This is a genomic window from Pseudomonas sp. H1_G08 (genome assembly GCF_054681355.1).
In genome coordinates, this window is record NZ_CP162822.1 from 3,199,151 (window position 1) to 3,255,937 (window position 56,787).

54 protein-coding genes and 1 tRNA gene (2 of these 55 only partly in view) are annotated in these 56,787 nt (G+C 60.3%); 25 read left to right on the top strand and 30 right to left on the bottom strand.

Annotated elements, in window-relative coordinates; translation table 11 throughout:
* The 4 genes from AB4N85_RS14510 to AB4N85_RS14525 all read left to right on the top strand — a co-directional run.
* Positions 1-1,857, top strand: partial view of an ATP-binding protein gene (locus AB4N85_RS14510; RefSeq protein ID WP_056788141.1) — the 3' portion only. The gene continues 48 nt to the left of window position 1, outside the view; only the last 1,857 of its 1,905 coding nucleotides appear in the window; the start codon falls outside the window, past its left edge; it ends in the stop codon at positions 1,855-1,857.
* Positions 1,858-2,104: 247 nt separating this feature from the next.
* Complete coding sequence (fabA, locus tag AB4N85_RS14515) at positions 2,105-2,620, top strand: 3-hydroxyacyl-[acyl-carrier-protein] dehydratase FabA (protein WP_024013962.1); 516 nt, start codon at positions 2,105-2,107, stop codon at positions 2,618-2,620.
* Positions 2,621-2,631: 11 nt separating this feature from the next.
* Complete coding sequence (fabB, locus tag AB4N85_RS14520) at positions 2,632-3,852, top strand: beta-ketoacyl-ACP synthase I (RefSeq protein WP_016773647.1); 1,221 nt, start codon at positions 2,632-2,634, stop codon at positions 3,850-3,852.
* Positions 3,853-4,239: 387 nt separating this feature from the next.
* Positions 4,240-4,428, top strand: a complete 189-nt coding sequence (locus tag AB4N85_RS14525; protein WP_016773646.1) for a hypothetical protein — start codon at positions 4,240-4,242, stop codon at positions 4,426-4,428.
* A gap of 68 nt (positions 4,429-4,496) precedes the next feature.
* Here AB4N85_RS14525 and AB4N85_RS14530 read toward each other — a convergent pair whose 3' ends face one another.
* The 7 genes from AB4N85_RS14530 to AB4N85_RS14560 all read right to left on the bottom strand — a co-directional run bounded on the left by AB4N85_RS14530 (position 4,497) and on the right by AB4N85_RS14560 (position 12,999).
* The gene (locus tag AB4N85_RS14530; protein WP_016773645.1) at positions 4,497-5,039 is read right to left on the bottom strand and encodes a DUF2058 domain-containing protein; all 543 of its coding nucleotides are present in this window, start codon (positions 5,037-5,039) and stop codon (positions 4,497-4,499) included.
* Between the two features lie 26 nt (positions 5,040-5,065).
* Complete coding sequence (gene mazG / locus AB4N85_RS14535) at positions 5,066-5,899, bottom strand: nucleoside triphosphate pyrophosphohydrolase (RefSeq protein WP_024013963.1); 834 nt, start codon at positions 5,897-5,899, stop codon at positions 5,066-5,068.
* A gap of 133 nt (positions 5,900-6,032) precedes the next feature.
* Positions 6,033-8,276, bottom strand: coding sequence for a GTP diphosphokinase (gene relA / locus AB4N85_RS14540; RefSeq protein ID WP_041479585.1), 2,244 nt, complete (start codon positions 8,274-8,276; stop codon positions 6,033-6,035).
* A 101-nt stretch (positions 8,277-8,377) separates the two neighbouring features.
* Complete coding sequence (gene rlmD, locus AB4N85_RS14545; protein ID WP_252868109.1) at positions 8,378-9,754, bottom strand: 23S rRNA (uracil(1939)-C(5))-methyltransferase RlmD; 1,377 nt, start codon at positions 9,752-9,754, stop codon at positions 8,378-8,380.
* Positions 9,754-10,656 carry a cysteine synthase CysM gene (gene cysM, locus AB4N85_RS14550; protein WP_041479583.1) on the bottom strand — a complete coding sequence of 301 codons (903 nt, stop codon included), beginning with the start codon at positions 10,654-10,656 and terminating at the stop codon, positions 9,754-9,756. The genes rlmD and cysM overlap by 1 nt, the downstream gene beginning before the upstream one ends.
* 209 nt (positions 10,657-10,865) lie before the next feature.
* Entirely contained in the window at positions 10,866-12,290 is a 1,425-nt protein-coding gene (locus AB4N85_RS14555) for a sensor histidine kinase (RefSeq protein ID WP_252868110.1), read from the bottom strand.
* Positions 12,277-12,999 (bottom strand): response regulator transcription factor, encoded by a 723-nt coding sequence (locus AB4N85_RS14560; protein ID WP_056788132.1) that lies wholly within the window; start codon positions 12,997-12,999, stop codon positions 12,277-12,279. The genes AB4N85_RS14555 and AB4N85_RS14560 overlap by 14 nt, the downstream gene beginning before the upstream one ends.
* Positions 13,000-13,205: 206 nt before the next feature.
* Between AB4N85_RS14560 and AB4N85_RS14565 the strand changes: the two genes are divergently transcribed.
* Together AB4N85_RS14565 and AB4N85_RS14570 are read left to right on the top strand one after the other, a co-directional pair.
* Complete coding sequence (locus AB4N85_RS14565) at positions 13,206-15,959, top strand: response regulator (RefSeq protein ID WP_252869564.1); 2,754 nt, start codon at positions 13,206-13,208, stop codon at positions 15,957-15,959.
* 81 nt (positions 15,960-16,040) lie between these two features.
* On the top strand, positions 16,041-17,030 hold the full coding sequence (locus tag AB4N85_RS14570) for a 2-hydroxyacid dehydrogenase (protein ID WP_252868111.1): 990 nt from the start codon (positions 16,041-16,043) through the stop codon (positions 17,028-17,030).
* A 5-nt stretch (positions 17,031-17,035) separates the two neighbouring features.
* Here AB4N85_RS14570 and AB4N85_RS14575 read toward each other — a convergent pair whose 3' ends face one another.
* Positions 17,036-17,494 carry a hypothetical protein gene (locus AB4N85_RS14575; protein ID WP_095181584.1) on the bottom strand — a complete coding sequence of 153 codons (459 nt, stop codon included), beginning with the start codon at positions 17,492-17,494 and terminating at the stop codon, positions 17,036-17,038.
* Positions 17,495-17,628: 134 nt separating this feature from the next.
* Here AB4N85_RS14575 and AB4N85_RS14580 point away from each other — a divergent pair, with 134 nt between their 5' ends.
* Positions 17,629-18,063, top strand: coding sequence for a hypothetical protein (locus AB4N85_RS14580; RefSeq protein WP_095181583.1), 435 nt, complete (start codon positions 17,629-17,631; stop codon positions 18,061-18,063).
* Positions 18,063-18,467 (top strand): META domain-containing protein, encoded by a 405-nt coding sequence (locus AB4N85_RS14585; protein ID WP_073472192.1) that lies wholly within the window; start codon positions 18,063-18,065, stop codon positions 18,465-18,467. Before AB4N85_RS14580 ends, AB4N85_RS14585 begins: the two co-directional genes overlap by 1 nt.
* Positions 18,468-18,705: 238 nt before the next feature.
* Here AB4N85_RS14585 and AB4N85_RS14590 read toward each other — a convergent pair whose 3' ends face one another.
* Positions 18,706-19,173, bottom strand: coding sequence for a TlpA disulfide reductase family protein (locus AB4N85_RS14590; RefSeq protein ID WP_056788124.1), 468 nt, complete (start codon positions 19,171-19,173; stop codon positions 18,706-18,708).
* Between the two features lie 113 nt (positions 19,174-19,286).
* Between AB4N85_RS14590 and arsC the strand changes: the two genes are divergently transcribed.
* Genes arsC through AB4N85_RS14605 form a run of 3 tightly spaced genes read left to right on the top strand, consistent with a single transcriptional unit; the run spans position 19,287 to position 20,658 of the window.
* The gene (gene arsC, locus AB4N85_RS14595) at positions 19,287-19,640 is read left to right on the top strand and encodes an arsenate reductase (glutaredoxin) (protein WP_056788121.1); all 354 of its coding nucleotides are present in this window, start codon (positions 19,287-19,289) and stop codon (positions 19,638-19,640) included.
* On the top strand, positions 19,637-20,233 hold the full coding sequence (gene wrbA, locus AB4N85_RS14600) for an NAD(P)H:quinone oxidoreductase (protein ID WP_041479575.1): 597 nt from the start codon (positions 19,637-19,639) through the stop codon (positions 20,231-20,233). Before arsC ends, wrbA begins: the two co-directional genes overlap by 4 nt.
* Complete coding sequence (locus AB4N85_RS14605) at positions 20,233-20,658, top strand: DUF2069 domain-containing protein (protein ID WP_073472188.1); 426 nt, start codon at positions 20,233-20,235, stop codon at positions 20,656-20,658. Before wrbA ends, AB4N85_RS14605 begins: the two co-directional genes overlap by 1 nt.
* 88 nt (positions 20,659-20,746) lie before the next feature.
* Here the strand turns inward: AB4N85_RS14605 and AB4N85_RS14610 are convergent, their stop codons facing one another.
* Together AB4N85_RS14610 and ttcA are read right to left on the bottom strand one after the other, a co-directional pair.
* Positions 20,747-21,421 (bottom strand): DNA-3-methyladenine glycosylase I, encoded by a 675-nt coding sequence (locus AB4N85_RS14610; RefSeq protein WP_056788117.1) that lies wholly within the window; start codon positions 21,419-21,421, stop codon positions 20,747-20,749.
* 81 nt (positions 21,422-21,502) lie between these two features.
* Positions 21,503-22,327 (bottom strand): tRNA 2-thiocytidine(32) synthetase TtcA, encoded by an 825-nt coding sequence (ttcA, locus tag AB4N85_RS14615; protein ID WP_024013975.1) that lies wholly within the window; start codon positions 22,325-22,327, stop codon positions 21,503-21,505.
* A gap of 427 nt (positions 22,328-22,754) precedes the next feature.
* Between ttcA and AB4N85_RS14620 the strand changes: the two genes are divergently transcribed.
* Together AB4N85_RS14620 and AB4N85_RS14625 are read left to right on the top strand one after the other, a co-directional pair.
* Entirely contained in the window at positions 22,755-23,357 is a 603-nt protein-coding gene (locus AB4N85_RS14620) for a Yip1 family protein (RefSeq protein WP_016773629.1), read from the top strand.
* Between the two features lie 148 nt (positions 23,358-23,505).
* On the top strand, positions 23,506-24,000 hold the full coding sequence (locus AB4N85_RS14625; protein ID WP_024013976.1) for a SprT family zinc-dependent metalloprotease: 495 nt from the start codon (positions 23,506-23,508) through the stop codon (positions 23,998-24,000).
* A 107-nt stretch (positions 24,001-24,107) separates the two neighbouring features.
* Here AB4N85_RS14625 and AB4N85_RS14630 read toward each other — a convergent pair whose 3' ends face one another.
* Positions 24,108-25,289 carry a CaiB/BaiF CoA transferase family protein gene (locus AB4N85_RS14630; RefSeq protein ID WP_252868112.1) on the bottom strand — a complete coding sequence of 394 codons (1,182 nt, stop codon included), beginning with the start codon at positions 25,287-25,289 and terminating at the stop codon, positions 24,108-24,110.
* 145 nt (positions 25,290-25,434) lie between these two features.
* Positions 25,435-26,769 (bottom strand): dicarboxylate/amino acid:cation symporter, encoded by a 1,335-nt coding sequence (locus AB4N85_RS14635; RefSeq protein ID WP_122707473.1) that lies wholly within the window; start codon positions 26,767-26,769, stop codon positions 25,435-25,437.
* A gap of 346 nt (positions 26,770-27,115) precedes the next feature.
* Here AB4N85_RS14635 and AB4N85_RS14640 point away from each other — a divergent pair, with 346 nt between their 5' ends.
* On the top strand, positions 27,116-28,114 hold the full coding sequence (locus tag AB4N85_RS14640; protein ID WP_252868113.1) for an AraC family transcriptional regulator: 999 nt from the start codon (positions 27,116-27,118) through the stop codon (positions 28,112-28,114).
* Between the two features lie 204 nt (positions 28,115-28,318).
* Here the strand turns inward: AB4N85_RS14640 and AB4N85_RS14645 are convergent, their stop codons facing one another.
* The 3 genes from AB4N85_RS14645 to AB4N85_RS14655 form a co-directional block, all read right to left on the bottom strand.
* Entirely contained in the window at positions 28,319-29,665 is a 1,347-nt protein-coding gene (locus AB4N85_RS14645) for an ATP-binding protein (RefSeq protein WP_150743501.1), read from the bottom strand.
* On the bottom strand, positions 29,662-30,339 hold the full coding sequence (locus AB4N85_RS14650) for a response regulator transcription factor (RefSeq protein ID WP_016773623.1): 678 nt from the start codon (positions 30,337-30,339) through the stop codon (positions 29,662-29,664). The genes AB4N85_RS14645 and AB4N85_RS14650 overlap by 4 nt, the downstream gene beginning before the upstream one ends.
* 148 nt (positions 30,340-30,487) lie before the next feature.
* The gene (locus tag AB4N85_RS14655) at positions 30,488-31,093 is read right to left on the bottom strand and encodes a hypothetical protein (protein ID WP_460064839.1); all 606 of its coding nucleotides are present in this window, start codon (positions 31,091-31,093) and stop codon (positions 30,488-30,490) included.
* Between the two features lie 143 nt (positions 31,094-31,236).
* Between AB4N85_RS14655 and AB4N85_RS14660 the strand changes: the two genes are divergently transcribed.
* Positions 31,237-32,028 (top strand): dienelactone hydrolase family protein, encoded by a 792-nt coding sequence (locus tag AB4N85_RS14660; RefSeq protein ID WP_423664236.1) that lies wholly within the window; start codon positions 31,237-31,239, stop codon positions 32,026-32,028.
* Positions 32,029-32,179: 151 nt separating this feature from the next.
* Positions 32,180-32,905, top strand: a complete 726-nt coding sequence (locus tag AB4N85_RS14665; protein ID WP_095181574.1) for a 4'-phosphopantetheinyl transferase family protein — start codon at positions 32,180-32,182, stop codon at positions 32,903-32,905.
* Positions 32,906-33,012: 107 nt separating this feature from the next.
* Here the strand turns inward: AB4N85_RS14665 and AB4N85_RS14670 are convergent, their stop codons facing one another.
* On the bottom strand, positions 33,013-34,623 hold the full coding sequence (locus AB4N85_RS14670) for an ATP-binding protein (RefSeq protein ID WP_460064842.1): 1,611 nt from the start codon (positions 34,621-34,623) through the stop codon (positions 33,013-33,015).
* Complete coding sequence (locus AB4N85_RS14675) at positions 34,620-35,342, bottom strand: response regulator (protein WP_056788095.1); 723 nt, start codon at positions 35,340-35,342, stop codon at positions 34,620-34,622. The genes AB4N85_RS14670 and AB4N85_RS14675 overlap by 4 nt, the downstream gene beginning before the upstream one ends.
* 858 nt (positions 35,343-36,200) lie before the next feature.
* Here AB4N85_RS14675 and AB4N85_RS14680 point away from each other — a divergent pair.
* Positions 36,201-39,095 (top strand): ribonucleoside-diphosphate reductase subunit alpha, encoded by a 2,895-nt coding sequence (locus AB4N85_RS14680; protein WP_024013986.1) that lies wholly within the window; start codon positions 36,201-36,203, stop codon positions 39,093-39,095.
* A 1,037-nt stretch (positions 39,096-40,132) separates the two neighbouring features.
* On the opposite strand, the gene flgE is transcribed toward AB4N85_RS14680, so the two are convergent.
* The 6 genes from flgE to AB4N85_RS14710 all read right to left on the bottom strand — a co-directional run bounded on the left by flgE (position 40,133) and on the right by AB4N85_RS14710 (position 45,266).
* Positions 40,133-41,467 (bottom strand): flagellar hook protein FlgE, encoded by a 1,335-nt coding sequence (flgE, locus tag AB4N85_RS14685; protein ID WP_056788088.1) that lies wholly within the window; start codon positions 41,465-41,467, stop codon positions 40,133-40,135.
* A gap of 31 nt (positions 41,468-41,498) precedes the next feature.
* Positions 41,499-42,227 (bottom strand): flagellar hook assembly protein FlgD, encoded by a 729-nt coding sequence (flgD, locus tag AB4N85_RS14690; protein ID WP_016773615.1) that lies wholly within the window; start codon positions 42,225-42,227, stop codon positions 41,499-41,501.
* A gap of 15 nt (positions 42,228-42,242) precedes the next feature.
* Positions 42,243-42,686, bottom strand: coding sequence for a flagellar basal body rod protein FlgC (gene flgC, locus AB4N85_RS14695; protein ID WP_016773614.1), 444 nt, complete (start codon positions 42,684-42,686; stop codon positions 42,243-42,245).
* A gap of 3 nt (positions 42,687-42,689) precedes the next feature.
* Positions 42,690-43,100, bottom strand: a complete 411-nt coding sequence (gene flgB / locus AB4N85_RS14700) for a flagellar basal body rod protein FlgB (RefSeq protein ID WP_016773613.1) — start codon at positions 43,098-43,100, stop codon at positions 42,690-42,692.
* A 359-nt stretch (positions 43,101-43,459) separates the two neighbouring features.
* A complete protein-coding gene (gene cheR, locus AB4N85_RS14705) occupies positions 43,460-44,287 on the bottom strand; it encodes a protein-glutamate O-methyltransferase CheR (protein ID WP_016773612.1) in 828 nt (275 codons plus the stop codon).
* A 46-nt stretch (positions 44,288-44,333) separates the two neighbouring features.
* Positions 44,334-45,266, bottom strand: coding sequence for a chemotaxis protein CheV (locus tag AB4N85_RS14710; protein WP_016773611.1), 933 nt, complete (start codon positions 45,264-45,266; stop codon positions 44,334-44,336).
* 82 nt (positions 45,267-45,348) lie between these two features.
* Between AB4N85_RS14710 and flgA the strand changes: the two genes are divergently transcribed.
* From flgA to AB4N85_RS14730, 4 genes are all read left to right on the top strand, one after another.
* Entirely contained in the window at positions 45,349-46,110 is a 762-nt protein-coding gene (flgA, locus tag AB4N85_RS14715; RefSeq protein ID WP_073472167.1) for a flagellar basal body P-ring formation chaperone FlgA, read from the top strand.
* Positions 46,111-46,272: 162 nt separating this feature from the next.
* Positions 46,273-46,599: a flagellar biosynthesis anti-sigma factor FlgM gene (gene flgM / locus AB4N85_RS14720; RefSeq protein WP_016773609.1), complete on the top strand. Its 327-nt coding sequence runs from the start codon at positions 46,273-46,275 to the stop codon at positions 46,597-46,599.
* Between the two features lie 48 nt (positions 46,600-46,647).
* Positions 46,648-47,115, top strand: a complete 468-nt coding sequence (locus AB4N85_RS14725; protein ID WP_041479278.1) for a flagella synthesis protein FlgN — start codon at positions 46,648-46,650, stop codon at positions 47,113-47,115.
* An 89-nt stretch (positions 47,116-47,204) separates the two neighbouring features.
* A complete protein-coding gene (locus AB4N85_RS14730; RefSeq protein ID WP_041479276.1) occupies positions 47,205-47,951 on the top strand; it encodes a flagellar brake protein in 747 nt (248 codons plus the stop codon).
* A gap of 73 nt (positions 47,952-48,024) precedes the next feature.
* Here AB4N85_RS14730 and AB4N85_RS14735 read toward each other — a convergent pair whose 3' ends face one another.
* The 4 genes from AB4N85_RS14735 to AB4N85_RS14750 all read right to left on the bottom strand — a co-directional run bounded on the left by AB4N85_RS14735 (position 48,025) and on the right by AB4N85_RS14750 (position 53,319).
* Positions 48,025-49,407, bottom strand: coding sequence for an MFS transporter (locus AB4N85_RS14735; protein ID WP_252878729.1), 1,383 nt, complete (start codon positions 49,405-49,407; stop codon positions 48,025-48,027).
* Positions 49,408-49,476: 69 nt separating this feature from the next.
* Positions 49,477-50,718 carry a glutamine synthetase family protein gene (locus AB4N85_RS14740; protein WP_460068352.1) on the bottom strand — a complete coding sequence of 414 codons (1,242 nt, stop codon included), beginning with the start codon at positions 50,716-50,718 and terminating at the stop codon, positions 49,477-49,479.
* A 307-nt stretch (positions 50,719-51,025) separates the two neighbouring features.
* Positions 51,026-51,718: a sensor histidine kinase gene (locus tag AB4N85_RS14745; RefSeq protein WP_076563863.1), complete on the bottom strand. Its 693-nt coding sequence runs from the start codon at positions 51,716-51,718 to the stop codon at positions 51,026-51,028.
* Positions 51,715-53,319, bottom strand: a complete 1,605-nt coding sequence (locus tag AB4N85_RS14750; protein WP_016773603.1) for a tetratricopeptide repeat-containing response regulator — start codon at positions 53,317-53,319, stop codon at positions 51,715-51,717. The genes AB4N85_RS14745 and AB4N85_RS14750 overlap by 4 nt, the downstream gene beginning before the upstream one ends.
* Before the next feature lie 217 nt (positions 53,320-53,536).
* On the opposite strand from AB4N85_RS14750, the gene AB4N85_RS14755 reads away from it, so the two are divergent.
* Positions 53,537-54,892 carry a lysozyme inhibitor LprI family protein gene (locus AB4N85_RS14755; protein WP_460064852.1) on the top strand — a complete coding sequence of 452 codons (1,356 nt, stop codon included), beginning with the start codon at positions 53,537-53,539 and terminating at the stop codon, positions 54,890-54,892.
* Between the two features lie 149 nt (positions 54,893-55,041).
* Here the strand turns inward: AB4N85_RS14755 and AB4N85_RS14760 are convergent.
* Positions 55,042-55,118 (bottom strand) — tRNA-Arg (locus AB4N85_RS14760).
* A gap of 298 nt (positions 55,119-55,416) precedes the next feature.
* Here AB4N85_RS14760 and AB4N85_RS14765 point away from each other — a divergent pair.
* Together AB4N85_RS14765 and AB4N85_RS14770 are read left to right on the top strand one after the other, a co-directional pair.
* Positions 55,417-55,650 (top strand): hypothetical protein, encoded by a 234-nt coding sequence (locus tag AB4N85_RS14765; RefSeq protein ID WP_252868117.1) that lies wholly within the window; start codon positions 55,417-55,419, stop codon positions 55,648-55,650.
* 20 nt (positions 55,651-55,670) lie between these two features.
* Positions 55,671-55,850 (top strand): PA3371 family protein, encoded by a 180-nt coding sequence (locus AB4N85_RS14770; RefSeq protein WP_016773599.1) that lies wholly within the window; start codon positions 55,671-55,673, stop codon positions 55,848-55,850.
* On the opposite strand, the gene phnN is transcribed toward AB4N85_RS14770, so the two are convergent.
* Positions 55,825-56,394, bottom strand: a complete 570-nt coding sequence (phnN, locus tag AB4N85_RS14775; protein ID WP_056788074.1) for a phosphonate metabolism protein/1,5-bisphosphokinase (PRPP-forming) PhnN — start codon at positions 56,392-56,394, stop codon at positions 55,825-55,827. The two genes, AB4N85_RS14770 and phnN, sit on opposite strands and share 26 nt — an antisense overlap.
* 388 nt (positions 56,395-56,782) lie before the next feature.
* Between phnN and AB4N85_RS14780 the strand changes: the two genes are divergently transcribed.
* A protein-coding gene (locus AB4N85_RS14780; RefSeq protein WP_003178899.1) for an Arc family DNA-binding protein crosses the window boundary here: on the top strand, positions 56,783-56,787 show its start. Its footprint extends 322 nt past the window's final position; the window shows 5 of its 327 coding nt (coding positions 1-5); its start codon is at positions 56,783-56,785; its stop codon lies beyond the right edge, outside the window.

Here is a 56,787-nt window from a genome sequence, read left to right on the forward strand (position 1 = left end):
AGCCTCGGCCCGGCGCTGCTGCTGACGCTGCTGTTGATCAGTTTCTTTACCTTCGTCCGCATCCAGGATTTGCGTCAGGAGCTGAATCACACCGGCCAACTGATCGCCAACCAACTCGCCCCGGCCACGGAATACGGAGTGATCTCCGGCAACAACGAAGTGCTGGAAAGCCTGCTCAAGGCGACACTCGCCACGCCCAACGTGCGCTTTCTCGAAGTGCAGGACAGCGCCAACCGGATTCTGGTGTATGTCGAACAACCGGCCGACAGCCACAGTCGCCCGCACCAGGTCGAAGTGTTCCAGGCCCCGGTGCGTCTGCAACGGATCGCCTTGCACAACGACTTCTTCCAGGACGGCAAGGTCAGCAACAGCGCCGCCGGCGAGGATTATCTGGGGCGAGTGATCGTCGGCCTGTCCAACGATGCGTTCAGTCAGCGCCAGCAGGAGATCCTGTTCAAGGCCGGGATTCTCGCGCTGTTCGCCCTGCTCTTCACCTTCGTCGTCGCCCGTCGTTTGGCCGGCAGTCTGTCGCAGCCGATCCGTGACATTGGCGATGCGGTCAAGGCGATTCAGGAAGGCGATTACAAAACCCCGCTGCCGATTGTAGATGACACTGAATTGGGTGCGCTGTCGCAGCACATCAATAACCTCGCCCAAGCGCTGGAGCAGGCCAGTCGCGAACAGCAGCAAGCGATGGCGCAACTGATCCAGACCCGCGAGGAGGCGGAAAAGGCCAACAACGCCAAATCGGATTTTCTGGCGATGATGAGCCATGAACTGCGCACGCCCATGAACGGCGTGCTGGGCATGTTGCAGTTGCTTGAAACCACCGAGATGACCGAGGAGCAGGTCGAATACGCCGCGCTTGCTTCGGAGTCGACCGAGCACTTGCTCAAGGTCATCAATGACATTCTCGACTTCTCGCGAATCGAGCGTTCGGAGCTGGAGCTGGAGCACATCCCGTTCAATCTCGCCGAGCTGATCGGCGCCTGCGCGCAATCGTTCCAGCACAGCGCGGTGCAGCGTGGCCTGGCACTGAATCTGCGCATTCCCGACGACATGCGCGGCTTGCAGGTGCAGGGCGATCCGACGCGGATCCGGCAGATTCTGGTCAACCTGGTTGGCAATGCCTTGAAGTTCACCGAGCAGGGCCGGGTCAGCATAGAGGCGCAATGGCAATCGCTGGATCATGAACTGCTGTGGTTCACCTGCTCGGTGCGTGACAGCGGCATCGGCATTTCTTCGGAAAGTCTGGAGCTGATGTTCAATGCCTTCCAGCAGGCCGACAGTTCGATCTCCCGTCGTTACGGTGGCACCGGTCTTGGTCTGCCGATCGCACGGACCCTGGCCGAACGCATGGGCGGTACGTTGCGCGCGCAGAGTGAGGAAGGACGCGGTTCGGTATTCACTCTGGAAATTCCATTGGCGCTATATAAGCAGGCAATGCCAGCGCTGGCCGCGCCGCGAGCGCCGAACGGCAGTGGTCAGGGCGAAGGACGCCATGTGTTGCTGGTCGAAGACAACCCGGTCAACCAGACCGTGATCGAAGCGATGCTGCGCAGTCTGGGTTTTGCCGTCAGTGTGGCGACCGATGGCGCGCAGGCGGTGCGCAGTGCCGAGGGCAGCGAGTTCGAAGTGATTTTGATGGACTGCCGGCTGCCGATCATCGACGGCTACGAGGCCACACGGCAGATCCGCGACCTGCCCGGACGCCGCGATGTGCCGATCATCGCGCTGACCGCCAACGCCTTGCAGGGCGATCGCGAAACCTGTCTGGCAGCGGGGATGAACGATTACCTGGCCAAGCCGTTCAAACGCAATGACCTGCAGCAGATTTTGCAGCGCTGGGTGTCGTAGTGTGGGCCTTTCGACCATCTGCGACTGGCGTGAAAAGCGAAAGTGCGGCAGTCTTAGGCACCCGAACGAGCCCCAAAAGGGGCTTGATTAAAAATTTCAGTGCACAAGTGTACATTCATGTCCTTGGTGCTGTGACTTTCACCACAACGCAATAGTCTATGAGTAGGCTGCCGGTTCGAGGCATGAATGCCTTGAACGGTCGGGAAGATCTGCCCCACCTGCCGCATGGGATTATTGAGGAGCTCGCATGACCAAACAAAACGCCTTTACTCGGGAAGACCTGCTGCGCTGCAGTCGCGGTGAGCTGTTCGGCCCAGGTAACGCGCAACTGCCCGCCCCGAACATGCTGATGGTGGATCGCATCACCCATATCAGCGAAGAAGGCGGCAAGTACGGCAAAGGTGAATTGGTCGCCGAGCTGGATATCAACCCTGACCTGTGGTTCTTCGCCTGCCATTTCGAAGGCGATCCGGTAATGCCGGGCTGCCTGGGTCTGGATGCCATGTGGCAACTGGTCGGCTTTTTCCTGGGCTGGCAAGGCCTGCCGGGCCGCGGCCGTGCGCTGGGTTCGGGCGAGGTGAAATTCTTCGGTCAGGTGCTGCCGACCGCCAAGAAAGTCACTTACAACATTCATATCAAACGCGTCCTCAAGGGCAAGCTGAACATGGCCATCGCCGATGGTTCGGTCAGTGTCGACGGACGCGAAATCTACACCGCCGAAGGCCTGCGCGTCGGCGTGTTCACCTCCACTGACAACTTCTAAGGGTTATTCGCATGCGCCGCGTCGTTATCACTGGTCTGGGCATCGTTTCGTGCCTGGGCAATGACAAAGAGACCGTCTCCGCTAACCTGCGTGCAAGCCGCCCTGGCATCCGGTTCAACCCGGAATATGCTGAAATGGGTCTGCGTAGCCAGGTTTCCGGCTCCATCGACCTCAACCTTGAAGAGCTGATCGATCGCAAGATCTATCGCTTCGTCGGTCATGCAGCGGCTTACGCCTATCTGGCCATGAAAGACGCCATCACTGACTCCGGCCTGACCGAAGAGCAGGTGTCCAACCCGCGCACCGGCCTGATCGCTGGTTCCGGTGGTGCTTCCACGCTGAACCAGATGGAAGCGCTGGACATCCTCCGCGAGAAAGGCGTGAAGCGCGTTGGCCCATACCGTGTAACGCGGACCATGAGCAGCACCGTTTCCGCTTGCCTGGCCACGCCATTCAAGATCAAGGGCCTGAACTACTCCATCGCTTCTGCCTGCGCCACCAGTGCTCACTGCATCGGTACCGCCATGGAACAGATCCAGATGGGCAAGCAGGACATCGTCTTCGCCGGTGGCGGTGAAGAAGAGCACTGGAGCCAGTCGTTCCTGTTCGACGCGATGGGCGCCCTGTCCAGCAAGCGCAACGACACCCCGGAACAAGCTTCCCGCGCCTACGACAAGGACCGCGACGGTTTCGTCATCGCTGGCGGCGGCGGCATGGTTGTCGTCGAAGAGCTGGAACACGCTCTGGCCCGTGGCGCGAAGATCTACGCCGAGATCGTTGGCTACGGCGCAACGTCCGACGGCTACGACATGGTTGCCCCAAGCGGCGAAGGCGCGATCCGCTGCATGCAGCAGGCGCTGTCCACCGTCGACACCCCGATCGACTACCTGAACACCCACGGCACTTCGACTCCGGTCGGCGACGTTGCGGAAATGAAAGGTGTGCGTGAAGTGTTCGGCGACAAGGCTCCAGCGATCAGCTCGACCAAGAGCCTGTCCGGTCACTCCCTGGGCGCCGCCGGCGTGCACGAAGCGATCTACTGCATGCTGATGATGGAAGGCAACTTCATCGCCGGCTCCGCCAACATCGACGAGCTCGACCCGGAAGTGGCCGATCTGCCGGTGCTGACCAAGACCCGCGAGAACGCCACCATCAACACCGTGATGAGCAACAGCTTCGGCTTCGGCGGCACCAACGCCACGCTGGTACTGAAGCGCTGGGAAGGCAAGTAATTCCCCGCTGCTGAGCCACACCTGAAAACGCCCCGACTGGTTCGGGGCGTTTTTTTTGCCTGAAAATTAGCTAGGACACCGCTGATCTCTGTGGGAGCTGGCTTGCCAGCGATAGCGGAGTGTCAGGCAACGGAGATGTTTGCTGTGCCGACGTCATCGCTGGCAAGCCAGCTCCCACAGGGTTTCAGGGTGTTCTGGAGATGAAACTTCTGTCATGAAACTTACTACCCTGCGACCGAATGTCGCGGTTTACGCGGCCTGCAGCTTTGTTGCGAAATTCGCAACAACACCTTGCGCCAATTGGCAGTTTACTTAGCTGACTAACAAATCCTATAACAGAGTCCTGCACACGCCTTGGTGCAGTAACTTGAGATCTGGAGCTAGCAGATGACTGTAAAAGTAACTGAACGCGACGATTCACACATGTCCCACGAAGGCCTGGCCGCCGGCATCCGTATCTGGGATGTGCATCAACAAGACTTGCTGGTCGGTATGTTTCACAACGAGATCGATGCCCACAACTACAAGGCTGAACTGGAAGTGCAGGAACAGCAAAGAGAACTGAAGTCCGCCTGAAACAACACAGCATTTGAAAACGACAAACCCCGCCATGAGCGGGGTTCGTCGTTGTTACAGCCGTGGATTTACCACATCAGATCGTCAGGGATCTGGTACGCCGCGTACGGATCGTCCTCAGCGTTGACCTCTTCAGTCTGCACGTTGAGCTGGACGATGCGCTGCGGGTCGCGCTCCTGGATCTTCAGCGCAGCTTCACGGGGGATCACTTCGTAGCCGCCGTTGTGGTGCACGATCGCCAGCGAACCGCTGCTGAGCTTGTTGCGCATCAGCGTGTTGACCGATATGCGCTTGACCTTCTTGTCGTCGACGAAGTTGTAGTAGTCCTCGGTGGTCAGCTTGGGCAGACGCGAGACTTCGATCAACTGCTTGACCTGCGCAGCGCGGGCCTTGGCCTCGGCCTTCTCCTGCTGCTGACGGTTCAGTTCCTGGTCGCGCTTGACCTTCTCGGCCATGGCTTCCTGGGCGGCGCGCTGCTGCGAATCGTCCAGCTCGGCCTGGCCTTTGTGGGCCAGGCGCTGTTGCTTCTGCTTGTCTTTGCTGACCTGCTTGGCCTGCTTTTGGTTGACCAGGCCTGCTTTGAGCAACTGGTCGCGAAGGGAAAGGCTCATCAATGCTTACTCACTTGGGCAACGGCTCAGCCGCAGCTGGGCTCATTCTTTTCCTGGCGTTTGGCTTCGCCCCACAGGGCGTCCAACTCTTCGAGGGTGCAATCTTCCATGGGACGGTGGGTGTCGCGCAATGCCTGTTCGATGAAACGGAAACGTCTTTCAAACTTGCCGTTGGCGCCGCGCAAGGCGGTTTCCGGATCGACCTTCAGATGCCGGGCCAGATTGACCACGGAAAACAGCAGATCGCCGATCTCGTCGGCCACCGCCACCGGATCGTTTTCGGACATGGCTTCGAGCACTTCATCGAGCTCTTCGCGAACCTTGTCGAGCACCGGCAAAGCGTCCGGCCAGTCGAAACCGACCTGCCCGGCGCGTTTTTGCAACTTGGCTGAGCGCGACAGTGCCGGCAAGGTGGCCGGCACGTCGTCGAGCAAGGACAACTGCTCGGGCGCCGAGGCTTTCTCGGCACGCTCTTCGGCCTTGATCTCTTCCCAGCGCTGCTTGACCTGCTCTTCGCTCAAGCGCGGCACGTCGAGCGGCGCGTACAGGTCGCCCGTCGGGAACACATGCGGATGACGGCGGATCAGTTTACGCGTGATGCTGTCGATCACCCCGGCAAATTCGAACCGCCCTTCTTCCTTGGCCAACTGGCTGTAATACACCACCTGAAACAACAGATCGCCCAGCTCGCCTTGCAAATGGTCGAGATCGCCACGCTCGATGGCATCGGCCACTTCATAGGCTTCTTCGAGGGTGTGCGGGACGATGGTCGCGTAGGTTTGCTTGATGTCCCACGGACAACCGAACTGCGGATCGCGCAGACGGGACATCAGGTGGAGCAGGTCTTCAAGGCTGTACATCATTTTTCTGTCTCACCACAAAACCATTGTGGGAGCGAGCCTGCTCGCGAAAGCGCTGTGTCTGCAACAAAGATGTCGACTGACACGCCCTCTTCGCGAGCAGGCTCGCTCCCACAGGGAACAATCAATTGCATCACGGGGTACGGTTACGCCGCGTTTCGATGATGTTCGGCAATTGCGAAATCCGCCCCAGCAACCGCCCCAGCGCATCCAGACCGGGGATCTCGATGGTCAGCGACATCAGCGCGGTGTTGTCTTCCTTGTTCGAGCGGGTGTTGACCGCCAGCACGTTGATGCGCTCGTTGAGCAGCACCTGCGAGACGTCACGCAGCAGCCCGGAACGGTCGTAGGCGCGAATGATGATGTCCACCGGATAGGTGAGCACCGGCACCGGCCCCCAGCTGACCTGGATGATCCGCTCCGGCTCGCGCCCGCCCAGTTGCAGCACCGAGGCGCAGTCCTGGCGGTGAATGCTCACACCACGGCCCTGGGTGATGTAACCGACAATCGCATCGCCCGGCAGCGGCTGGCAGCAGCCGGCCATCTGCGTCATCAGGTTGCCGACGCCCTGGATCTGGATATCGCCGCGCTTGCCCGGCTTGTAACCGGTCGCCTTGCGCGGGATCAGTTCCAGTTGTTCGTTGCCGCGCTCCGGTTCGACCAGTTGCTGCGCAAGGTTGACCAGATGCGCCTGACGCAGGTCGCCTGCACCGAGGGCGGCGAACATGTCTTCGGCGGTTTTCATGTTGGCCTTTTCGGCCAGCTTGTCGAAATCCACCGCCGGCAGGCCGAGGCGATTGAGTTCGCGCTCGATCAGGGTTTTACCGGCCGCAACGTTCTGATCGCGAGCCTGCAGCTTGAACCAGTGAACAATCTTCGCCCGCGCCCGCGAGGTGGTGACGTAACCGAGGTTCGGGTTCAGCCAGTCGCGGCTCGGCGTGCCGTGCTTGCTGGTGATGATCTCGACCTGCTCGCCGGTCTGCAGGCTGTAGTTCAACGGCACGATACGGCCGTTGATCTTCGCGCCCCGGCAGTTGTGGCCGATTTCGGTGTGCACCCGATAGGCGAAATCCAGCGGCGTCGCGCCTTTCGGCAAGTCGATGGCGTGTCCGTCGGGAGTGAAGATGTAAACCCGATCGGGCTCGATATCGACGCGCAACTGTTCGGCCAGACCGCCAATATCACCCAGCTCTTCATGCCATTCGAGCACCTGACGCAACCAGGAAATTTTCTCTTCGTAATGGTTCGAGCCGGATTTGACGTCGGTGCCCTTGTAGCGCCAGTGCGCGCAGACGCCGAGCTCGGCTTCTTCGTGCATGGAATGGGTGCGGATCTGCACCTCGAGGACCTTGCCTTCCGGGCCGATCACCGCCGTGTGCAGCGAGCGGTAGCCGTTCTCTTTCGGGTTGGCGATGTAGTCGTCGAATTCTTTCGGGATGTGGCGCCACAGGGTGTGGACGATACCGAGCGCGGTGTAGCAGTCGCGCATTTCCGGCACCAGTACGCGCACGGCGCGAACGTCATAGATCTGGCTGAATTCCAGACCCTTGCGCTGCATTTTGCGCCAGATCGAGTAGATGTGTTTCGCCCGGCCGCTGATGTCGGCATCGACACCAGTGGCCTGCAGTTCGTCCTTGAGCTGGGTCATCACGTCGCTGATGAAGCGCTCGCGATCCAGCCGCCGCTCGTGGAGCAACTTGGCGATCTGTTTGTATTGATCGGGTTCCAGATAACGGAAGGACAAGTCCTCCAGTTCCCATTTGATGTGACCGATGCCGAGGCGATGCGCCAGTGGCGCATAGATGTCGAAGACTTCGCGAGCGACGCGGTTGCGCTTTTCATCGTCAGCGGTTTTCACCGCACGGATGGCGCAGGTGCGTTCGGCCAGTTTGATCAGCGCAACGCGCACGTCATCGACCATCGCCACGAGCATCTTGCGCAGGTTCTCGACCTGCCCTTGGGTGCCCATGACCATCGATTGCCGTGGGCTGAGGCTGGCGCTGATGGCCGCCATGCGCTGCACGCCGTCGATCAGCTTGGCCACCACCGGACCGAAGCGCTGGCCGATGGCCGCCAGCTCGATCTGGCCTTCGCGCACGCCGCGATACAAAACGGCTGCGACCAGCGAATCCTGGTCGAGCTTGAGGTCGGCGAGGATCTCGGCGATCTCAAGGCCAGTGCTGAAACTGCCGGAGCCTTCGGCCCACAGATTCTTCTTCGCATTGGACTGCTGTTCGGCCTCGCGAGCGAACTCGCAGGCTTCTTTCAAGGCCTCGCGATCCAGTGCCAGATCGACACTGACCGCGTGATCGAGCCAGGCCTCGAGATTGATACTGCCGTCGGTGTTGATCGGCTGGTGTGCTCTCACCTGTACCATGCTGCTTTACCTTCCCTACGACGCAGATTCAATGCGTCAAATCGCTGATCCTCAGTGTCCGTTCGCGCTCGCGGGGCTCCGGCGAGCGCTGCGCGGACAGATCAGACGGATTCAGACGAGCCGTCCTGGCTCGCTTCAAATAACGCCATGGCCTCGACATGTGCCGTCTGAGGAAACATATCGAGAATCCCGGCACGTTTTAACCGGTAGCCCTGCTTAATCAATTCCTGCGTGTCGCGCGCCAGCGTGGCCGGATTGCACGACACATATACCAACCGTTTGGCACCCAGGGTCGCGAGCTTGCGCACCACCTCGAAAGCACCGTCACGCGGTGGGTCCAAGAGTACCGCAGAAAAGCCGTTTCCGATCCACTGGGCATCGGTCAAAGGCTGGGATAAATCGGCTTGAAAAAACTTTGTGTTATGCAAATTGTTACTGATGGCATTTGCAGCGGCACGCTCGACCATGGTCTGCACACCCTCCACCGCCACCACTTCACGGACGCTTTTGGCCAGCGGTAGCGCAAAATTTCCCAACCCGCAAAACAGGTCGAGCACGCGTTCTTCAGCCGTCGGTTTAAGCCAGTCCAGAGCCTGAGCGATCATCGCTTCGTTGACCCCGGCGTTGACCTGAACGAAGTCACCCGGCCGGTACGCCAGCTCGAGATCCCACTGTTCCAGGCGATAGCCGAGGCTCTGACCGGCTTCGACCGGTTGCGGTTCACCTTCGCCATGCAGCCACAACTGCGCTTCATGGAACTGGCAGAAATCCTTGAGAATGGTCAGATCCGCTTCGGACAACGGCGCCATGTGCCGCAGCAATAGCGCCAGAGATGAGCCGCTGAACAACTCGACATGGCCCAGCGCCTGCGGTTTGCTCAAGCGCCGCAGCATCTCTGGCAAGCGGGTCATGATCGGTTGCAAAGGCTGTACCAGCACCGGGCATTCGCTGATCGCGACGATGTCCTGACTGCCGGCAGCGCGGAAACCCACTTCGAGTTTTTTTGCCTTCATGTCCCAGCGCACGGCGATGCGCGCGCGCCGACGGTAGCCGAATTCCGGGCCGCTCAGCGGCGCCGCCCACTCTTCAGGTTCGACACCGGCCACCCGCGACAATTGCTCGGCGAGCATGCGCTGTTTCAGGGCGAGTTGTTCAGCGTGGGGCAAGTGCTGAACGCTGCAACCGCCACAGCGGCCGAAGTGTGGGCATGCTGCCGGGCGCCGCAATTCGCTGGCCGTGAACACGCGCTCGGTACGAGCCTCGACCACTTTGCCGTGGGCGCCGAGCACCCGTGCTTCGACCTCTTCACCGGCAAGGGCGCCGAGGACGAACCAGGTTTTGCCTTCGAAAAACGCGATACCGCGACCGTCATTGGCCAGGCGCTCGATGTTCAAGCGCTGCTTTTTGCCGGTCGGGATCTGTGGCGCCTTGCTCCCGCCGGTGGGCTGGAAGCGCAGGCCTCTCTCGTGTTTGGCCATCAGTTCGGCGCGTCGAAAATGCCGGTCGACAGGTAACGGTCGCCACGGTCGCAGATGATCGCGACGATCACCGCGTTTTCAACTTCTCTGGACAGGCGCAGCATCGCTGCCACCGCACCGCCCGAGGACACGCCGCAGAAGATGCCTTCTTCGCGGGCCAGGCGCCGGGTCACGTCTTCGGCTTCGCTTTGCGCCATGTCGACGATGCGATCGACGCGGTCAGCCTGATAGATCTTCGGCAGGTATTCCTGCGGCCAGCGGCGGATGCCGGGAATGGCCGAGCCTTCCATCGGTTGCAGACCGACGATCTGCACGCTGTCGCTCTGCTCTTTGAGGTAGCGCGACACGCCCATGATGGTGCCGGTGGTGCCCATCGAACTGACGAAATGGGTGATGCTGCCCTGGGTCTGACGCCAGATTTCCGGGCCAGTGGTGGTGTAGTGCGCTTCGGGGTTGTCGCCATTGGCGAACTGGTCGAGCACCTTGCCACGGCCTTCGGCTTCCATACGCTGGGCCAGATCACGGGCGCCTTCCATGCCCTCTTCCTGAGTCACCAGAATCAGCTCGGCGCCATAAGCAGTCATCGCCGCTTTACGCTCGGCGCTGGAGTTGTCCGGCATGATCAGGATCATCTTGTAACCCTTGATCGCAGCGGCCATCGCCAGAGCGATACCGGTATTGCCAGAGGTCGCCTCGATCAGCGTATCGCCGGGATTGATCTGCCCGCGCAACTCGGCGCGAGTGATCATCGACAACGCCGGGCGGTCCTTGACCGAACCCGCCGGGTTGTTCCCTTCGAGCTTGAGCAAAAGGGTGTTGCTGGTGGCGCCGGGCAGGCGCTGCAAACGCACCAGCGGCGTGTTGCCGACGCAATCGGCGATGGTTGGGTACTGCAGGGTCATGGCGTATTCGCAATCCAGACGTGCGGGGGCGCCTATCATACCGGCAAACCCGCGCAGGCCATATCACGCAAAGTGCGGTGCTTATGGTTTATGGGAATAAGCAAATAAAAGTCGCGCCAGTGGTGCGACTTTTATTTGAGTAACACTCAGTTCTTGTGGTGATGCTTGAATTCGCGAGCAGGCTCGCTCCCACAGGGGATGAATTTTGCTTATGCGATCTGCGGTGAATGCACAGCCATTGTGGGAGCGAGCCTGCTCGCGAAGGCGTCCGCATGGGCGACGCCATCATCCGCCAACAAGCGCAAATTCAACCGCAGCCCCGCCCCGGTGTTTTGCGCCCAGAGCAACCCGCCCTGGCGCTGCACCGCATTACGCGCAATGCTCAATCCCAATCCGAAGCCACCATCCCCGGGTCTCGATCCGTCCAATCGAATGAACGGCGAAAAGATCCGCTGCAGATCTTCGTCAGCCACGCCGCCGCCCTGATCCTCCAGCCACAAATGCCAATACTCGCCATCACGCCGTGCATCGAGACGCACGATGCCGCCCTCGGGCGAGTGACGAATGGCGTTGCGCAGGATGTTTTCCAGCGCTTGCGCGAGGGTATTGAGGTTGCCGCGCACCCAACACGAAGCTTCGACCGAGCATTGCAATTGCAGGCTCGGCCAGCCGCTTTCATAACAGGCGTTGTCGGTGAGCATTTCCCACAGTGCCTGAATCTGGATCGCTTCATTTGGTAACGGCGAGCGGTCGGTGTCGAGCCAGGCCAGTTGCAGGGTGTCTTCGACCAGCCGCTGCATGCCGTCGACTTCGCGGCCGATGCGCTCGCGCAATTGCGCCAGGCCCTGTTCGCTTTCGCTGGCCACGCGCAGGCGGCTCAGCGGCGTGCGCAGTTCGTGAGAAAGGTCGCGCAACAACTGCTGCTGCAGGGCGACTGTGCTTTGCAGGCGCTCGGACATGGAATCGAAGGCCCGCGCCAGTTCACCGAGTTCATCCGGGCGCTGGGTGATGCCGCTCGACAGGCGCACATTCAACTGGTCGGCGCGCCAGGCGTTGGCCTGTTCGCGCAGGTTGTTCAGCGGCACCACCAGCAGGCGATACAGGCCGACACAGAGCAACAGGGTGAACAGCCCGGGAATCACGCCGTTGGTGATCACCCGCCAGAACACCCGGTACTTGCCCGGAACAAAGCGCTCGGGCAACTCGATGACCAGAATGCCGGCGGCCGGATCCTGCGGGAACGGCACCCGCAGCCAAGGTCGGCCCTTCTTGTGGATCGGCCAGTCGAGCCCGCGCAGGAAGGTCAGGTGCTGCACCTCCGCGGCGTTCAACGGCTGGCTGCTCAGCGACTGCAAATCAGCGCCGATCACCCCGACCCAACTGGCCTCGCGCAATTCCATGCTCTGCAACCAGTCATCGACGCCATTGCGCCCGCCGCGCTGCCACGCCTGTTCGGCTTGCGCGGCGTAACGGCTGAGGGTGCTGCGGGCGTCACTGGAGAGGAACTGATTGCGCTCCTCCATGTAGCGGCCCCACGACCAGCTCAGCCAGATCATCAGCAGACAGAACGCCACCAGCAGGCACGCCAGTTTCCAGAACAGCGAATGCCGCCCCGGCAGCTCAGACAGTTTCATCGGCGCCACTCAAGACATAGCCCTTGCCCCACACCGTGCGCACTTCGCGCTCGGTGTAACCGATGGCTTTGAGTTTGCGGCGGATCTGGCTGATGTGCATGTCGAGGCTGCGGTCATGCGCCGCAAAGCCGCGTTGCAGGACATGCTGATAAAGGAAGGCTTTGCTCAGCACCTCCTCGTTGTTGCGGTGCAGGGTTTCCAGCAGACGGAATTCGCTGCGGGTCAACCCGGCCGCTTGCTCGCCGAAGAACACGTCGCAGTGTTCGTCATCGAAACGCAGGGTGCCGCTGACCACCGCAGCGGTAACCGCAGGCGGGCGCCGATCCAGCGCCACCCGGCGCAGGATCGCTTCGATGCGCACATGCAACTCGGCCATGCTGAACGGCTTGGGCAGATAGTCATCGGCACCGAGGCGGAAACCGCTGATGCGATCGGCCTCGGCACCCAGCGCCGACATCAGCAGCACCGGCGTCGAATGGCTCTGCCGCAATTGCGTCAACAACTGCAGACCATCGAGCCCCGGCAGCAGAATATCCATCAGCACCACGTCGAAAGGCTGACGCTGGGCGATGTTCAGACCTTCCTGGCCGTTCTGGCACCAGGTCACCTGAAAACCGCTGCGGCCCAGATGCTCGTGCACATACGCGCCGAGGACCGGGTCGTCTTCAATGGAAAGGATGCGTGGCTGGCCAACGGAAACAGGAGTCATGAGTATCTGCAAGTAATTCTCAGTTGGCGGATTATTCAAGATTGTCCGACAGCGGGCAACACAAGCTTGGCCTGTCGGACGAACGAGTGCGTCGGCGGCGCTGCATTTTCCGCAAGATTGCCCGCCTGCAAATCGCTACACTGCGCCCATGTCGCGTGCCGGATGCACGCATGTGTCAACAGATCAGCGGGATGCGGGAGATAGGCGTGCTCAAGAAACTGGGAATCAAAGGTCGCGTGCTGTTGCTGACCTTGTTGCCGACCAGCCTGATGGCGCTGGTGCTGGGTGGCTATTTCACCTGGACGCAGCAGACCGACCTGCACAGCCAATTGATGCAGCGCGGCGAAATGATCGCCGAGCAACTGGCGCCGCTGGTGGCGCCGGCGATGGGTCACGGCGACGCCGATCTGCTCGAACGCATCGCCACCCAGTCCCTTGAACAACCCGACGTGCGCGCGGTGACCTTCCTCGCGGCGGACCGCTCGCCACTGGCCCACGCCGGCCCGACCATGCTCAATCAGGCACCAAGCGGCGACAGCGCGCTGTTGCAACGACGCAGCGGCAATGACGCGACGCGCTACCTGATGCCGGTGTTCGGCAAGCACCGCAACCTCGCCGGTGAAATCATTCCCGAAGAATCCGAACGCCTGCTCGGCTGGGTCGAGCTGGAGCTGTCGCACAACGGCATGTTGCTGCGCGGCTATCGCAGCCTGTTCGCCAGCCTGCTGCTGATCGCCGCCGGACTTGCCGGCGCCGCCCTCCTCGCGTTGCGCATGGGCCGCACCATCAACCGTCCGCTGAGCCAGATCAAACAAGCAGTCGCCCAACTCAAGGACGGTCATCTGGAAACCCGCTTGCCGCCGCTCGGCAGCCAGGAACTGGACGAACTGGCCTCGGGCATCAACCGCATGGCCGGCACCCTGCAGAATGCTCGCGAAGAATTGCAGCACAGCGTCGATCAGGCCACCGAAGACGTGCGGCAGAATCTGGAAACCATCGAGATCCAGAACATCGAACTGGACTTGGCACGCAAAGAAGCGCTGGAAGCCAGTCGGATCAAATCCGAATTCCTCGCCAACATGAGCCACGAGATCCGCACGCCGCTGAACGGCATTCTCGGCTTCACTCACCTGTTGCAGAAAAGCGAACTGACCCCGCGCCAGCTCGACTATCTGGGCACCATCGAAAAGTCTGCCGACAGCCTGTTGGGAATCATCAACGAGATTCTCGACTTCTCGAAGATCGAGGCCGGCAAACTGGTGCTCGATCACATTCCGTTCAACCTGCGCGACCTGCTGCAAGACACCCTGACCATTCTCGCCCCGGCCGCGCATGCCAAGCAGCTCGAGCTGGTCAGTCTGGTCTATCGCGACACGCCGCTGTCGCTGGTCGGCGATCCGCTGCGCCTGAAGCAGATTCTCACCAACCTGGTGAGCAATGCGATCAAGTTCACCCGCGAAGGCACCATCGTCGCCCGGGCGATGCTCGAAGACGAACACGAAGACAGCGTGCAACTGCGCATCAGCATTCAGGACACCGGCATCGGCCTGTCGAATCAGGATGTGCGCGCGCTGTTCCAGGCTTTCAGTCAGGCCGACAATTCGCTGTCGCGTCAACCCGGCGGCACCGGCTTGGGGCTGGTGATTTCCAAGCGTCTGATCGAACAGATGGGCGGCGAGATCGGCGTCGACAGCACGCCGGGCGAAGGTTCGGAATTCTGGATCAGCCTGAGCCTGCCCAAGACTCGCGACGACGCCGAAGACCTGCCCGCCGCGCCATTACTCGGACGCCGCGTGGCGGTGCTGGAAAATCACGAACTGGCGCGTCAGGCCTTGCAACATCAGCTGGAAGACTGCGGACTGCAAGTTACGCCGTTCAATACCCTGGAAAGCCTGAGCAATGGCGTTACCGGCGCGCATCAGACCGATCAGGCGATCGATCTGGCGGTGATCGGCATCACCAGCAACGACATGCTCCCGGAACGCTTGAACCAGCACATCTGGGACCTTGAACATCTGGGCTGCAAAGTGCTGGTGCTGTGCCCGACCACCGAACAGACGCTGTTTCATCTGTCGGTGCCCAACCCGCACAGCCAGCTCCAAGCCAAACCGGCGTGTACCCGCAAGCTGCGCCGAGCGTTGTCCGATCTGGTCAATCCGCGCCAGACCCGCAGCGAACCGGGCGAGCCGCTGTCCAGCCGTGCGCCGCGCGTGCTGTGTGTCGACGACAACCCGGCCAATCTGTTGCTGGTGCAGACCCTGCTCGAAGACATGGGCGCTCGAGTGCTCGCGGTGGAAAGCGGTTACGCGGCCGTCAAAGCCGTGCAGAGCGAATCTTTCGATCTGGTGCTGATGGACGTGCAGATGCCGGGCATGGACGGTCGCCAGACCACCGAAACCATTCGCCAGTGGGAAAGCGAGCGGCATTGCACGCCGCTGCCGATCGTCGCCCTCACTGCCCACGCCATGGCCAACGAAAAACGCGCGCTGCTGCAAAGCGGCATGGACGACTACCTGACCAAACCGATCAGCGAGCGGCAACTGGCGCAGGTGGTGTTGAAGTGGACCGGACTGGCCCTGCGCAATCAGGCACCGGAGCGCAGCGGCGACAGCGCGGCGAATCAGCAGGAACTGCCAGTGCTCGATCACGAAGAAGGCTTGCGTCTGGCGGCGGGCAAAGCGGATCTGGCGGCAGACATGCTCGCCATGCTGCTGGCCTCGCTGGAAGCCGACCGCGAAGCGATTCGCGCCGCGCGGGACAGCCACGACCATAATGCCCTGCTTGAACGCGTGCACCGTTTGCACGGCGCCACCCGTTATTGCGGCGTGCCGCAACTGCGCGCCGCCTGCCAGCGCAGCGAAACCCTGCTCAAGCAGGACGATCCGAAAGCCGCCGCCGCGCTGGATGAACTGGAGCGCTCGATCAATCGACTCGCAGCGCAGGCGCGCATCAGCGCCTGATCCACGGCAAGGCGCTGCACGCGCAAAGCGCTACAGTTGTCGCGGGCCATTGCGGCCCGCGTCGATGTTCCAGGAGGATTCATGCGCACAATTTTTTACAGCAGTCAGACCTACGATCGCGACAGCTTTCTCGGCGCCGACTGCCCGGCCGGGCTCGAATTGCATTTTCAAGCGGCGCGACTGAGCCTCGATACGGCGGCGTTGGCCGAGCAGCACGAGGTGGTCTGCGCGTTCATCAATGACGACCTCAGCGCCCCGGTGCTCGAACGCCTCGCGGCTGGCGGCACGCGGCTGATTGCCCTGCGTTCGGCCGGTTACAACCATGTCGACCTGCCTGCGGCGAAACGCCTTGGCCTGGCCGTGGTTCGCGTGCCGGCCTACTCGCCGCATGCCGTGGCCGAGCATGCGGTGGCGCTGATCCTCGCCCTCAATCGTCGCTTGCACCGTGCCTACAACCGCACCCGCGAAGGCGATTTCAGCCTGCATGGCCTGACCGGTTTCGATCTGGTCGGCAAAACCGTCGGCATCGTCGGCACTGGGCAGATTGGTGCGACCTTCGCGAAAATCATGCACGGCTTCGGCTGTGAATTGCTGGCCTACGATCCGTATCCCAATCCCGAGGTGCTGGCCTTGGGCGCACGTTATCTGAGCCTGCCGGAATTGCTCGCGCAGTCGCGGATCATCAGCCTGCATTGCCCGCTCAACGAGCAGAGCAAGCACCTGATCAATCGCGACTCACTGGCGCACATGCAGGCGGGGGCGATGCTGATCAACACCGGGCGTGGCGGGCTGGTGGACACGCCGGCGCTGATCGACGCGCTCAAGGACGGTCAACTCGGGTATCTGGGGCTGGATGTTTACGAGGAAGAGGCGCAGCTGTTTTTCGAGGATCGCTCCGACCTGCCGTTGCAGGACGATGTGCTGGCGCGTCTGCTGACGTTTCCCAACGTGATCATCACCGCGCATCAGGCGTTTCTGACCCGCGAAGCATTGGGCGCGATTGCCGCGACCACCCTGCACAACATCGCGACCTGGGCGGCAGGTGCGCCGCAGAACCAGGTCGAGGGTTGAAGCGCTTACTTGGACAGCGAAGACGCCAGGATCAGCAAGCCCAGCCAGCCGAAACCGAGCAGGCGCTGCTTGCTCGAATGGCCGTTGCGCAGCAGGAACCAGACGAAAAACGCCGGTAGCAGAAACACCATGATTTTCAGCCAGCCCTCCACCGGGCGGCTGCCATCGGCGTTGAGCGGTTGCTGCTCCTCGCGGGCCTGTTCTGCGGCCTGCTGACGACGGCGACGCCCTGCTGCTGCCGGCATCACTTTGGGTAAAGGCTCGGACACTGGCGGCGCAACCGCCTCGGGCACTGCCTTGTTGCGTGGCAGGCTGCCGAAGGAAATCGTCGCGGCTTGCACCGGTGCCGCCGTCGATTGCGCCTGCATGGCGGCGTGCTCGGCCATCGGCGCGCCGCAGTGAATGCACACCAGCGCTTCGGAACTGATGCTCCGCTTGCATTCATAACATTCGATCAGCGCCATGTTCCGTTCCTTCAGATTCGGGGGCCGGCAGTGTGCCATGACTGTCGGCGCATTTGAACCGGATCGAAGGTCGCACGCGTGCATCATTCTGCAATCGAGCCCGTGCTAGCATGTCGCGCATATTTGGAGGACCCATGGTCGAACACGATTTCCGCTACACCCTGATGAACCCGCAACACACCCTCACCGAATGCCGCGCCCTCGTTCCGGGCCGCTATCAGGTGACCGGTAACGGTGGCTCGATCCGCATCGGCGATGCCCTGTTGGTCACCCTCAAAGGCAGCAAGGATTTGTCCATGCGCCTGACCGTCGACACGGTCCGCCACTTGATCAATCCGCCAGGCCAATGGACCGCAATGACCACAGGCCCGGTGTTTGGCGAACTGGCCATTCACACCTGGCAGGTCAACTGCGACAGCTGCGCGAAAGAGCTGAGTTTCGAATTCGCCGTGGATGCCAAACTCGGCAAAACCGCCGAGAAACCCGCCGCCACTGCGCGCATCGCCGAGCTCGGCTGGAAAACCGCTGGCGACAAGCACCTGTGCCCGAAATGCCAGGAGCCTGCATGATGAAACGCCTCGCCCTGACCGCACTGATCGGTGTCGGCCTGGCTGGTTGCGCCGCAGAGCCGGTACAACTGCAGCACAACCGCAGCTACATTCTGGAATGGATCGGCGAGCGGCCACTGATGGATTACAGCCATTTGACCGTGACCCTCGGCGATGACGGCCGCGCCTACGGCAACGGCGGCTGTAATCATTGGTTCGCGCCGTACACGCAGGACGGCGACAAGCTGAGCTTCGGCAAGATCGGCAAGACCCGCAAGCTCTGCGCCCCGGCGCTGATGGAGCAGGAACAACGGTTCTTGCAGGCGCTGGAAAAAGTCGAGCGCTGGGACATTTCGCCCATCGAGCAGATACGCTTCTGGCCGGCTCAAGGCAAACCGTTGCGCTGGTGGCTGGAAGAGGGTTGATCCGCCCTGGATCGCCAAGGCCCTCACCCTAGCCCTCTCCCAGAGGGAGAGGGGACTGATAGGGGGATATTGAAGAGTTATGTCGACGTGGTAATTCTTCGCCGAATCCATAATCGACTGGATCCTGTCTGACGGGACCATAATCAACTCGGTGTCTCAGGTCGATGTACGACGAAAGACACCTCGGTCGGCCCCCTCTCCCCCCGGGAGAGGGCTGGGGTGAGGGGCTTCTGGCGGTTTACTTCGTAGCCTGCAACGCCTCCAGCTTCGCCATCACCCCCGCCGCCGTCTGCTCACCCAGCAACTGCTCACGCACCTTGCCCTTGTCATCAATGATGAACGTCACCGGCAGCGCCTCACTGCGCGGCAGGTCGAACAGCTCGGCCGGATCCTGCGCCAGCACGGTGAACTTGATGCCGAGTTTCTCGCTCGCCTCTTTCAGCTCCGCGCCCTGCACGTTGTCGAAATTGACCCCGAACACCCCGACATTCTTGCTCTTGAGCTCATCAGCCAAATGATTCAGCTCGGGAATTTCCGTGCGGCACGGGCCACACCATTCGGCCCAGTAATTGAGCACCACCCACTGCTTGTCCAGACGTTCGGACGCTACCTTCTGGCCGTTCTGGTCGATGCCGTAATCATTACCGCAGCCCCCCAGCATCAACGCCCCGATTATCGTCAATGCCGCTGCCAATCGCCGTGTCATGTCGTGTTCCTTGTGAAAATTCGAAAGCGCCTGCGACCCATCGCCTCTGACGGTTCTGGATTGCGCGCCGCACAGTTAGAATAGCCGCCACTTTACGCCAGAAGCGACCCGCCATGACCGATCTGACGCTTTATCACAATCCGCGCTGCTCGAAATCCCGCGGCGCGCTGGAACTGCTCGAAGCCCGCGGCTTGCATCCGAATGTCGTGCGCTACCTGGAAACGCCGCTCAGCGCCGCGCAGATCAAGGCCCTGCTCGGCAAGCTCGGGATCAGCGCGCGACAGCTGCTGCGCAGCGGTGAAGACGAATACAAAACCCTGAACCTGGCCGACGCCAGCCTCAGCGAGCAGCAGCTGATCGACGCCATCGCCACGCACCCGAAACTCATGGAGCGGCCGATTCTTGAAGCAGGCGACAAAGCCGTCATCGGTCGCCCACCGGAAAACGTGCTGGAGTTGTTGCCATGAGCACGCCGTACATTCTGGTTCTCTATTACAGCCGCAACGGTTCGACCAACGAGATGGCCCGGCAAATCGCCCGTGGCATCGAGCAGGCCGGAATGGAAGCGCGTCTGCGCACAGTGCCGGCGATTTCCACCGAATGCGAAGCGGTAGCGGCGGAGATTCCCGCTGAAGGCGCGCTCTACGCCAGCCTCGATGATCTGAAGAACTGCGCCGGCCTCGCCTTGGGCAGTCCGACGCGTTTCGGCAACATGGCCGCGCCGCTCAAGTACTTCCTCGACGGCACCAGCAACCTCTGGCTGACCGGCGCGCTGGTCGGCAAACCGGCCGGCGTGTTCACCTCCACCGCCAGCCTGCACGGCGGTCAGGAAACCACGCTGCTGTCGATGATGTTGCCGCTGTTGCATCACGGCATGTTGATCACCGGCCTGCCCTACAGCGAATCGGCCCTGCTCGAAACCGAAGGTGGCGGCACGCCTTACGGGGCCAGCCATCACGCCGGTGCCGACGGCAAGAACGGTCTTGATCAGCACGAAGTGGCGCTGTGTCGCGCACTTGGTCTGCGCCTGGCGAAAACCGCACAGAAGCTGGTGGGCTGATGGCGAAGAAGCCGAAAGTCCTGCCCTCGATAGAGTGGCTTGAGCCACGGGTGAAGGCGATGCGCGTGCTCAGCCTGCTGAGCTTTTTCGCCCTCGCCGGCTTGCTGGCGGCTTATTACCTGCTGTTCGCCGACCTGCATGGCGCGCGGCCTTGGGTGATTCTGCTGGTCGAGCTGATCCCGTGGCTGGTCCTCGCCCCGGCGATGATCATGGGCAGCGCCCGTGGCCATTCGTGGATGTGCTTTGTGGTGAACCTGTACTTCATCAAAGGCGCCCTGGCGGCGTACGACCCCAACCGGCAGTTGTTCGGCCTGCTGGAAATGGCCGCAAGCCTGGCGGTGTTCTGCTCGGCGCTGCTGTATGTGCGCTGGCGCTATCAGTTGAATCGCAAATTGGCTGGCGAAGGCGAGATCAGCGTCGCCTGACCAACCGCTTTCGCGAGCAGGCTCGCTCCCACAGGGAATGCATTCCAGAGGTGGGAGCGAGCCTGCTCGCGAATGCAGCGACGCGGTTTTAATGGTTGACGGTATAGGCGAGCATCATCGAAATCTGGCTCATCGGCCGTCCGCCGCTCTGTTCGTGCCATTGGTTGAACGCGTTCTGCACCGTCGCCAGATCGCGCTGGCTGGTCGGCACTTTGTCGACGATCTTCTGCGCATTCAGCGCCGCGACCACGTCGTAGCTCGGCACGAACGTGTCCTTGCCGACCATGCGCAAAAAGCGTGGCGCCGACAGCCCGCCAAGTTGGTGGCCGTGCTTTTTCAGGTACGTCCACAGGCCGACGATATCGGTCACCGGCCAGTCGGCGATCAATGCGCCGAAGCTGCCCTTGTCCTTTTCCACATCGAGAATGAACTGCGCATTGCGCGGCACACTTTTCAGCTTGCCCAGATGGCGGATGATCCGCGCATCCTGCATCAGCCGCTCAAGGTGCTCGGCGCTCATCAGCACGACTTTTTCCGGATCGAACTTGAAGAACACTTCTTCGAACGCCGGCCACTTGGCGTCGACCAGGCTGTGCTTGAGCCCGGCGCGAAAAACCCGCAAGGCCATGGTCGAGAGATAGCGGTCATCGCGGATCTTGCGCAGTTGCGTGGGGGTCTTGGGAACGGGCAGATGGGCTTCCAGTTCAGCCGCCGAACCGAAACGGTTCAGACAGTATTCGTGCAGCCACTTGTAATCGCGCATGCCCTCTCCTGAGGTTTGGAAATGAATAACCCATGCAGAAGCTGTCCCCTCAACCACAGGGCTCGCTTCTACAGGTTGTGCTTACAGATTGACGACATTGACGAAACGCGAAGCCGCGGTTTCGTCGATCTTCAGGCTGGTGAAGTCGAACAGATTGCGGTCGGCCAGTTGCGATGGCACCACGTTCTGCAGGCTGCGGAAAATCGATTCGGTACGGCCCGGGGTCTTGCGATCCCAGTCCTGAAGCATTTCCTTGACCACCTGGCGCTGCAGGTTTTCCTGCGAGCCGCAAAGGTTGCACGGGATGATCGGGAATTGCTTCAAGTCCGAGTAGGCCTGAATGTCCTTCTCGTTGCAGTAAGCCAGCGGGCGAATCACCACGTTGCGGCCATCGTCGGCGCGCAGCTTCGGCGGCATCGCTTTGAGGGTGCCGTTGAAGAACATGTTGAGGAAGAACGTTTCGACGATGTCGTCGCGGTGATGACCGAGGGCCATTTTCGTCGCGCCGATTTCGTCAGCAAAGGTGTACAGGGTGCCGCGACGCAAACGCGAGCACAGCGAGCAGGTGGTCTTGCCTTCCGGCACCAGTTCCTTGACCACCGAGTAAGTGTCCTTCTCGACGATGTGGTACTCGATGCCCAGTTCTTTCAGGTAGGCCGGCAGCACGTGCTCGGGAAAGCCCGGCTGTTTCTGGTCCATGTTCACCGCGACGATGTCGAACTTGATCGGTGCAACCTTCTGCAGGTGCATCAGCACGTCGAGCATGGTGTAGCTGTCCTTGCCCCCGGACAGGCAGACCATGACCTTGTCGCCATCTTCGATCATGTTGAAATCGGCGACCGCTTCGCCGGCCAGGCGGCGCAGGCGCTTTTGCAGTTTGTTCTGGTTGACCGTAAGAGTGCCCATGACGCGAAATCCGTGAGGTGTGACGAAAGGCCGGCATTTTACGCAAAAACCCTGGTAGCGCGAAGCATCTGTGGCGAGGGGAATTATCCCCGCTGGGTTGCGAAGCAGCCCCAAAACCTGGGAACTCGTAATGCCTGACACTGCGCGCTGAATGGGCTGGCGACTGCTGCGCAGCCGAACGGGGATAAATCCCCTCGCCACAAAAAGTGTTTCAACCCCAAAAATGCCTTCCCGCGCAAGACCCCGAGGCGATTATCCATCCCGTTTACAGCGCGATTTGCTCTAAGCCCGGCATACCGGTGCGTTGGAGTCCTTTCTATACTGCGACATAAGGTCGCACACATCTGAAGACCTGTATTTGCTCGGCCATCTTGGCCCGTAGGCGCTCCGTTGGGGGGCGATGGCAATGACAAGAGGAGTGAATGGCATGATCCATCACGTAGTGGGACTGTTTACCCACCCCGATCAGGAATGGAAGGAGATCCGTGGCGACCAAGAGGAAAGCATCAGCCACATGTACCTGACGCATACGCTGATTCTGGCGGCGATCCCCGCTGTCTCGGCGTTCATCGGCACGACCCAGGTCGGCTGGGTGATCGGCAACCGCGCGCCGGTAATGCTCACGTTTGAAAGCGCTCTGTGGATGACCATCATGTCGTACCTGGCGATGCTCGGCGGGGTCGCGGTGATGGGCGCCTTCGTGCACTGGATGGCGCGCACCTATGACGCCAATCCAAGCCTGGCCCGTTGCGTGGCATTCGCCACTTACACGGCGACACCGTTGTTCGTCGGCGGCCTGGCGGCGCTGTATCCGCACATGTGGCTGGGGATGATCGTCGGTACGGCGGCCATCTGCTACACGGTCTATCTTTTGTATGTCGGCTTGCCGACGTTCATGAACATCCCTTCGGATGAAGGCTTTCTGTTTTCCAGCTCGGTGCTCGCGGTTGGGCTGGTGGTGCTGGTGGCGATCATGGCGTTCACCGTGATTGTCTGGGGCCTGGGTGTCGGCCCGGTCTATACCAACTGACCTGTTTCCTCCCTGAGAAAAACAACATCTGCCAATACAGGCCGCCGCAAGGCGGCCTTCTCGTTGGGGCGACGACCATTCGGCAGGTCGGCGATTCGCAAGTCGCCGGGGTTGCGGCATACTCGGCGTCTCTGGAGATCCATCAAGCATGCCCGAGCAACTCAATACCCGCGTCGAAGATTGTTACCAACTCGCTGAATCCTTTTTCAAACGTTCCTTCAAACGCCCCGTGGTCAGTCTCAAGCTGCGCGGGCAGAAAGCCGGTGTCGCGCATCTGCACGAGAACCTGCTGCGCTTCAACCCGCAGCTGTACCGGGAAAACACCGAACACTTCCTCAAGCAGACCGTGGCCCACGAAGTCGCCCACCTGATCGCTCATCAACTGTTCGGCGACCGCATCCAGCCCCATGGCGAGGAGTGGCAACTGATCATGCGCGGCGTCTACGAACTGCCGCCGGACCGCTGCCACACCTATGAAATCAAGCGGCGCAGCGTGACCCGCTATATCTACAAATGCCCGTGCCCCGACAGTGATTTCCCGTTTACCGCCCAGCGCCATGGCCTGGTGCGGCAAGGGCGGCGGTATCTGTGCCGGCGCTGCCGCAGTACGCTGGTGTTCAGTGGTGAAATGCGGGTGGAATGACAGTTTTGTAGAGTATCGGCGGGCCCCTTCGCGAGCAGGCTCGCTCCCACAGGGGAATGCATTTCAATGTGGGAGCGAGCCTGCTCGCGAAGGCGGCGGCATGAGCGCTACAGAATCACCCTGGCCGAACGCAACTCGGCGATCCGCTCAGCACTCAACCCTAACTCCCCCAACACCTCGTCCGTATGCTGCCCCAACCCCGCGCCAACATGTCTTGGCGCCGGCAATGCTTGAGAGAATTTCAACGGACAGGCCATCTGCGCCTGCGTCGTACCATCGCCGCGCGGCACCTGGGTCACCAGCTCCCGCGCCTGTAACTGCGGATGGCGCAACGCCTCGCCCAGACTCAGTACCGGCTCGACACAGGCATCGACCCCGGCGAACAATTCACACAGTTCTGCAAAATCGTGCCGCTCGAATTCGATGCGCAACGCCTCTTTCAAGGCTTGTTGTTGCTCGGGCCTGGGCGACAACCCTTGCGCCGCCAGCTCCGGCCGGCCCAGCGCCGTGCACAATTGCTGCATGAAGGCCGGCTCCAGACTGCCCACCGACATCCAGCGCCCATCCCGGGTGCGGTAATAATCGTAAAAGCTGCCGCCATTGAGCATCTGATCTTCGCGGCCCGGTTCCGCGCCGCAGGCCAGATAGCCAGCGCCGGCCATGGCGTTCAGGCTGAACGCGCAGTCGGTCATGCTCACATCCAGATGGGTGCCCTGCCCGGTTTGCTGACGGGCAATCACCGCTGCCAGCAAGCCGATCACGCCGTGTAGCGAGCCGCCCGCCACGTCTGCCACCTGCATGCCCAGCGGCAACGGCCCGCTGTCGGCGCGACCGGTGTAGCTAGCCAGCCCGGCCAGCGCCAGATAGTTGATGTCATGCCCGGCGCGCTCCTTGTACGGCCCGGTCTGGCCGTAACCGCTGATCGACACATAAATCAGCTTTGGATTGATCGCTTTCAACGCTTCATAACCCAGGCCCAGACGCTCCATCACCCCGGGGCGAAACTGCTCGAGGACGATGTCGTACTCGCCCAGCAGTTGCTTGATGATCTGCAGCGCTTCGGGCTGTTTCAGGTCCAGCGCCAGACTGCGCTTGTTGCGGTTCAGATAAGCGTGGCTGGCCGAGACCCCGCCATCATGCGGCGGCAGCACCCGCAGCAGATCCATACGCGTCGGCGATTCGATGCGCAGCACCTCGGCGCCCATGTCCGCAAGCAGCAACGAGGCGAACGGCCCCGGCAGCAAGGTGGAGAAATCGAGAATCTTCAGTGAGGCCAGCGGTGCAGACATGGGCGAACTCCTTGGGCGATGTACTCAGCCTAGGCAGCCATCGGCGATGCGGCAATCACCGCAAATGTCAGCAGGTGTGACCGTTGCGCTCAAATTCCGGGCAAAAAAAAACCCGCCGAAGCGGGTTTTTCTGTGCAAGCGATGCTTACTTCACATTGCTCGGGGTTGGGCCTTCAGCCACACCCAGGTCGTCTTCTTCACGCTCATCGGAGATACCGCGACCGCCGGAAGCCAGCTCGGTCTGCAGTTGATCGGTGTCCAGCTCCTTGACCCACTTGGCCACGACGATGGTCGCTACAGCGTTACCGACCAGGTTGGTCAGGGCGCGGGCTTCAGACATGAAACGGTCGATACCGAGGATCAGCGCCAGACCGGCAACCGGCAGGTGACCAACCGCCGACAGCGTCGCGGCCAGAACGATGAAGCCCGAACCGGTTACACCTGCCGCGCCTTTGGAGGACAGCAGCAGCACCAGCAGCAGAGTGATCTGGTGGGTGATGTCCATGTGCGTGTCAGTCGCCTGAGCGATGAACACGGCGGCCATGGTCAGGTAGATCGAAGTACCGTCGAGGTTGAACGAGTAACCGGTCGGGATCACCAGACCCACGACGGATTTCTTCGCGCCCAGACGCTCCATCTTGATCAGCATGCGTGGCAGTGCCGATTCCGACGAGGACGTACCCAGTACGATCAACAGCTCTTCACGGATGTAACGCACCAGTTTGAACACGCTGAAACCGTGAGCACGGCAGATCGCACCCAGCACCAGCACGACGAACAGGACGCAGGTGATGTAGAAGCAGATCATCAACTGGCCCAGTTGCACCAGCGAGCCGACACCGTAGGCACCGATGGTGAACGCCATGGCACCGAACGCACCCAGTGGCGCCAGTTTCATGATCATGTTGATGATGTTGAACATCACGTGGGCGAAGCGATCGATCATGTCCAGCAGCGGACGGCCGTACGAGCCGAGGCGATGCAGGGCGTAGCCGAAGATCACCGAGAACATCAGCACTTGCAGGATGTCACCGGTGGCGAACGCGCCAACGATGGTGTTCGGGATCACATTGAGGAGGAAACCGACAATGCTCTGGTCTTTACTGGCCGTCACGTAGGTGGCGATTTTCGAGGCGTCCAGGGTGGTGACGTCGATGTGCATGCCGGCGCCCGGTTGCACAACGTTGACCACGATCAGACCGATCAGCAGGGCAATGGTGGAAACGATTTCGAAGTACAGCAGCGCGTAGCCGCCGGTCTTGCCTACCGATTTCATGTTCTGCATGCCGGCGATGCCGCTGACAACAGTACAGAAGATGATCGGGGCGATGACCATTTTGATCAGCTTGATGAAGCCGTCACCCAGTGGCTTGAGGGCCACACCGGTCTGCGGATAGAAGTGACCAAGCAGGATGCCGATGGCGATGGCAACGATCACCTGGAAATACAGGGATTTGTACAGTGGCTGACGAGTCGTCATTGCAGGTTTCCTCAAGCGTCCAGCGGCAACATCCATCTGTCGAGCGCCGAACCTTAATTGCGAACCCTCCTGCACTGGAGGGATTTGTTGTTGGAACGGCATTTTTCCCGGTCGGAGAATGCACGCTTCTGTGGCTTGTATCGCAAACGTCGTGCCAGATTGGTGCGAATGGCAGCAAGCCTTTTGATATCAGGGCCTGCGGGAGTTCCCTGTCACCAATCAGCGACTTGAGGCATGGCGGATTTCCGCCAACTGAGCGTTCAGCGTCCTGCAATTTGGCGGAAATCCGCCTTGTGGCGTTGCCGGCCCGCCATTACGATCGGTGCCTGAACAAGGATTGCCGCTTATGCGCGAACGCACCATCGCCAGCCATTTCGCCCGTGCCGCCCTTGGCGGTGCGCGCCGGCGCGGCCTGGATTATTCAGGCTTGTTGCAGCAACTGGGGATCAGCCCGGAGTTGCTCGACGAGCCCCGCGCGCGGATTGCCCCTGAGCAGTTCACCCGGCTGATTCAAGGGCTGTGGCTGGCGCTGGACGACGAATACCTGGGTTTCGGTAACGCCCCGAGCAAGCCCGGCAGCTTCGCCATGATGTGCCACGCCTCGATTCACTGCCGCAACCTGGAGAAGGCTCTGCAACGTGGCTTGTTGTTTTACAGCCTGTTCCCCGACGCCCCACGCCTGACCCTGCGTCGCGAAGACGAATGGGTGCGTTTGAGCCTGGACGACGCGCAGTGGTGGGACCCGGATCATTTTCTCAGCGAGAGTCTGTTGGTGATCTGGCACCGCCTCGGCAGTTGGCTGATCGGCCAGCGCATTCGCCTCGAGCAGGCAACCTTCAGCTATTCGCGCCCCGAGCACGGCAGCGAATACGACCTGCTGTTCCCCTGCCCGCTGACCTTTGATGCCGAGCAGAGCAGTCTGCTGTTTCACAGTCGCTATCTCGCCATGCCGCTGTTGCAGGACGAACGCACGCTCAAACATTTTCTCGAACGCTCCCCCGCCGACCTGCTCTCGCGCCCGGACGACGGCGACAGCCTGAGCAGCCGTCTGCGCCGCTTGCTCAGTCGCGACGCTGCGCACTGGCCTGATCTGGAAGCGGTTGCGGCGCATCTGCATATCAGTCCGCAAACCTTGCGCCGGCACTTGCGCGAGGAAGGCAGCAGTTTTCAGGAGCTCAAGGATCAGCTGCGGCGGGATATCGCCATCTACCATCTGGGCCGCGCGGAGCTGTCGTTGCAACAGATTGCCGAGCAGCTCGGGTTCTCTGAGCCTTCGGCGTTTCATCGGGCGTTCAAGAAATGGACGGGGCTGACACCGGGGGCTTATCGGGCGCAGGAGCAATGAGGCGCTAAATCAAAAGCCCCTCACCCTAACCCTCTCCCGGAGGGAGAGGGGACTGATTGGGGGATGCTTGAGAAATACGCCGACCTGCAAGCTCTCTATTGAATCCATATTCGCTGCAAATCGCTCAGGTCGATAATTTTCCAAAGACACTTCGGTCAGTCCCCTCTACCTCTGGGAGAGGGTTAGGGTGAGGGCAGCTCGCAATCACACCGCAGGAAAATCAATCCTGAACGCCGCCCCGCCCATCGGTGAATCACCCAAGGCCAAACGGGCGTTGTAGCTTTCGATGATGTCCTTGACCACCGCCAGCCCGATGCCCTGCCCCGGATGTTGGGCATCCAGGCGTTCGCCGCGTTCGAGAATCCGCGCACGCTGATCGAGTGGAACACCCGGGCCATCATCCTCGACACACAACTCGATTCCGGCCAGTGATTCGCGCACGCTGACCCGCACTTCGCCGAGGCACAGGCGATAGGCGTTTTCCAGCAGGTTGCCGAGCATTTCCAGCAAGGCGCCCTGCTCGATCGGCACGTAACAGTGCTCGGGCAGATCAAAGGTCACGCGCACGTGTTTGTCGCGGTAGACCTTGTCCAGCGTATCGCAGAGGCTTTTGAGCACCGGTTGCAGGCGCACCTGATGGCGCACCAGGCCGCTTTTGCGCAGGCTGGCCCGTTGCAGTTGGTAGCTGATCTGCTGGCTCATGCGTTCAATCTGACTTTGCAGAACCCACGCCTGATCGCGGTCTTCGGGGCGCTGGGCCATGTCTTCGCTGACACCTTGCAGTACCGCCAGCGGGGTTTTCAGACTGTGGGCGAGGTCGTCGAGGGAGTCGCGGTAGCGGCTGCGTTGCTGGCGCTCGCTGAGCAGCAAGCGGTTGAGCGAGCCGGTCAGGCGCAGCAGTTCACGCGGGTGTTTTTCCGTCAGGCTTTCGCGAGTACCGCCTTCGATTTCGTCGAGTTCCTGGCTCAATCGGCGCAGCGCCTTGAGGCCCCAGGTCAGGCCGATCCATAGCAGCGCCAGCAAGACCAGCAATGCCGCACCGAAGCCCAGATAGAGATTTTCGCGCAGGCCTTCCAGGGTGGTTTCGTATTCACGTACCGGTTGCAGAGCGACGATGCTGAACGCTGCGCTTTTGCCGCCGAGCAATTTGACTTCGACGTCGTAGACAAAAAATTCCTGACCGCTGGCTTCACGGATCCGCGCGAACTCATTGCCGAGGCCGTCGTAGCGCGGTTTGTAGTTGATCTGTTCTTCCTGGGTGGCTTTCGAACGCCACACCAACTTGCCGTCGCGGTCGTAGATATAGCCGAGCAAACGGAAATCGGTGAGGTTGAAGCGTTCGTCGGGCAATTGCGACGGCATCACCAGCCGACCGTTTTCCACCCGTGCGGCGGAAATCAATGTGGTGACGTCGGAGGCCAGACGTTGCTCGATCGAGTCCTGCAAGGCAAGGCTGAAGGCACCCTGCATCGCCGGCAGCAAGGCAAGCATGAACAACACCGCCAACGTGGTGGCGGCGAGCATCAAGCGAACGCGAAGGGAACGGATCAAGTGCAGCGCTCATTGAACAGGTAACCGAGGCCGCGCACGGTGTCGATCGGTTTGAACCCGGCCGGGCCTTCGAGCTTGCGGCGCAAACGGCCGACCAGCACTTCGATGACATTCGGATCGCGCTCGTCATCGTCCGGATAGAGCTGCTCCATCAAGCGATCCTTGGGCACCACTTGCTGATGATGGCGCATGAGGTATTCGAGGATGCGGTATTCGTAAGCAGTCAGCGCCAGCGGTTGTTCATCGAGGCTGGCCTGTTTGCGATTGAGGTCGAGCAGCAACGGCCCGGCGACGATGGTCGACTGGGTGAAGCCGCTGGAGCGGCGCAGCAATGCGTTCAGGCGTGCGTCGAGTTCTTCGAACTGGAACGGCTTGACCACGTAATCGTCGGCACCGGCGGCGAGGCCTTCGACCTTGTCCTGCCAGTTGCCGCGCGCGGTGAGGATCAGGATCGGGAAGGTCTTGCCGCCCGAGCGCAACTGGCGGATCAGGTCGAGCCCGCCCATGCCTGGCAGGCCGAGATCGATCACCGCCAGATCGAAGTTGTACTGGCCGGTCTGGTACAGCGCCTCCTCGGCATTGGCCACGGACTCGACCACGTGACCGCTTTCCGTCAGACGGGTTTGCAGGTGATGACGCAACAGCGCCTCGTCTTCGACGACCAACAGTTTCATGCCTTTCTCCCTATCACTTGAACTCTCCAGGCAACTACCTGTGGGAGCGAACCTGCTCGCGAATACGGTGGATCAGCCAAGCAAGTGTCGGCCGATACACCCCTTTCGCGAGCAGGCTCGCTCCCACACTTCAAACTGCGACAACCGCTTAGAAATAGTAGTTGGCCGACAGGTAGGTCTGCGCGCTGCTGGTCAAGTCCAGCGAGCCCTGTTTGCTGCCGCCGCTTTCTTTCATTTCGGTGCTGGCGTTGCTGCGCAGGTAACGGTAACCGAGTTCCACCGAGGTGTTCTGCGAAACTTGCTGCAACACAGCGACCTGGCCACCGATGGCGTAACCGATGTCGCTGTCACGGCTGAAGCCGGGCGAATCCTGCGTAAGTTTGGTCAGACCGGCCGTGGCGCCGCCGAACAATTTGGTGCTGCCGCCCACCGGATAGAACAGGTCATAGCTGCCGAGCAGATTTTCCTGGCGCAGTTTAACGCCATTGTGCGAGCCGGAAACGTTGTCATAGGTGGCGTAGTAGCGGCCCTGGCTGTTTTGCTGACCGAGGCGCATGCCGTAGGTGTTGTTGCCGTCGATGGCCCCAGTGACGTTGGGGTTGCCGAGGTTGTTGTTGAGCGCGTGGGACTTGTCGATCTTGTCGCTGGTCTGGCCGAATGTCAGGCCGGCGAAGTTGCTGGTGTCGTCGGCATTCGCCGCGATGCTGGAGCCTAACAGGGTAAAAGCCATCAGCAATTTGTTTAAACGAGTCATGGGTATTTCCTCTTTCACAGTGCTGTTTGGGTATGGCGCAAGGTTACTGAGCCGCCCCTGTACGGCCCCTGAACCGTCTCTGAACCTGACCTGAACCGGATCGACTAGGCTGTTCTGACCACTTTCAATAAGGACACCCGACCATGCGCCTGTTCCTCGCCCTCACTTTGCTGGCAGTCAGCAGCCTCACCCAGGCTGCGATCAAGACTGAAGAAATCCCCTACCAAAGCGCCGACGGCAGCCAGCTGATCGGTTACTACGCCTATGACGACGCGATCAAAGGCCCACGCCCCGGCGTTGTCGTGGTCCACGAATGGTGGGGGCTGAACGATTACGCCAAGCGCCGCGCGCGGGATCTCGCCGAACTCGGCTACAGCGCGCTGGCCATCGACATGTATGGCGAAGGCAAGAACACCGAGCACCCGAAAGACGCCATGGCCTTCATGCAGGCAGCGACCAAGGATGCCGATGCCGCCAGTAAACGGTTCGCCGCCGGGCTCGATCTGTTGAAGAAGCAAAAGCAGACCGACCCGAACAAAATCGCCGCCGTCGGCTATTGCTTCGGTGGCGCCGTGGTGCTGAATGCGGCGCGTCAGGGTGTGCCGCTGGCCGGTGTGGTGAGTTTCCATGGCGCGCTGGCGACCAAGACCCCGGCGACTCCGGGCAGTGTGAAGGCGAAAATCCTCGTCGAGCATGGGGCGCTGGACAGCATGGTCACTCAGGACCACGTCACCGCGTTCAAGTCTGAGATGGACAAGGCCGGGGCGGACTACAAGTTCGTCAGTCTGGATGGCGCCAAGCATGGTTTCAGCAATCCGGATGCCGATCGCCTGAGCCATGGCGAGCATGGCGGGCCGGACATTGGTTACAACAAGGCGGCGGATGAGAAGTCGTGGGCGGATATGCAGGCGTTCTTCAAGAAGATTTTCGGTTGAGTCAGTAACGCCGAGGCGCGGCTTGCGCGAGCAGGCTCGCTCCCACACCGGATATCTGTCGCGCAGAAGATCCCTTGTGGGAGCGAGCCTGCTCGCGAAGGCTTCACCGCCGATCTCGACCTCGCCCCGACTAACCGGCAAAATGCCCGCCATGAACTTCACCCCCGCCCTGCCCGCCTGCTGCACTGCGCTCGACAGCCACTGGCCGTTGCCGACGGTATTGGCCGATACCGTGCTGCTCAGTACTCACTTCGACCCGGCACGCCTGCTTGGCGATGATTTTCAGCGCAGCGCTGTGCTGGCGCCGCCGAGCATTCAGCGCTCGGTGGCCAAGCGCCAGGCCGAGTTTCTCGCTGGACGCATCTGCGCCCGGGCCGCGCTGCAACAACTCGAAGGTCTGTATATCGTCCCGCCGATCGGCGAAGACCGCGCCCCGGTGTGGCCGGCGCATATCTGCGGTTCGATCACTCACAGCACCGGCCGTGCGGCGGCGATTGTTGCCAACAAGCAGCACTGGCGCGGCTTGGGCATGGATCTGGAAAACCTGTTGAGCCATGAGCGCGCCGAACGCTTGGCCGGGGAAATCCTCACGCCAGCGGAACTGCAACGCATGGCGGCGGGTTCTCAGGAGCAACTGGCGCTGCGGGTGACCCTGACGTTTTCGGTGAAAGAGAGTTTGTTCAAGGCGCTGTACCCGATCGTGCAGCAGCGCTTTTATTTCGAGCATGCCGAAGTGCTGGAATGGACTGAGGCGGGACAGGTCAGGCTGCGGTTGTTGACGGATCTGTCCAGCGAATGGCGCAACGGATCGGAGCTGGAGGCGCAGTTCGGAGTGCAGGATGGGCAGTTGTTGAGCCTGGTCAGTATTCAAGCCTGAGGATTTGCATTGTCTGTTATGGCGCCTTCGCGAGCAGGCTCGCTCCCACAGGGGATTGCATTTCAAATGTGGGAGCGAGCCTGCTCGCGAAGGCGGTATCCCGAATCTCAGCGGCGCTCCTGATTCCTCGGCCAACTCAGACTGAAACACGCCCCACCCAGGCTCTTGCTCTTGCCAATGATCGCGCGGCCGTCGTGCCAGTGAATGATCCGCCGCACAATCGACAGTCCCAGACCATGCCCGCCCGACGCCCGCGTGCGGCTATCGTCGAGGCGCAGAAACGGCGTGAAGATCCGCTCCCACGCCACTTCCGGCACGCCCGGCCCGTCATCCTCGACGTCAATCCGACAGCGCAACTGACCGACCTGATAACTCACCGTCACTTGTGAATGCGCATGGCGCATCGCGTTGCCCACCAGATTCTGCAGCGCCCGATGCAGATAGCGCGGTTCGGCCTCGACCCAGGCGCCGTCATTGTCGGCAGATGAAAGACACAAACCGCGCTGCACCGTGACCTCGGCGCGCAGCGGCGCCAATTCTGCGACCACCTGATTGACCAGCGCATCCAGGTCGATGCGCTGGAAGGTCAGCGCCGGTGAGCCTTGCTCCAGTCGTGCATAGGTGAGCATTTCGTCGACCAGCTTGTCGAGGTCTTCAATGTCGTGATCCATGCCTTCGCGGTATTTTTCCAGCGCTTGCGGAGTGGTCGCCGTGCCGATCATTTCCAGCCCGAAACGCAGCCGTGCCACTGGGGTACGCAGTTCATGAGACACCGCGCGCACCAGTTCACGCTGGATCGCCAGCAACTGTTGCAAGTGCTCAGCCATGCCATTGAACGCCGACGCAAGCCGCCCGACAGAGTCAGCGCCGCGCGCCGGCACACGGGTTTCCAGGCTGCCCTTGGCAATGCGCGTGGCCGCTGCTTCGAGACCGCGCAAACGCCGCTCAAGCTGACGCACCAGCAGATAAACGATGAGACCGATCAGCGTCAGACCGAGCGCGGCAATCAATACCAGCCATTCCGGCGGGTAAGGATTCATCTGATACAGCGGGCCGATTTCCAGCACCCACGGCGTGCCGACCATGCCGGCAAACACGCGGATCGAATCGCCGCCCTTGCCCAGCGCCATCACCGTGTCGCCCTCGGCCACGCGACGACTCTGGTCTTCGTCCATGTCGGCGTCATTTACCGTGACCAGACGCAGATCGAAGCCGAAGCCCTTTTCCTGCTTTATCTGCGCCAGACGCTTGGGCTGTTCGCCGACCGGTACCCGCACCAGCTCATCGGCCAGCAAATAGATGGTCGCCCGGGCCAGTTGCTCGCTGATCTGCTGCACCTCTCCTACCAATACAAGCTGCTCTTTTTCGCTGATCAGCCGATAGACCTTGGCCGCATGTGGCCCGGTCTGCTCGACCAGCGCCTGACCGCGCAACACACGGGTGCGCTGGGCCAGATCGAGGTCGGTTTCAGAGAACTTCTTCAGCGTCAGCGGAATACCGAGCAGCCGCTCCCACACCAGCAACGCGCGATGGCGTTCGGTCTGGTTCATCGGCTGCAGGTTGTCGGCCATCAGCGAGAAGGTGCCGTGGGCCAGGCGTTCGCGATATTGCTCGCTGCGCACCTGATTGAGCAGGTTCAGCGCCAGCACGCCGAGCACCGCCACCAGAATCAGCGCGGCGCACATGCCGCCGTAGATGCGCAGGAAGATCGAATTCACAGCGCCAGGTCTGCGCAGGCCTCAGGGACGAACAGGTAGCCTTTGCTGCGAATGGTCTTGATCAGGCGCGGATGATCGGGGTCGTCGCCGATTTTCGGGCGGATGCGCGAGATGCGCACGTCGATCGAGCGGTCCTGGCCGTCATAGCCGATGCCGCGTAATGCAGTGAAGATTTCTTCCCGGGAAAGAATCCGCCCGGCATTGGACACCAGCAGCCAGAGCAGGTCGAACTCGGCGCTGGTCAGCTCGATGCCGTTGTCGCTCAGCCAGGCTTCGCGCAATGCGTTGTCGACCACCAGTGGACCGAATTGCAACCGCCGGGATTTTTCCGCGACCGGCTCCGGTGTGTCACTGCGTCGCAGCAACGCCTGGATGCGCGCCAGCAACAAGCGCGGGCGCACCGGTTTGCACACATAGTCGTCGGCACCGAGGTCGAGGCCGTGGATCTGATCAGCGTCATCGGTGCGCGCGGTGAGCATCAGGATCGGCCCGTCGTACTGGCTGCGCACCTTGCGGCAGATGCTCAGGCCATCTTCGCCGGGCAGCATCAGATCGAGGATCACCAGATCCGGCTGCTCCTTGATGATCCGCGCCGCCGCCAGCGCACCGTTGCCTTCGATCTCCACGCGCAGGCCATTGGCTTGCAGGTAATCGCGGGTGAGCTCGGCCAGTCGCTGGTCATCCTCGACGATCAATACCTGCCAGGTTTGTTGCTCCACCGGTGACCTCTGCTTGCTGTTTTTATTAAAAGAAGAAAGACAATCGCCTGACACGGACAAAACCTGTGGGAGCGAGCCTGCTCGCGAAAGCGTCTGTTGCTTCAACCTGAATGCTCAGTGGTCAACCGATTCGCGAGCAGGCTCGCTCCCACAATCCTGCGTGTATCTCCCGATCATCTGTCATGTTTCAGGAGGATAAAAATGCCCGTGCACCCAGCGATTGTATAAACGCCGGCCACCCGGAAAACAAGTCGGTAAATGCGTTCGGACAAGGCGGAATTCTGTGATAGGGTTCGCGCCCTTAAAAAACCGCTGAAGCGTTTTTCCAGGCAAAAAAACAGTGACAAACGGTCTGGCTCAGCAGGTTCGCGGCCTACACGCGTTTTCCCTGTTTCTTACACAAATTACGCACAGGCTTATCCACAGGTAGTACGTTGCAATCCCCCCCTGAAACGCATTATCTTGTAGCACGGCGAAAACGGAGACCCTACATATAGGGTTTTCACCTAAAACGCCCAACCACATTTCAGACCTGAAACTCAAGTGCTTTATGGCCGGTTTCCGGTAGAACAAGCGAGTTTTTCAAGCCCAAACCGCACTGGCGGATGGCACCGTTTTATTTGGTCCGAAACGGACAAAACGGTATGGGTGTTGCAGTCATGACTGCCACCCGCGAAGGAATCCGGTGGCGAGCTTCGGCTCGTAACCAAAACTTCGGCAAGGATGCGGCGTTGCAGCCTTTTTCCTACTGTTCCGAAGTTTGTAATGCCGACGCCCGTCGGTTGCAGTGCTTCGGTACAGAACGGTGAGCACCATGACGGTGCCAAACAAACATAGAGAATGTGGAGACCACCCCCCATGCAAACCGACACAACTCGCGAGAACCCGCAGGGCACCTTGCCGCAGGCCGCCGATTCGACTTCGGATCTGGCAGCCACCGCGCCTGGCCAGCTGCGCGTGATCAAGCGTAATGGCACTGTCGTTCCTTACACCGATGACAAGATCACCGTCGCTATCACCAAAGCGTTCCTCGCAGTTGAGGGCGGCACCGCTGCCGCTTCGTCGCGAATCCACGACACCGTTGCGCGCCTGACCGAACAGGTCACTGCGACCTTCAAGCGTCGCATGCCATCGGGCGGCACCATCCACATCGAAGAAATCCAGGACCAGGTCGAACTGGCCCTGATGCGTGCCGGCGAGCAGAAAGTCGCTCGCGACTACGTGATCTACCGTGACGGCCGTTCGAAAGAACGCGCTGCCCACGCCCCGGCCGAAGCTGCGGTCAACGCTCACCCGTCGATCCGCATCACCCGCGCCGACGGCAGCCTCGCGCCACTGGACATGGGCCGCCTGAACACCATCGTTACCGAAGCCTGCGAAGGCCTGGAAGAAGTCGACGGCGACCTGATCCAGCGCGAAACCCTGAAGAACCTGTACGACGGCGTGGCCCTGACCGACGTCAACACCGCCCTGGTGATGACCGCCCGTACTCTGGTCGAGCGCGAGCCGAACTACTCGTTCGTCACCGCCCGCCTGCTGATGGACACCCTGCGTGCCGAAGGCCTGAACTTCCTCGAAGTCGCCGAAAGCGCCACCCATCACGAAATGGCCGACCTGTACGCCAAGGCACTGCCGGCCTACATCGCCAAAGGTATCGAGTTCGAACTGCTGAACCCTGTGCTGGCCACCTTCGACCTGGAAAAACTGGGCAAGGCGATCAACCACGAGCGCGATCAGCAATTCACCTACCTGGGCCTGCAGACCCTGTACGACCGCTACTTCATCCACAAGGATGGCGTGCGTTTCGAACTGCCGCAGATCTTCTTCATGCGCGTGGCCATGGGTCTTGCGATCGAAGAGAAGCAGAAAGAAGACCGTGCGATCGAGTTCTACAACCTGCTGTCCTCGTTCGACTACATGGCTTCGACCCCGACCCTGTTCAACGCCGGTACCCTGCGTCCACAGCTGTCGAGCTGCTACCTGACCACCGTGCCGGATGACCTGTCGGGCATCTATCACGCGATCCACGACAACGCCATGCTGTCGAAATTTGCCGGCGGTCTGGGCAACGACTGGACGCCTGTTCGTGCGTTGGGTTCGTACATCAAGGGCACCAACGGCAAGTCGCAAGGCGTTGTGCCGTTCCTCAAAGTGGTGAACGACACCGCTGTGGCCGTGAACCAGGGTGGCAAGCGCAAAGGCGCGGTGTGTGCCTACCTGGAAACCTGGCACATGGACATCGAAGAGTTCATCGAGCTGCGCAAGAACACCGGTGACGATCGTCGTCGTACCCACGACATGAACACCGCCAACTGGATCCCTGACCTGTTCATGAAGCGCGTCTTCGATGACGGCAAGTGGACCCTGTTCTCGCCATCCGAAGTACCGGACCTGCACGACCTGACCGGTAAAGCCTTCGAAGAGCGCTACGAGTACTACGAAGCGCTGACCGAGTACCCGGGCAAGGTCAAGCTGTTCAAGACCATCCAGGCCAAAGACCTGTGGCGCAAGATGCTGTCCATGCTGTTCGAAACCGGCCACCCATGGCTGACTTTCAAGGACCCGTGCAACCTGCGCAGCCCGCAGCAGCACGTCGGCGTGGTCCACAGCTCGAACCTGTGCACCGAGATCACCTTGAACACCAACAAGGACGAGATCGCCGTTTGCAACCTGGGCTCGATCAACCTGCCGAACCACATCGTCGACGGCAAGCTCGATACCGCCAAGCTGCAACGCACCGTGAACACCGCCGTGCGCATGCTCGATAACGTGATCGACATCAACTACTACTCGGTGCCGCAAGCGAAGAACTCCAACTTCCGCCACCGCCCGGTCGGTCTGGGCATCATGGGCTTCCAGGACGCTCTGTACCTGCAGCACATCGCCTACGGCTCCGACGCTGCCGTCGAGTTTGCCGACAAGTCGATGGAAGCGGTCAGCTACTACGCGATCCAGGCTTCCTGCGACCTGGCCGACGAGCGCGGCGCCTACGAGACGTTCAACGGTTCGCTGTGGTCCAAGGGCATCCTGCCGCTGGATTCGCAACAGATCCTGATCGAACAGCGCGGCGAGAAGTACATCGATGTCGACCTGAAGGAAACCCTTGACTGGGCACCGGTTCGCGCCCGTGTACAGAAAGGCATTCGTAACTCGAACATCATGGCCATCGCACCGACCGCGACCATCGCCAACATCACTGGCGTCTCGCAGTCGATCGAACCGACCTACCAGAACCTGTACGTGAAATCGAACCTGTCGGGCGAATTCACCGTGATCAACCCGTACCTGGTTCGCGACCTGAAGGCTCGCGGTCTGTGGGATTCGGTGATGATCAACGACCTGAAGTACTACGACGGTTCGGTGCAGCAGATCGAGCGCATCCCGCAAGAACTCAAAGAGCTCTATGCGACCGCGTTCGAAGTGGACACCAAGTGGATCGTTGACGCCGCCAGCCGTCGTCAGAAGTGGATCGACCAGGCCCAGTCGCTGAACCTGTACATCGCCGGCGCATCGGGCAAGAAGCTCGACGTGACCTACCGCATGGCCTGGTACCGTGGTCTGAAAACCACTTACTACCTCCGTGCCCTGGCCGCGACCAGCACCGAGAAGTCGACCATCAACACCGGCAAGCTGAACGCTGTTTCCAGCGGCGGCAACCACGGCGACGATTCGGTTCTGGCCGCTCCGGCAGGTCCGGCGCCAGTGCCAAAGGCCTGCGCGATCGACGAGCCGGATTGCGAAGCTTGCCAATAAGCTGAGCTGAGATCAGGCGTTGCGAGACGCCTGGGATCTCGAGACAAAAGAAAACCCCCGACAGACTTCAGGTTTGTCGGGGGTTTTGTTTTTTGGCGGCCTTGGCGGCCTTGGCGGCCTCTGGGCCGACCGGGCTCTTGAGGTTTTGGGTGAATATCCGTTTTCTCGGTGCTGCGGCTGGCGGTTTCGCTCTTACAGCGAGTCACCTTTTTCAGACGCCAAAAAGGTAACCCAAAAGGCTTTGCCCCGGCGTACGGCCCGCTCGCTGGGGCTCGGGGTACCTTCGTTACGGGACCGATCCGGGCGCAGCGGCTCCGGTTGGCTTCGCTGCACCTACACTCGCTGTGTACGACTGCGTCGTACGGTCGCTGCGCTCCCACCCCCGGATCGATCCCGTAACGAAGCCTGCCGAAGGGGCAAAAGATCAAAAGCCGGATCAAAAGCCAGAGCAAAAGCAAAAGCAAAAGCAAAAGCAAAAGCCAGATCAAAAGATCGCAGCCTTCGGCAGCTCCTACAGTTGGATTGGGTACCACTTCAAGAACAGGTCGGCTGACAGGCCGCCTTCGCGAGCAAGCTCGCTCCCACAAAAAGGCAAAGCAGCGCAGCTGCCCGCGGCAAAGCCGCCCCACTCAACAATGAGCGCAAGCTCGAGTGCTCTTGATCTTGATCCACCGGCGACGTCGGAAGGCTGAGCGGAGGGATTGATCCGGGCGTGGGAGCGCAGCGACCGTCTGGCGCAGCCAGACACAGCGGAAGTAGGTGCAGCGAAGCAAACCGGAGCCGCTGCGCCCGGATCGATCCCGCAGCGAAGGAACCCGAGCCTGCGAGGGCCGAACGCAGGAGCTAGCGTTTTTTGCTTACTTTTTTTGGCGCTTGTAAAAAAGTAAGTCGCCGTAAGGGCGAAACCGTAATCAGCAACACCCGCAGCAACGGATATTCACCCAAAACCCCAAGAACCTGGTCGGCCCAAAGGCCGCCACGGCCAAAAAAAAGCCCCTCAAAACCGAGGGGCCCAAAAAACCAGTCAGAAACCCGAATCAGGTCATCTGAATAATGGTCTGCATAATCGTGCTCTGAGTCGAAATGGTCTTGGCGTTCGCCTGATAGTTGCTCTGACCCTTGATCAGATCAACCAGCTCATTGGTCAGGTTAACGTTCGACTCTTCCAGCGAGTTGGACACCACCTCACCCAACGTACCGGTCTTCGGCGCGTCGTAGCCCGGAATACCCGAAGCGAAAGTCTCTTTCCAGCTGGTGCCACCGACAGCCTGCAAGCCCTGTTCGTTGGTGAAGCTGGCCAGTGCAACCTGACCAATCGCCTTGCTCTGGTTGTTGCTGAAGTTGGCAAACAGCGTACCGGTGCCGTCGATGGTCAGGTTAGTGATCTGGCCAGTGGCGTAACCATCCTGAGTCGGGATCGTACGCGAAGTATCAGCGTTGTACTGAGTGGTGTTGGCCATCGAGATGGTCACGCCATTCGGATTCGCTGCCGCGCCGTTAGGCGTAAACACGCCATTGGTCACAGTGCCCGGCACCCAGCCAGTCATCTTCAGATCGCTGCTGATGATCGGGTTGGCTGGATCCGCCGGGTTAGGCGTGCTCACCTGAACCAGCTTGCCGGAGCTGTCGAACGACAATGTCGAGGCAACCGGCGCAGTGGTCACAGGGTTGCTGCCGGTAGCGTCCGGGTTACGGCCATCGACCAGGGTGTAAACCTTCCAGGTGTTCCCGCCAGTCTTGACCATGTACTGGTCCATGACGTGGGCGTTGCCCTGGGTGTCATAGATCGGCGTGCTGAACGACTTGGTGTACGTTTCCGGCTTCGACGGGTCGAACGTCACGGCGCTGGCGCCGGTATCGACGATCACTGGCGAAGACGAATTGAGGTTGATGCTCGAGGTCACCGCAGAAGACGACTTCGGCGCCAGGTTCGAGGTGTCGATCTTAAGGTCAGTCAACACGCCGTTGATGATCTTGCCGTTGGCATCCACACCGTAACCCTGCAGACGCGAGGTGTAGTCGGTGTTGGTGATGTAACCGGCGTTGTCGACCTTGAACGTACCGGCACGGGTGTACGAGATCGAGCCGTTGTTGCTCATGGTGAAGAAGCCGGAACCGTTGATGCCCATGTCCAGCACGTTGCCAGTGTTGTTGATGTCACCCTGGGTGAACTGCTGGGAAACGTTGGCCAGGCGCACGCCGTTGCCGATCACTTTGCTGCCGCTGCCCAGACGAGTCGACGAATAGACGTCTTCGAATTCTGCGCGCGAGGATTTGAAACCGGCGGTGGCGACGTTGGCGATGTTGTTGCCGGTGACGTCGAGTTGTTTGTTGGCGGCATAGAGACCGCTAAGGCCGATGTTAAAAGACATGTTCCACTCCTTCGTGCCGGGTTAGTCGGCTCTATATACCAATGGTTTGTACTTTGGACAGGGCAACGGTGCCCTTGCCGGCCAGGTTGAGCATCAGCTCGCCACCGGTCTGGCTGATCGTCACGCTGTTGACGGTCGCCGGCAGGTAGGTCGCCAGGTCGGTCGCGGTGCCGTTGATCGGTGCGTTGGCCTTGAACGTGTAAGTGCCGACCGGAACCACGGTGCCGGCGGTGTCCTTGCCGTCCCAAGTGAAGCTGGCATCGCCGGCAGCGCGGCTGCCCAGGTCGATGGTGCGCACGGTTTTGCCGTCCTTGTCGGTGATCGTCACGGTGCCGCCGGCAATCGACGAAGGCACGGTGACCGAACCGGTCAGGCCTTTGCTCGGGTCATCGAGCTGGGCGGTGTTGGTCTGCACGATCACGTTGCGACCGACCAGCGACGACGCTTGCAGCGCCTGCGACGAGTTGTAGTTGCCGGCAAGGCCACTGACAGTGGAGTTCAGCGTGGTGATGCCTTCAAGGCTGCTGAACTGCGCCAACTGCGCGACGAAGGCGCTGTTGTCCTGCGGGTCGAGCGGATTCTGGTTTTTCAGCTGGGTGACCAGCAATTGCAGGAAAGCATCCTTGCCCAGCGCCTGGCCGCCGGTGGCACTGTTGGTCGCCGAAGCGATGCCGCCCGACGTCGTGCTGCTGGCCTTCTTCGACGAGTTGGCCAGGATGTCGTTCATGCTCAGGCTGCTGGTGGTATCCGTAACGCTCATGGCAGTCGCCCCTTATTACTGACCGAGGGTCAGTACCTTCTGCATCATGGTTTTGGCGGTGTTCATCATTTCCGCGTTGGTCTGGAACGAGCGGCTCGCGGAAATCATGTCAGCCATTTCTTCCACCACGTTGACGTTCGGGTAGTAGACGTAGCCCTTGGCGTCGGCGGCCGGATGGTTCGGCTCGTAGCGCGCTTCGAGGTTGCTCTGGTCTTCGACGACGCCAAGCACCTGCACGCCCTGCCCGGCCGCGTCCTGGTTCTGGAACAGCGAATTGCTGCCGCCGGCCTGGCCGCCCTGGAACATGGTGGCGAACACCGGATGACGGGCGCGGTAGGTCTGGTCGATGCTCGACGAAACGGTTTCGGCGTTGGCGATGTTCGAAGCCACGGTGTTCAGACGCGTGGTCTGCGCGCTCATGCCGCTGCCGGCAATGTTGAAAACGCTGGACAGGGACATGGATTATTCTCCGCGCAGGGCTGACACCAGCCCTTTGAATTTGCTGTTGAGCAAGGTGAAGCTGGCCTGGAAGCCGACAGCGTTTTCCGCGTAGTTCGACTGTTCCAGTTGAGCGTCGACGGTGTTCTGGTCGATCGAAGGCTGCATCGGCGTGCGATACATCAGCGACTCGTCGCCGTTGCCCAGCCCTTCAGCCTCGATGTGCCGGCTGTTGGTCATGTTCAGGGCAAAGTGGCCGCCGGTCTTGGTCTTCTCGGTCTGTGCTTCGAGCACTTTGGAGAAATCCAGATCCCGCGCTTTGTAGTTCGGGGTGTCGGCGTTGGCGATGTTGTTGGCCAGCACTTCGGCACGCTGGGCGCGGAAGCCCAATGCCTTTTCGTGAATGCCCAGCGCTTTGTCGAAGCTGATGCTCATGTCGGGAACCTTCAGGTGACCGGTTTTTCGTACTTGAGCTTTAGCAAGCGCCGTGCCAAATGATCAAAGCCCCGTATTCCGGGGCTTTGTGCCGAACAGGCTAAGCGGCAATGCCAGAAAAGCGGCAACCGGTTACCGCCGGATGCCGCTTTTCTGCCGCTTGCCGTCGTTGCCAGGTCAGCGCAGATCCCTGTGGGAGCGAGCCTGCTCGCGAAGGCGGCGTGTCAGGCGCCAACTGTCTTATGGACAGACCGCTTTCGCGAGCAGGCTCGCTCCCACAGGGGATTCGTGGAAAATAATTCGGGCATAAAAAAAGGAGGCCTTTGCGGGCCTCCCGTTTTTGTATCAGCGCAAACCGCTTATTTCGCCTTGTAGATAATCCCCGGGCTGCACTGAACCATCTGGTAATGATCCGGCAATCCGTTCAGCGCTTCCGAAGCGCCAAGGAACAGATACCCGCCCGGCTTCAACGTGCTGTGAATGCGCAACAGGATGTCCTTCTTCACTTCGGCAGAGAAGTAGATCAGCACGTTGCGGCAGAACACGATGTCGAACTTGCCCAGCGCCGCGTAGCTGTCGAGCAGGTTGAACGAGCGGAATTCCACCCGGCTCTTGATCGGCGCCTTGACCACCCAGCGCCCCGGCCCTTTCGGGTCGAAGTAGCGTTGCAGGCGTTCCGGCGACAGACCGCGACCGATCGCCAGGCTGTCGTACTCGCCGGTCTTGCAGTTGTTGAGCATCAGGCCCGACAGATCGGTGGCAACGATCTGCACACCCATCTTCAACTGACCCAGGTTGCTGCGCTCGAACTCGTCGATCGACATCGACAGCGAGTACGGTTCCTGTCCCGACGAGCAGGCCGCCGACCAGATCCGCAGACGCTGGTTGGGGCTGGCCTTGATCGCTTCCGGCAGTACCTTGTTCTTCAAGACTTCAAACGGATAGGTGTCGCGAAACCACAGGGTTTCGTTGGTCGTCATGGCATCGACCACCTGCTCGCGCAAACCGCTGCGCGGCTGGGTCTGGATGCGCTGTACCAGCTCACCCAGGGACTTGATGCCTTGCTGCTCCATCAGTTTGTTGAGACGGCTCGAGACCAGATACTGCTTGTTTTCACCGAGCAGAATGCCACAGGCTTTTTCCAGGAAGACCCGGAACTGTTCGAAATCCAAATTACCCGTAGACAATGATGCCGCCTCTTAAATCGTGTTGACCGCCAGGGACAGAAGGTCCCTAGCTGATATCTGCTGCTTTGATCCGGTCGACTACCCGGGATGCGAGGTCATCAGGACGGAATTTGGCCAGAAAGTCATCAGCACCGACTTTCTTCACCATCGCCTGATTGAATACCCCCGACAACGAAGTATGCAGGATGATATGGAGCTTTTGCATGCGTGCGTCGCCGCGGATTTCCGCCGTCAGGGTGTACCCGTCCATCTCCGGCATCTCGATGTCGGAAATCATCATCAGGAACTCTTCTTCCGGCTTCTTGCCCTCGTCGACCAGCTTGCGCAGGTAATCCAGCGCCTGCTTGCCGTCGTTCAGCGCCACCACTTCGACACCGATGGTCTGCAGGCAACGCGTGACCTGCTTGCGCGCCACCGACGAGTCATCGACCGTCAGTACCCGCAGCGACAACGCCTTGGTCTGCGTCTCGACATCGACCACGCCCACCGAAATCGCTTCCGGCGTCGGCGCCACCTCGGCCAGCACCTTCTCGACGTCGATGATTTCGACCAACTGATTGTCGACCCGCGTCACAGCGGTCAGGTAGTGATCGCGACCGGTGCCCTTGGGTGGCGGATGGATCTCTTCCCAGTTCATGTTGACGATGCGCTCCACCGAGCGGACCAGGAAACCCTGGGTCTTGGTGTTGTACTCCGTGATGATCACGAACGGACTGTTCTTGTCTTTCAACGCACCGGAGCCCGTTGCCATTGCCAGATCCAGGATCGGAATGGTCGCTCCCCGTATATTCGCTACCCCGCACACGACAGGACTGGATTTGGGCATCAACGTCAGCGACGGGCATTGCAACACTTCCCGTACCTTGAACACGTTGATCCCATAGAGCTGCGGCCCGTCGAGACGGAACAACAGCAGCTCGAGGCGATTCTGCCCTACCAGTTGCGTGCGCTGGTTCACCGAATCCATTACACCAGCCATGCCCAGACTCCTACACCAACGCCAAGTGTTGTTGCGACGCACATTCATTGCTAAACGGCACGGCGCTTGCTTTTTAACTCGTATGAACGCTCAAACGACATTTTCCCGACGCCTGACATCTTCCCTTCGCAAAGGGCTTTGCGCGGTGTCCGCCGTTTGCTGCTTGCTTGCTGGCAGTCCTGCCCATGCAGATGCGGTTACCTTGCCTGATATGCTTATCGGCGTGACTCAGGGCTTTCTTGAATTCACCGTAGAAGACTATTTGGCTTCCAGTCAAACCGAAGGCCGCTACGAAATCGAAGTCAACCAGCTCGACCCGCGCATGCGCATGCCCATGTGCGACAAGGAATTGACAGCCACGCTGGAGAGCCCGGCACGCCCGCTGGGCCGCGTCACGGTGAAGGTTCGCTGCGAAGGCAGTTCGCCCTGGACGGTGTTCGTACCCGCTCAAGTCCGCCTGTTTCGCGAGATCGTGACGACCACTCGTCCGCTGAAACGCGCCGGCATTATCGAGCCGCAGGATGTGACCTTGCGCGAGCGCGACGTCAGCACGATCAACCAGGGTTTCCTGACCTCGGTCGACGAAGCGATCGGGCAGAAACTTACCCGACCAACGGTCGCCGATCAGGTCATAACTCTGGTGCATCTGGAACAGGCCGAAGTGGTCCGTAAGGGTGACCAGGTGGTGATCACTGCCCGCAGCGGCACCCTTGCCGTACGCATGCCGGGGGAAGCGCTCTCCAATGGCGGCATGAAAGAACAGATTCGAGTAAAAAACCTTAATTCTCAAAGAGTTATCAAGGCGCAGGTGATTGCGCCGGGACAGGTCGAAGTGGCCATGTAAAAGCCCTGTGGAGAAAACTGGCGCCGATCCCGTCGCTTCCCTAAACTGTGCCGCAGCAAGACTCGCAACGGCGCATGCAAGCTTATGGTTGATTGGGCCTAAAGTTTTTCAGGGGATAGCCGAAAACATGGCAAGCGTCCAAATTCCCAGAGGTTTTTTATCATGGTTATCGATTTCAACCGATTGAACAGTTCCTCGTCACTAACCGGCAGCACACGTACCAGCAACGCCAAGGAAAGCGCTGAAAACAGCCCCTCCGCGCCGCTGAATACCCAGGCCGAACAGGCCAATGTCGCCAAAAGCGGGGAGTCGGTACACCTCAGCAATGAGGCTCAACAGTTGCAGAAGGTCACTGACAAGCTGCGCGATCAGCCTGCTGTCGACAAAGCCCGTGTGGCCGAGTTGAAAGCCGCGATTGCCGATGGCAGCTATAAAGTCGACAGCAACCGTGTAGCCAGCAAACTGCTCAACTTCGAAGCCCAGCGCTAGGCTTTTGCCGGCGCCAGGCTTTTGGACGCTTAAACCCCAAGGCCAGCCATGCACGACACTAACTTATTGCAACTGATCAACGACGACTTTGCTCCAGCGCAACAATTGCTGGAGTTATTGCAAACCGAATCCCTCGCTTTGCATGGTCGTGACATGCCGTTGCTGGAAGAAATTCTGGCGACCAAGCAAGCGTTGATCATTCTGCTCGAGCAGCATGGCCGCAAGCGCAGCGAAATCCTCGCCAGCCTCAACCTGCCGACCGATCGCACAGGTCTTGAGCAACTGGCCAGCCAGTCGAGCATTGGCGACCAGTTGCTGACCCAGGGCGATGCCCTGACCGCGCTGATCGCCCAGTGCCAGGCTGCCAACGTCAAGAATGGCCAGTCGATCCAGATCCAGCAGGCGACCACGGCCAATCAGCTGAAGATCCTCACCGGCGGTGAGCCGCCAGCGCTTTACGACGCCAGCGGGACCTTTGCCAAACCGGTCAAGCCGCGAACGCTCAGCCAGGCATGAGCCATTCGCTGACCCTGCACTATCCACCTGCGCAACATGCTGGCAAAATACTGGCCAGTCGTCTTATTTTGTCTGGAGATTGAAGAACCGTGTCCAACACCCTAAGCGCGGATGATGCTCCGCAGCCTCCGAAGGTGCTCACCACGCCACTGGAAATCTCCAGCAACCTGCGCCAGCTGCAAGACAGCCACGATCCGCTGATCATCACCTTCCATGAACGCAGCCAGCGTTTTCAGAGCTACCTGATCAAGGTCGACCGCGAAACCGCGACGATCGCCCTGGACGAAATGATCCCGCGCGATGGCGAACGCTTCCTCCAGGCTGGCGAGCCGTTCAAGGTCGAAGGCTTTCATGACGGCGTGCGCATCGCCTGGGAATGCAACGGCACACTGAACATCGAAGAATCCGACGGCGACCGTTTCTACACCGGCGACCTGCCGAGCGAAGTGGTCTACCACCAGCGCCGCAACGCCTTCCGCGCTGCGTTGAAACTCACCGACCTGGTCAGCGTTGAACTGGGCGGCGAAAAGCTCAAGGTTCCTCTGCACGGCAAGCTGCTGGATATCTCCGCCACTGGCTGCAAATTCCGCTTCGAAGGCGACATCACTGACCGCCTGCAACTGGGCCAGGTCTACGACCGCCTGATCGCCCCGCCGCTGTTCGGCAATCAGCCAACATCGGTCGAGCTGCGCTACCTGCACTTCGAAGAAAAACTCAACATCACCTTCGCCGGTCTGCGCTTCCACAACATCAGTGGCCAGGCTGCGCGCAACGTCGAGCGTTTCGTTTATCAGTTGCAGCGTGAAGCACGGCGTTTCGACAAAGACGATCTCTGAGTCGCAGCGACAAATAAAAAGGGCAGTCCTGTGCGGGACTGCCCTTTTTTATGCGCCGGTGTTTATCTTCGGCTCAGGGCCTGCCACCACTGATATCCGGCGCAGGCTTGTCGTCATCGCCGCTGTCCTGCTCGGTTTCAACGACTGCATCCGGCTGCACTTCGGGCTCAGGCTCAGGAGTGACCGGCGCCGGATCCTGCACCATCTGCTCCTGCACCACCTGCTCATCGACACGCGGATCGAGCGCCGCCACCAGCGGCGAACTCGACATGCTGTCCGGCATTGCCACGTGATGCAGCGGTGCGTCGTCGACCTGATGCAGGTTGGTCACTGCTTTCGGACGAATCCGCCAGACCAGCACCAGCGCGAAGAAACTGAAGAACGCATACAGGCTCTGACTGCCGAGAAACTTCATCAGCACACCCGCGAGCAGCGGCCCGATGCTCGCGCCGACGCCATAGGTCACCAGCAACATCGCGGTCAGCGACACCCGGCGATCGCCTTCGACGTGGTCGTTGGAAAACGCCACCGCCAGCGGATACAGGCAGAACTGCACCAGCGAACAGAAGAAGCCGACGACGAACAGCACCTCCAGTGGCACCTGCGGCATGATCGCCAACGGCAACGCCGCCACCGCCAGAAACCCGGCAAAGCAGCGGATCAGCAGCGCGCGGTCATAACGGTCGGACAACCAGCCCAACGGCCACTGCACCAGCAAGCCGGCAAAAATACAGCTACCCATGAACAGACCGACCTGCTCGGTCGTCAGCCCCTGTTGCGAGGCATACAGCGGCGCCAGACCGTAGAACGAACCAATGATCAGACCGGCGCCGAGCACCGTGCTCAGCGATTGCGGCACCCGTTTGATAAAGAAGCGCGGCTCCATCGGCGCCGGATGCAGGGGCGCCGGGTGAATCCGTCGAGTCAGCGTCACGGGCACCAGGCACAGGGCAAAGCACAGCGCCACCAGCATCAGCAGTTCCAGCCCGAGGCCGGGATGCATGACCAGAATCAGCTGGCCCAGCACCAGGCCCAGATACGAAGCGATCATGTAACCGCTGAACACCAGGCCACGCTGATTGGCATCGGCCTGCTCGTTGAGCCAGCTCTCGATGACCATGTACTGACACATCATGCCCAGACCGACGATCGTCCGCAGCACCAGCCACGCCGGCAGCCAGTCCACCAGACCATGGCCGAGCACCGCCGCGCCGACGATCCCCGCACACGCCGAGTAGGCACGGATATGCCCGACCCGGGCGATCAGGCGATGGCCGATCTTGCCGCCCAGCACCAGACCGAAATAGTTGGCCGCCATCAGCGCACCGACCCACAGCCCGTCGACATTGTCGGCGGCCAGACGCAAAGCCAGATAAGTAGAAAGAAGGCCTGAGCCGATCAACATCATCAGCGAGGCAAAATACAGCGCTCGAAAGGATTTCCAGATTTGGCGCATCGGCGTTCCGAGCGGCTCCTTGCAGTAAATACCGGGCGGTCAGATCGACAGCCCGGCAGCAGCGATACGTCAGGCCTGGGCGGCCAGTACACGGCGCTCCCAGGGAGTGATTTCATCAAAGAAGCTGGTCAACTCCATGGTCTTCGAAGCGATGTAGCCTTCGATGAACTCCGACCCGAACAGTTCCCTCGCCAACTGGCTACGTTTCAGACGCTCAAGCGCGGCGTGCAAGGTACACGGCAAGGCCAGATTATCCGGCACGGCGAATTCACCCTGGATCGCCGCGCTCGGCTCCAGCTCCTGTTCGATGCCGTGCAAACCCGCGGCCAGACTGGCGGCGATCGCCAGATACGGATTGGCGTCGGCGCCCGGCAAGCGGTTTTCGACCCGACGTGCGGCTGGCGAGCTGGCGGGAATACGCAAGCCGGCGGCGCGATTGTCATGGGACCAGCAGGCATTGTTCGGCGACGCGTACGGATGACACAGGCGCTGATAGGAATTCACGTTGGGCGCAAACAGTGCGGTGAAATCGGCGAGGCCTGCCTGTTGCCCGCCGATGAAGTGGCGGAACATCGACGTCGGCTCGCCGTTCGAGTCAGTGAAGACATTCTTGCCGCTGCCGATCTCAACGATGCTCTGGTGAATATGCATCGAACTGCCCGGCGTGTGCGCCAGCGGTTTGGCCATGCACACCACGCTCAGGCCATGCTTGAGCGCGACCTCCTTGAGCAGATGCTTGAACAGGAACGTCTGATCGGCCAGCAGCAGCGGATCGCCGTGCAGCAGATTGATCTCGAACTGGCTGACGCCCATTTCATGCATGAACGTGTCGCGCGGCAGGCCGAGGGCGGCCATGCATTTATACACTTCGCTGAAGAACGGCCGCAGGCCGTTGTTGGAACTGACGCTGAAGGCCGACTGGCCATCCTCGCGGCGGCCGTCGAGGCCCACCGGCGGACGGAACGGCTGAGTCGGATCGGTGTTCGGTGCGAAGACAAAAAATTCCAGTTCGGTCGCCACCACCGGCGCCAGACCGTGCACGGCGTAACGGGCGATGACCGCTTTGAGCTGGCCACGGGTCGAGAGACTTGAGCTCCCCCCGCTCAGTTCGTCGGCGTCGCAAATCGCAATGGCGCGCGGCTCGTCGCTCCAGGGCAAACGGTGAATCTGCGCAGGATCGGCAACCAGCGCCAGATCGCCGTCATCGCTGCCGTAGAACCGCGCCGGCGGATAGCCGCCCATGATGCATTGCAGCAGCACACCCCGCGCCAACTGCAAACGCCGCCCCTCGAGGAAACCCTCGGCGGTCATCACCTTGCCCCGTGGCACACCGTTCAGATCCGGGGTGACACATTCAATCTCATCAATGCCGGTCAATCGCTGCGCGAGTGAACCCTGGCCATCGGTTGTCATGACGCAATCCTTGTTGTTGTGCGAGCCGCGAACGGCGACCCGGACAAAATAGGCTGCGGCTGTTCGGAATATCAAGCAGCGCCCACAAAAATCCCGATCTTGTGCAGGAGCCGTAGGAGCTGACGAGTGCAACGAGGCTGCGATCTTTTGATCTTGCTTTTTAAAATCAAAAGATCGCAGCCTTCGGCAGCTCCAACACCAGACCTCAGGGCAAGTAGAGGCTGAACACTCCTCCGCCCAACGGCCCGCCATTGCTGATTTCGGTGCGCCCTTCCACGCCGTTGCGCTGATGCAGCGCGGCGATGCGATTGGCGAAATACAGACCGAGGCCGGTGCTGCCGCTGCTGTGATTGATGCCCTGCACATAATCGGCCTGACGCTCGAGCATCTCTGCCGGATAGCCGTCGCCATCGTCGTTGATGCTCAACACCAGTTGCCCGGCTTCGTCGCTGACAGTAATCAGCAACGACTCGCGGGCGTAGCGAATCGCATTGTTGATGCAGTTGCCGAGCACCGAGGCGATCAGCTCGCGATCGAAGAAACCCAGCGGGCTCAACGGGTCGACTTCATAAGTGGCGATGATGCCGCGACTGGCAAACACTTCCTGATGCGCGGCCAGTTGCGCCTCGATGAAATCGTCGAGTTCGTGATACGCCGGCTGCAGCGGCAACTGATTCACGCCAAGTTTGTACAGCCCCAGCAACTGCACGAGCATGCCGTTGAGGTGGGCGAACTCGAAGTCGATCACGCCCTGCTCCGAGCCGTCGCGCAGCTCTTTCGGCAGACGCGCCAGCCATTGGCTGTGCGCCTGCATCAGCATGGCCAGAGAGTTCTTCATGTCGTGAACGGTGGAGGCAATCACCGTGGAAAAATCCAGCGCCGGATCTATTGAGTTCATTCGCCAAACGCCTTGCTTTTCAGCTTCTGATAACGCGCAAACCGCGCGTCGGTGTCGGGCATCAGGCCCACCAGTTTCAGGCAGGCCCGACATTCTTCCAGCTCCGCCGACGGCACACTGGTGTCGGTGCCGTGCAGCAGCGACTGGGCCAGGTTCAGCGCGATACTGATGTTTTTCGGTTGCAGCTTGAGCGCCTTGCGGAACACTTCGCGGGCCTCGACCAGATTGCCGGTCTTGTACACCCGCACGCCCTGACGGTTGAGATCGGCCGCAGCGTTGCTCGAACTGAGAATCGTCGGATCGTCGGTGAGCTTGGCGATGTCTTTCATCACCGCCGGGTCATCACCGTAGATCTCCGCGCAACTCTTGAGCATCGAAGTGCCCGCCTCGGCCTGACCGAGCATCTGCAACTGCTTGGCCACCAGCAACGCCGCCTCGGGACTCATGAATTGCTCCATGCCATCGAGGCGCATCAGCGCCTGTTCGGTGAGCTTGTCGGCGGTTTCGGCGTCGTTGAGCAACAGGCTGGTGGCTTTCATCAAACGCGCGCGAATCTGCAGACCGGGGTCGCTCGGGTTTTCTTTGGCCACAGCGCTGAGGGTGGTGTTGATCTCCAGTCGCGTACGCGTGTCGAGCCCGCGATCGCTACCCTTGCTGATCAGCGCGTGCGCCAGGCCGAGATTGCTTTCCGGGTCCTTGAAACGCGACTGCGCGCCCTGCGCCACGGCCTGACGATAAGCACGCGAGGCGGTTTCGAAATCTTCGTTGGCCATGGCCAATTTGCCGAGCAGCGCCTGGCGGCGCACCGCCAGCGGCGACAGACGGATCGCTTCTTCGAGCACCCGCTGCGCGCCTTTGCTGTCGCCTTCGGCCACCAGCACATCGGCCATGCCGTCATAAAGCGCCGGCATCATCGGGAACACTTTCAAGGCCTTTTCATAGACCTCTTTGGCCTGCGAGACCTGCCCGCGCTTGAACAGCAACTTGCCCAATCCAGCGAAGGCCCACGGCAACGGCCGGTCGGCAATGATGCCGTCGTAGAGTCGCTCCAGCGCTTCGTTCTGATTCATGTCGCGCAGCGCATCGGCGCGGTAACGCAGGCACAGCGGCGAATAGCGGATGTCCTGCTTGCACAGGGCAATACAGGCATTGAGCACCTCGACCGGCTTACCGCGATCAAGGGCCTGAAGAATCGGTTTGAGCAAAGTCTTGCGTTGCTCCAGACGCTCAAGGCGCTGGGCCAGCCCGGAACGGTTGAACGGCTTGGTCAGGTACGCATCCGGCTCGTGCTCCAGCGCACTGAGCACCATCGCCTGACTGGTCTCAGCGGTGACCATGACGAAAACGGCTTCGTGGCTGATGAGCTTTTCCGACATCAGGTCTTCGAGCACCTGCTGGCCGTTCTTCTTGCCGTCGCCGAGGTGGAAGTCCTGAAGAATGAAATCGTAGGACTTCTGCGAACACATCTTCAGCGCCTGCTCGCCAGTGTCGGCAGTATCGACATCCTTGACGCCGAGCTCACGCAACATCGAACGCACGGAACTGCGGAAATCGGAAAAATCATCGACGATCAGAAAGCTTTTTTGGTGATACGACGACATCGAAGATTTCCAGGCAATTGAAGAAAACGAACCGAGGCGATTTCAGGCGCGCAGATGATAGCCGGAGGCCATGCGCCATCAAGCGATTTCGCTGGAGTCTGAACTCACCGTTCGGGTTATCGGCCAAAAATGCCCGGGCCTGAGGGTGGTGCTTCAAGAATGTTGCCTGGATTATTACTCTGCGCGCCTGCTCAAGGATTTGCATAAGGACTGAATCGTGTACATCAAGGGACGCTACATCCTGTCAGCGTGTTTGCTTGTCTTTATCCAGCAAGCGACAGCGGCGGCGATGGATTGCAAAAAAGCGTCGAACGACGTGGAAAACATGATTTGCGCGAATAAATCGCTGTATGAGCTAGACGCGCAGATGGGCACGCTGTATCGCCAACTGCTGACAACTGCCACAGCGACGCAACCTGAGCTCAAGCGCACCCAGCGCGCCTGGCTGAAAACCCGCAACGCCTGCGCGGACGATGTCGCTTGTTTGGATGGCAGCTACCGGCAGCGCCTGCAAGCATTAGAGGCACAGTGGACGCAAGCCGCAATGTGGCAGCCGGACGCCGTGGATCTGCAGGCGATGAGCGATCTGCAGGAAAGCATCCTTGCCGAGAGCAAAAACCACGCGGAATTTGCGCTGGAACGTGCCTTGGCCGCGTGGGCTGTCGATTCATCCGAGACATCGTTCGCAGGCGATCCAGTCGATGACAGTTATGGCGAGCAAACCAACTTCCCCAAGTCGCGTCCCAAAGGCGTGAGCGAGGACGAATGGAAAGCATTGAACGCCTCAAGCATCGACGGCGCCGCCGAGACCGGACGGTCTTCCTACGCACTGCTGGATCTGGACAATGATGGCCAGCGCGACCTTATCGTCGACACATACTCAGGCGGCACCGGCTTGTTCACCTACGTGGAAACCTGGCGCCGCACGGGCGAGCGGTTCGTCAAAAGATCGGTCGAGCCGGAAAGCTCGCTGTTCTACACCAACGACCGTGGCGCCAATCAGACAATCAGCTGGATCAAGCTTCACGACAGAATCTATGCCGCCTACCGAAACGGCGCCTACGGTGTCGACAACCTGTATCTGCTCAATCCGCTGAAGGTCAACCGTCAGGTGCCGACGGTGTCCGTGCGTTACAGTTACGCCCTGCAGGTGCCCACGACTCAACATAAAGAGGATGGCACCAGCACCTACGAGCTTGACGCGGATCTGCACGGGGCACTCGAACACGCCATCACCCAGGCAATGAAAGTCGCATCGGAATCAACCGCTAACGCGCCCCTTTGCCCTATTCCTCCCACGGGTGCCGGAGACGACGATTACTACAGCTACGGTCCAGGGCACTACACCATCGAAAAGATCGCTGATTTGCCGGTAATGATCGGCGGCGAATGCTACATCGGAGCGCTGATTGACTGGTTCGGCAGTTACAGCGAAAAGACGGGGTTATTCGCTCAACTGGCCGTGCGCAAGCCGGGCGTCGAGGCGAGCGGGACTACTTACGAAGTCCACGGCCGTCGGCATGTCACCGACGTCAGCAGCACTCTCGGCAAAGTCGAACTGAACGGCGACTGATCGTCAGTCAGCACCGGCGCAAATGCCCCGATGCAACGGCAGAGGTGGGACCCCGGAGTTTGTAACAGTGCAAAACGCCTGTTCGTCGACCAAACCAAAAAGCCCCGTCGCAATGGATAAATGCGACGGGGCTTTTCGTTTTCAAGAAGTGGTGTCCCAGGCGGGGTTCGAACCTGCAACCTTCCCCTTAGGAGGGGGATGCTCTATCCAATTGAGCTACTGAGACACTGATTGAAGCGGGCTGTACGCGGGGCGACAGACGGCGTGCATGTTAACGGCCGGCCCCTGTTTTGTCATGTCGTCCGTAGGGCTTTTTAAGTGTAGGCAGGCGCCGTGCAAGATTGCGGGAACTTTTACCGGGCAATTTGCACTACGCGAAAAAGCGGTCATTGCAGTTTGCAATCAGTGCCGCCCGAAAAACCTTACCAAACCCTTGTTTTTAAAGGACTTATCAGCCGTTACACTGTTGGCACGGCGACTGCTATGGCTGTTCTATCAAAAAGAACAATTTGGAGCGTCGTGCCATGAACAGCACCCTCTTGCTTGCAAACGTAGCGGCATTGGCCTTCTTGCTCGGATCGCATTTTTTTCCCAAGGCGGACATCGAGCAGCCAGTGGCGCAGCGCATGCCGCATTACTTGCAGGTGCAGAAAGCGCCGCAGTGGGCGGTGCTGAGTGATCGCAGCGATGCCTCTACGCAAATGGTCAGCGAGCCTGAGCTAGCCTCGGCGCCGACCACCGAACGTCTGGTTTTTTGAAATATCTTCAGGAGTACAACATGTCCAAATCAGCGACGGGATTTCTGATCCTCGCTTTACTGAGTGGCGTTACCCATCTGGCGCTGTTCGAGGAGACGGAAGTCACCTTGCCTCTGGTTGGCTGTGGCGTGTTTGCGGTGCTGTTTGTGCTGGCGCTGATTGCAGGGCGCAAGATCAAGTTTGATCCGGTTCTGCGTTGAGCCGGATCAGCTCAAGTAATGCAGAGACAGCTTCAGCAAGATCAACAGAATTTTCGATCTGATGAACGGGGCTGTCGCTGGATCTGCGGTCTTTGAACAGTGCGTTGCGCGCGAGTCTTGCGTCGATTTGCTCAGGGGTTTCCCGGCCACGCTTGAGCAGGCGCTTACGCAGGACCTCATCGTTGACTGTCAGCAGAACCGGCACCAGCGTTGGATATTTCTCCATTGCTTGACGCAGGTTCGCTCTCGACCCGTTAACCAATACGTGCCGGCCCGCTTGCAACCATTCATCCATTTCCCTTGGAATGCCGTAAGAGAGGCCGTTGGCTTGCCAGGCTAAGGAAAAAGCGCCAGCGTGCTGTCGCCGGTCGAACTCTTCAGGCGTCACGCCGATTGCATCTTCGCCGACTGACTCCGCCGATCGGGTAATCACCCGGCGCATCACTTCACAGTTCAACTCACGCAGTGGCTCACGCGCTGCTTCGATCAGGCTGTCCTTGCCCGAACCGGACGGCCCCATCAGGTAAAAAAGCTTGCCATCCATCCCGAAAACGCCCTCCGACGGGTCCTGCCTCTAGTAAATCGGCAAATTGCCACTATCCTGTACACATAGGGATCAAGAATAGCGAGCCGCATAGCATGCACGTTCTAAGGTCTTCGGACATCAACAGATGTGCATGCGAAAGCGGGCAGCGATACGGAAGGATGGAAAGTTTTCCAACCAGTCCGCATTTCTGACAACTGGTGCTGGCATTACGCCTTTACCCGGCTCAATATTTGTCACAGAATTGACGCCAATGATCTGGCAATTTTGAGGCATGATGCCGGCCTCTTAACAATTCAGGTTGAACCAATTGGTCCGGATGCTTGTCCTACCACACATCCTGCGGCCAATCCCGAGAACCGCTCCCCTGAACTAACCGGTTAAATATATGCG

Coding starts and splice junctions, on each gene's coding strand:
- AB4N85_RS14650 (WP_016773623.1), bottom strand. CDS start 30,339: ATGAAACTGTTGGTCGTCGAAGACGAGGCGCTGTTGCGTCATCACCTG.
- AB4N85_RS14560 (WP_056788132.1), bottom strand. CDS start 12,999: ATGACTCCTGTTTCCGTTGGCCAGCCACGCATCCTTTCCATTGAAGAC.
- AB4N85_RS14625 (WP_024013976.1), top strand. CDS start 23,506: ATGCCCGAGCAACTCAATACCCGCGTCGAAGATTGTTACCAACTCGCT.
- AB4N85_RS14640 (WP_252868113.1), top strand. CDS start 27,116: ATGCGCGAACGCACCATCGCCAGCCATTTCGCCCGTGCCGCCCTTGGC.
- AB4N85_RS14665 (WP_095181574.1), top strand. CDS start 32,180: ATGAACTTCACCCCCGCCCTGCCCGCCTGCTGCACTGCGCTCGACAGC.
- AB4N85_RS14765 (WP_252868117.1), top strand. CDS start 55,417: ATGAACAGCACCCTCTTGCTTGCAAACGTAGCGGCATTGGCCTTCTTG.
- arsC (WP_056788121.1), top strand. CDS start 19,287: ATGACCGATCTGACGCTTTATCACAATCCGCGCTGCTCGAAATCCCGC.
- flgD (WP_016773615.1), bottom strand. CDS start 42,227: ATGAGCGTTACGGATACCACCAGCAGCCTGAGCATGAACGACATCCTG.
- AB4N85_RS14745 (WP_076563863.1), bottom strand. CDS start 51,718: ATGAACTCAATAGATCCGGCGCTGGATTTTTCCACGGTGATTGCCTCC.
- AB4N85_RS14655 (WP_460064839.1), bottom strand. CDS start 31,093: ATGACTCGTTTAAACAAATTGCTGATGGCTTTTACCCTGTTAGGCTCC.
- rlmD (WP_252868109.1), bottom strand. CDS start 9,754: ATGGCCAAACACGAGAGAGGCCTGCGCTTCCAGCCCACCGGCGGGAGC.
- flgC (WP_016773614.1), bottom strand. CDS start 42,686: ATGTCCCTGTCCAGCGTTTTCAACATTGCCGGCAGCGGCATGAGCGCG.
- flgA (WP_073472167.1), top strand. CDS start 45,349: ATGAACGCTCAAACGACATTTTCCCGACGCCTGACATCTTCCCTTCGC.
- AB4N85_RS14555 (WP_252868110.1), bottom strand. CDS start 12,290: ATGAAACTGTCTGAGCTGCCGGGGCGGCATTCGCTGTTCTGGAAACTG.
- flgE (WP_056788088.1), bottom strand. CDS start 41,467: ATGTCTTTTAACATCGGCCTTAGCGGTCTCTATGCCGCCAACAAACAA.
- AB4N85_RS14660 (WP_423664236.1), top strand. CDS start 31,237: ATGCGCCTGTTCCTCGCCCTCACTTTGCTGGCAGTCAGCAGCCTCACC.
- AB4N85_RS14750 (WP_016773603.1), bottom strand. CDS start 53,319: ATGTCGTCGTATCACCAAAAAAGCTTTCTGATCGTCGATGATTTTTCC.
- AB4N85_RS14635 (WP_122707473.1), bottom strand. CDS start 26,769: ATGACGACTCGTCAGCCACTGTACAAATCCCTGTATTTCCAGGTGATC.
- AB4N85_RS14605 (WP_073472188.1), top strand. CDS start 20,233: ATGGCGAAGAAGCCGAAAGTCCTGCCCTCGATAGAGTGGCTTGAGCCA.
- fabB (WP_016773647.1), top strand. CDS start 2,632: ATGCGCCGCGTCGTTATCACTGGTCTGGGCATCGTTTCGTGCCTGGGC.
- phnN (WP_056788074.1), bottom strand. CDS start 56,394: ATGGATGGCAAGCTTTTTTACCTGATGGGGCCGTCCGGTTCGGGCAAG.
- AB4N85_RS14735 (WP_252878729.1), bottom strand. CDS start 49,407: ATGCGCCAAATCTGGAAATCCTTTCGAGCGCTGTATTTTGCCTCGCTG.
- AB4N85_RS14770 (WP_016773599.1), top strand. CDS start 55,671: ATGTCCAAATCAGCGACGGGATTTCTGATCCTCGCTTTACTGAGTGGC.
- AB4N85_RS14590 (WP_056788124.1), bottom strand. CDS start 19,173: ATGACACGGCGATTGGCAGCGGCATTGACGATAATCGGGGCGTTGATG.
- ttcA (WP_024013975.1), bottom strand. CDS start 22,327: ATGGGCACTCTTACGGTCAACCAGAACAAACTGCAAAAGCGCCTGCGC.
- AB4N85_RS14710 (WP_016773611.1), bottom strand. CDS start 45,266: ATGGCTGGTGTAATGGATTCGGTGAACCAGCGCACGCAACTGGTAGGG.
- AB4N85_RS14570 (WP_252868111.1), top strand. CDS start 16,041: ATGCGCACAATTTTTTACAGCAGTCAGACCTACGATCGCGACAGCTTT.
- AB4N85_RS14620 (WP_016773629.1), top strand. CDS start 22,755: ATGATCCATCACGTAGTGGGACTGTTTACCCACCCCGATCAGGAATGG.
- flgB (WP_016773613.1), bottom strand. CDS start 43,100: ATGAGCATCAGCTTCGACAAAGCGCTGGGCATTCACGAAAAGGCATTG.
- AB4N85_RS14580 (WP_095181583.1), top strand. CDS start 17,629: ATGGTCGAACACGATTTCCGCTACACCCTGATGAACCCGCAACACACC.
- wrbA (WP_041479575.1), top strand. CDS start 19,637: ATGAGCACGCCGTACATTCTGGTTCTCTATTACAGCCGCAACGGTTCG.
- AB4N85_RS14725 (WP_041479278.1), top strand. CDS start 46,648: ATGCACGACACTAACTTATTGCAACTGATCAACGACGACTTTGCTCCA.
- cysM (WP_041479583.1), bottom strand. CDS start 10,656: ATGACCCTGCAGTACCCAACCATCGCCGATTGCGTCGGCAACACGCCG.
- AB4N85_RS14575 (WP_095181584.1), bottom strand. CDS start 17,494: ATGGCGCTGATCGAATGTTATGAATGCAAGCGGAGCATCAGTTCCGAA.
- AB4N85_RS14680 (WP_024013986.1), top strand. CDS start 36,201: ATGCAAACCGACACAACTCGCGAGAACCCGCAGGGCACCTTGCCGCAG.
- mazG (WP_024013963.1), bottom strand. CDS start 5,899: ATGTACAGCCTTGAAGACCTGCTCCACCTGATGTCCCGTCTGCGCGAT.
- fabA (WP_024013962.1), top strand. CDS start 2,105: ATGACCAAACAAAACGCCTTTACTCGGGAAGACCTGCTGCGCTGCAGT.
- AB4N85_RS14740 (WP_460068352.1), bottom strand. CDS start 50,718: ATGACCGCCGAGGGTTTCCTCGAGGGGCGGCGTTTGCAGTTGGCGCGG.
- AB4N85_RS14525 (WP_016773646.1), top strand. CDS start 4,240: ATGACTGTAAAAGTAACTGAACGCGACGATTCACACATGTCCCACGAA.
- AB4N85_RS14610 (WP_056788117.1), bottom strand. CDS start 21,421: ATGCGCGATTACAAGTGGCTGCACGAATACTGTCTGAACCGTTTCGGT.
- AB4N85_RS14630 (WP_252868112.1), bottom strand. CDS start 25,289: ATGTCTGCACCGCTGGCCTCACTGAAGATTCTCGATTTCTCCACCTTG.
- AB4N85_RS14530 (WP_016773645.1), bottom strand. CDS start 5,039: ATGAGCCTTTCCCTTCGCGACCAGTTGCTCAAAGCAGGCCTGGTCAAC.
- AB4N85_RS14585 (WP_073472192.1), top strand. CDS start 18,063: ATGAAACGCCTCGCCCTGACCGCACTGATCGGTGTCGGCCTGGCTGGT.
- flgM (WP_016773609.1), top strand. CDS start 46,273: ATGGTTATCGATTTCAACCGATTGAACAGTTCCTCGTCACTAACCGGC.
- relA (WP_041479585.1), bottom strand. CDS start 8,276: ATGGTACAGGTGAGAGCACACCAGCCGATCAACACCGACGGCAGTATC.